We start from the raw sequence: 42,062 nt of genomic DNA, 5'->3' as shown, positions 1-42,062 counted from the left end.
AATCTGCTGTGGAGAGAACCTCTGACGCAGCATCAAAATCACGAGGTCAAACAGTTCATTACCCTGAGCAAGCTTTTTCACTGGTCGACAGCCTACTCTTCGAGCCTGACGGTTGGCTTGAGCCTTAGGTGCTTCGTATAGGCCATCGGCAAGCTGGTTACGACGAATCTCTCGACTGATTGTTGAGGGGCTTCGATCAAGTAGGCGAGCAATACTTCGCAGACTGAGATTGTGAAGCAGGCCAATTTGAATAGTGGCACGCTCTTCTATGTTGAGTTCTTTGTATGTCATAACAACACCTTACCCGATATTGGATTAGGTGTTGCACTCAGAATTTGCCGCTAAGAGGTTATAAAGAAAATAAGATTAAAGCCTTTTATTGGGGCGACACCTTGGCTAAAGTCAAGTTTTGGCCTTATATACCATTCTGGTATAGGCGTGAAGCAAGATCCGGAAAAAGCTTTCAGGTGGTTTAAAAAAGCCGCTGAACAAGGCAATACAAAAGCCCAATATAATCTTGGCTTAATGTATCGTAGTGGCCTTGGGGTAGAACAAGATATGGTTAAAGCAGTAATGTGGTTTAAAAAAGCCGCTGAACAAGAACTGGTTCAAGCTAAAAACATATTAAATATATTAAGCTAATATAAAAAATAAACTTGTGAATAGTAAGCAGCAATAATCTATCAAAATCGACTATTTAATTAATATTATTGAATCAGAAATTACACACACTCCAATTTAAAACCCGCTTTATTTCAAATAAATATGAGTAATGTCTGCTGCATCCAGAAATACTGAAGACACGACTGAGATTCACGCGGCTAAGGCCGTGCAGTTGGCAATCGTTTCTGATTAACCTTCGGCGGCAGTGCGCTCACAAACACCAGTACCTGATCTAGCCACCATTTTAAGTCAGTGTCTTCTGAGAAACCCTGCGTTTCGACGATTAACATGCCCTTCATAGGACGACCTGTAAAGTCCATCTCACGAGCATAGGGTTTGGTCAGCAGTATTGCATAAAGATCAGGCCCAGTACGCAGCATCAGTTCATCTTTGACGATGCCACAGAGCATATTGCCGTCATGCAAAAAACACAGCCCACCGAACATTTTCTTTTCGGTAATATAGAGATTACCCCTGAGTTGCTCACGAATACGCTCCGCTAAGCCTGTGTCATACGCCATGAGGAGACTCCTAACGAGTTAAATTTGTTCATTAAAATCGGCCCCTCTACAAGACTACTCCGGCCAAACGCTTTGACCATCGACAGGTAACCCTATTTTGTCTAAATAGCTGCCGTAACCATCTGTAGACCTAGACCTGTTTGAGGCACTGTGCTCTTCGCCACAGCCCACTAAAAATAACAGGCCAATCACCCTGCCCCATACCGATACCTTCATCAACATTCCTTAAAGATTCATGCCATTCTAGGATGACAGACTTTACGCAGGGTAAACCTGATAAAAACCATCTTGCTCCATTAACTTCAGCGCAATACCGTAAAGCGCACTGAGGTTGTCGGTGGTTAAAACCTGTTTTTTGTCGCCATCGGCAACAATACGCCCCTGCTTCATCAATATGATGCGCTGCACTTCAGGAATAATCTCTTGCACATGATGGGTAGCAATAATCAAATTGGTACCCGACTGTACCAATTGACGCATGGTAGCAATCAGTTCAAAAGCCGCTTGTAAGTCAAGGCTGTTGGTAGGCTCATCAAAAATAAGGGTCGAAGGTTGATGAATCAGCGCCCGAGCCAACAGTAATCGGCGCTGTTGGCCTGTGGACAAACGTTGAAACATTGTTTCGCTAAGCCCTTCCAGATGAAGATCAGCCATCACCTGATCCACCCGCAGCTGCTGTGCGTCTGTTAAGTTTAAGTGGCTGTGTACACCAATCGCCCCGAATAACCCCGAAGCAACCACATCCCGACCTTTGGTATAGGGGGTATAAAGGGCTTGCAGGTCTTGAGAGACCATGCCAATCCATGTTCTCAGCTGCATGAGGTTGATCTGCGATTGCCCTTTGATCAACAGTTGGCTGTCAGGTTGGTCGACATGATAAAGATCTCGGGTCAGCAGCTTTAACAAGGTGGATTTACCACAGCCATTAGGCCCTAAAATAGCGACGCTTTCCCCTTCATGAAGGGTAAGATTGAAGCCATTTAGAACCTGACGTTCACCACGAAACGCCGAGAGATTATTTAACACTGCCAGAGGGGTCGTTAGCATAGCGATTCAGCCTTGATAGTGAAGGAGTACGGTCGTCAATCTACGACTTGATCGTACATGCTTTATACCGGAACTAGGATTTAAACCGCAAACCCCTTCATCAGAGGTTGTGTGTTGATTCTGGCGTCAGGGGTGATGCAGGCGTTTACACAAAGCAGGCGCAGCCCGAACAGGATTCGGGCTGGCTTAAAACCTCTTTTTAATTACTGGCAACTGCGGTGCTTTGGTACTTTTGCTTGGCTTTCACAACTTTCTCAATATAATGCCTCGATTCAGCACTTGGGTGATTTTTGTTTAACTTCAAATACACCTGTTGTGGCGACATGCTATTGATAACTGAAACGGCGCGCTTACGATCACTAGAGAAGGTTTTCAATACATTGCCTGCCCCACCGTTATAAGCTGAAATCACACAATATTCCCGCGATAGAGGATTTGTGACCCCTTTCAGATAAATATCATCCAGAATACTTAAGTAGGCTGTACCTGTATCAATATTATTGGTGACATTAAATAGATAACTACGATCAGGCTGACCACTTTTCTTTTTGATACGCTCAAACACGTCACGCCCTGCTGTACTTGGCACAACTTGCATTAAACCATAGGCAGGAATATGACTGGTGGCATAAGGGTTAAAGTGGCTTTCGGTTTCCATAATGCTGTAGATTAGCGATTCAGGAACATCGTAGCGCTGTGAAGCTTTACGCACGATCTCTTCATATTTTTGCCCCCGAACTTGCTCGTGGTTCGACTCCATTGGAATCTCTACACGGTAGACCTTTTTACCGCCAATGTTCAATGTTTGCAGTTTGTTCTCAACCAGCCAGTTAGCATAGCGCTTCGCACGCCACTCCCATTGCACAATAACGCCATCATGGTCTTTAACCTGACCTTCTAGCACCAGTGGACCTCGATAAGTAATATTTTTATCGCTGAATAGATCTGGGTCTCGGGCATCATCAGGTGTTAACAAGGTTTCCACAATCGCTTCTGACAGGCGCTGCTTATGGTCTTGTTCGTCAACGGTTTCAACAATAACGTTACCACCCGCAAAGTCGACTTCACCCCGGCTTTTATAGCCATCTTGGTATTTCACATACTTGTCATTGGTAGGTTCAGCAACGTTACCATCACCCCAATATTTACTGGCTTTCTGGCGTAGTTGCTGCACTTTTTGCTCGTAAGCACGGTACTCTTTTTCAATCTGATCTTTATATTGCTCATACTCTTTTGCCAAGGCTGGAAAACGGGCAAGCCAAGCAGCAGGCTCATCTTTAATAAGTGGTTGCTCATTCAACAAAGGCGTTTCATCAGACAAAGGCTGATTATCATCTGATAAGGGCACTGAGAATGGTTGTGAAATAGGCTCAATGGCTGCCGCTATAGGTGCGGGCGTAGAAGGCATCGCCATTGGCTTAGGCGTTGCTCTAGGTGTTGGCACACTGACAGGCTCAGGCGCTTTAGCAACAAAACCACCAGGCGGTGGTAAAGGCACTAAGCTTTTTGGGGCAGGCGCTTGCATCTCTACCACAGAAGTTCGGCTTCCCACGCAGCCCGTCAACAGTAAAGTTGAAGCGGTTAAGCCCAGTACAATACCTTTCATCAGCATAAGACGCTGTTTGGAAAGAGGTTGGTTTGATGTTGTTTTGTTCAGCATCCAAATACCTTTAAAAGCGCTCGCTCTGGCTATTTAAACAAAGAAAATTAGTACTGCGTTAAACTCAAAGAAGGCATAGACAACTGTTGTAGTTGCTGCTCTAAACTACGAATATGCTCCGACCACCATGCTTCTCCGCCAAATTGAGGAAAGGCTTGTATAAAGGCTGGATCGGCACGACGCTGTGCCAACCATCCGCTGTAATAGACTATCCGCAATGCCCGTAATGGTTCAACCAGCTGTAGTTCACGGGCTGGAAACTCACGATATTCTTCATAGCCTTCAACTACCTCACTTAACCAACGTTGTTGTTGCTGTTGATCTCCGGTTAATAACATCCAGATATCTTGCATAGCGGGGGCCATGCGACAGTCGTCAAAATCAAGCAGTACAAGGGCATCGTCACGCCATAGCATATTGCCCATATGGCAGTCGCCTTGTGTTCGAATCAAAGGTGCTGCACAAGCATTAAAGCGCTGCTCCACCTCGGCTAAAATCTGATCGGTGACCTTTAAATAGCGTTTTTCATAAGCTTGTAGTAACTGGCTGTCGAGTACTTGTTGCTGTGCCACTCGGCCATAGTCTTTTACAGATAAGGTAGGGCGATGTTGAAAAGCTCGCAACTCAGAAGTTTGATGTAGACGTCCTAAAAAGCGTCCTAGTTCAAATAGATGGTTTTCATTATCCAGCTCAGGGGCGTGACCACCTTTTCGAGGAAATAAAGCATAGCGATAGCCGTTGAAGTTGAACAAGCTTTGGCCTTCAAGCTGCATTGGTGCAACAACGGCTAAACCCGCTTCAACAAGCTCTTGACAAAATTGGTGCTCTTCTAAGATTTGCGCTTCAGACCAGCGCTCAGGTCGATAAAACTTCACTATCAAGGGCACAGCATCTTCAATGCCTACTTGAAAAACACGGTTTTCATAGCTGTTTAATGCTTGAATACGCCCGTCACAATAAAACCCTAAATGCTCCACCGCATCCATCACTCGACTTGGGTCTAATTGGTAATAAGGTTGATCTTGATTAAAAACAGAGGTCAGTTCGGTCATAGGGTTCCAGCACAGCAATTAAAAGGCGGTCTATTAAGGTGTTAGCGGCGTACGCGCCAATGCCCAAATATACACTTCGGCAGCACCATTATCCCTTAATAGCTGTGCAATCACACGCGCCGTTGCTCCAGTGGTCATCACATCGTCTACCACCGCTATTCTTTGTCCCTCAACAGACTGTGTCAGTTGAAAACTATCGTGTAAGTTTTGCTGCCGCTGCTCTCGATTAAGCACCTGCTGCTTTTCAGTCACCTTTGTTTTCACACAAAGTTTTGGATTAAAGTGGCAGCTCAGTTGATGCGACAAAGCATCAGCCAGCAACGCAGCAGGATTAAAACCACGACTGAAACGACGTGTAATATGAATAGGGACTGCCATTACTTGATCGGGACGCTGGAACTCCAACTCTGAAAAATTATCTCGTAATCGCTCAGCTAATAACTGAGAGAGCAGCTGACCATAAATCATCTGCCCATCATCTTTAAAACGGCTAATCAGGCGATCTAAAGGGTAAGCATAAAGATAGGGGGCGTAAGTACGACTAAAGGCAGGCTGGTCAGCTTGGCAGCTGGCACAAATTGCTTGATGCTCAAAGTTAGGCTTTGCGGTAAATGGCTCAGCGCATTGCACACAAGGCTCTCGATTTAAGGCAAGGCTTTGCTCACAGCCCGAACAAAGCGCAATATTGTCCTGTGCAATGGCTAAACAGGCCAAACAACGCCCACCCATCAATCTATGTTTAAAAAGCCCAACACTTTTATTAAACAGACTATTATCGGTTCTGGCTGAGCGACTCTTGCGATCAAACAATTTAAACACAGCACCATCCCTAATGAACGTGTAATAAATCCATCTTCGTCAACCTTAAAAGCCAAATCTGGTTGACAGCTTGTAATAGGCATTTATTATGCTTGCCATTGTTCTACGATTCAACGCATAACAGGAATCTAAATGACCACTTTAACTGCAACCCGTCACGATTGGACACTAGAAGAAGTTCAGGCACTTTTTGCTTTACCACTGAACGATCTACTGTTTAAAGCTCACAGTATTCATCGTGAGAACTTTGACCCAAATGCGGTACAGGTCAGCACCCTGCTTTCAATCAAAACTGGCGCATGCCCTGAAGATTGCAAATATTGTCCACAAAGCGGTCACTACAACACAGGCCTTGAAAAAGAGCGCTTGATGGAAGTTCAGCAAGTGCTAGAGCAAGCCAAGGCAGCCAAGGCAAGTGGTGCCAGCCGTTTTTGCATGGGCGCGGCGTGGAAGTCGCCTAGTAAAAAAGATCTACCCTATGTGGTTGAGATGGTTAAAGGTGTTAAGTCATTAGGGCTAGAAACCTGCATGACGCTGGGCATGTTAGACAAAGAACAAGCCTCTGAACTGGCACAAGCCGGCTTAGATTATTACAACCATAACTTAGACACCTCTCCTGAGTTTTACGACAAAATTATCACCACGCGCACCTATCAAGACCGTTTAGATACGCTGTCTCATGTGCGTGATGCGGGTATGAAAATCTGCTCAGGCGGTATTTTGGGCATGGGCGAGAAAGAATCAGACCGTGCCAAACTGCTGATTCAGCTATCAACTTTAGCACCGCACCCAGAAAGTGTACCGATCAATATGTTGGTTAAAGTGGAAGGTACACCGCTTGATCAAGTTGAGGCACTAGACCCTATTGAGTTTGTCCGTACTATTGCGGTGGCGCGTATTATGATGCCTGCTTCTCATGTGCGTTTATCCGCAGGTCGTGAAGAGATGAGCGACGAGATGCAAGCGATGACCTTCTTCGCAGGTGCCAACTCTATATTCTACGGTGAGCGTTTGCTAACCACGGCCAACCCTCAGGCAGAAAAAGACAAAATGCTATTCACTCGCCTAGGCATTCACCCTGAGCGCCGTGAAGTATCAGTAGACGAAACCGTACATGAAGCCGCGCTACAAGAAGCCTTGGACGGACAAAACAGCCAGTTCTACGATGCCAGCGCAAGCAACAACGGCACCCGTGAGCGTAAACCTTGCGGTTTAGTGGTTTAATATTTTCGGCCTCTAACCTAGACATTTTTAGCAAGTTTGAGGTTTAAGCCGTTCAAATCATAAGTGGGTCAAAGCGACCCACTTTACTCTTTTATCAACACCGCCGGACACCGTCATCATGTCTGCTTTTGATAGCCTTCGCACCACGTTAACCGAGCGCCAACAGGCACATCTATACCGTACCCGTCGTACACTTGGGCAAGCCCAGCAACCTGAAACGGTGATTGACGGTAAGCCGATGCTCACCTTTTGCAGTAATGATTATTTAGGATTAGCCAATGACCCTAGAGTGGTGGCGCGCTTTCAGGCCGCAGCCTCTACTTATGGCGTGGGCAGCGGTGCTTCACATTTGGTGAATGGCCATAGCGAAGAGCATCATCAGTTAGAACAAGAACTGGCAGCGTTTACAGGACGAGATCGCGCCCTGCTGTTTTCAACAGGCTTTATGGCGAATTTGGGTACGATTCAAGCCTTGGTCGACAAACCCGATGCGGTGTTTGAAGACCGGCTTAATCATGCCTCCCTCTTGGACGGTGGCTTGCACTCTGGCGCGAAATTTCAGCGCTATTTACACAACGATGTGGACAACCTGACTCGTCGATTAGAAAAAGATCAAAGCCGTCGCCGTCTGATTGTAACCGACGGAGTGTTCAGCATGGATGGTGACTGCGCCCCTATTGGCGAGTTGGTCAACTGCGCCCAGCAACATAACGCTTGGTTGATGGTGGATGATGCCCACGGCTTCGGTTGCATTGGCAGTAAAGGCCAAGGTTTAGTGGCTGAACACTTTGATCAAAACCAAGTACAAGTGTTAATGGGCACTCTAGGTAAAGCCTTTGGTACCAGTGGTGCTTTTATCGCAGGCAGTGAAACCTTAATTGAAACCTTGATTCAGTTTGCCCGGCCTTATATCTACACCACCGCAATTCCTCCTGCGGTAGCTGCGGCCACTCGCACCAGTTTGCAGTTGGTTCAAACCGAGCCTGAACGTCGCACACAGCTTAACAAACTGATTCAACGTTTTCGCCAAGAAGCAAAAGCACTGGGTTTAACCTTGATGGACAGCCCAACACCCATTCAACCGATTGTTTTGGGCAGCGAAACTGAAACCCTTGCATGGAGCCAAGCACTAGAGGCTGAGGGCTTGCTGGTCACCGCCATTCGCCCACCCACCGTTGCCAAGGGCAGCGCACGCTTACGCATCACTTTTAGCACCAGCCATACCGACGCTCAGTTAGATCGTTTATTAGATAGCTTAGATAAAATTTGCCAACAGCGTGGCCTTCCCAACGGTATTCAGCTATGAGCAATGCTATCGCTAAAAACAACGGTATCGAACTGGTTTTATTCCACGGTTGGGGCGCTAGCCGACAGGTCTGGCAACCCTTGATCAGCCTGTTAACAACACAAGCTGAAGCAATAGGTATTAAGCTTCAATGCCACAACTTGAGTTTACCGGGTTATGATGGCCTGCCCGCTTTAAAGCAAGCCAATGCCCTTGATGAACTGACCCAAACCCTACTGGTGCAACTGCCAGAAAAAGCCCATTGGTTGGGCTGGTCATTAGGCGGTAATGTAGCGCTACATATTGCAGAGCAAGCCCCTGAGCGCGTGCAACAGATGATATTATTGGCGAGCAACCCCTGTTTTGCCCAACGAGAGGATTGGTCGCTAGGTATGCCGCAAGACATGCTGTCACAATTTCAGGCAGATTTTGCCCAGCAACCCAATAAAACCTTAAGCCGATTTCAAAGCTTGCAAGCACAAGGTGAAACTGATTTTCGTGGCATCAAGAAACAGTTCGCCACATTAAATAACACAGCGCCCGCCGCAGATCTATCAAGCCTAGCCGCAGGCTTATCTTGGCTGGCCGAGCTGGATCAGCGCCAACCCTCAGCGGCTATTGTGGATAAACTGCACTGGATACTGGCAGAGCACGATGCCCTTGTCCCTGCGACTGTCGCTGAAAACGTACAAGGCAAAGCTTATGTGCTAGAAAATTGTGCCCATCTGGTATTGCTGAGCCAGACCGAGCAGCTAGCCCAAACCGTATTAACCATTCTCCAGCAGGAGGTAAGCGCTTGAACCTTTCCAAAAGCCAATCAAGCCGCCCACCTATTGATAAGCTAAAAGTCGCCAAGTCTTTTGGTGATGCCGCCGCGCATTATGATCAACTGGCCGAGGCGCAAAAGCGCATCGCAGGACGTCTATTAAACCTATGCCCAAAAGCTGAACATATTTTAGACATTGGCTGCGGCACAGGTTACTGGACACGCCAGTTACGCGACCACTGCCAAGCGGAGCAGGTCATCGGCTTAGATCTTGCGCAAGGCATGTTAGATTACGCGCAAAAAGTAGGGGACAACGCTACAATCCAATGGCTTTGTGCTGATGCGGAGCAACTACCACTGCCTGAGCAGAGCCTTAATCTGATTTTTTCCAGTCTCGCCATTCAGTGGTGTGAAAACACCCCTGCACTTTTTGCAGGCATTCACCGTAGTCTGAAAAAGGGTGGTCAAGCCTTTATCGCCACTTTAGTACCCGGCACTTTATCTGAATTGGCGCACAGTTGGGCGCAGGTCGACCAAGCGCAGCATGTGAATCAATTTATCCCCTCGGAAGTACTGATTGAACAGCTGCAAGCGCAAGATTTAACGGTGCTCAATGCAGAGCAATACACTGAAACATTATACTATCCTGATCTGAAAGCAGTTTTCGCCTCAATTAAGGGCATTGGTGCGCACCATGTTCAAGGTGAAAACCACCTGACAGGACGACAAGCCCTACTCAAGTTGAAAGCCGCTTACGAACAGCAGCGCACAGATCAAGGTTTACCTGTCAGTTACCAAGTGCTTATTTTGCATCTACAACGCTAAGGCTCTTTTTTCAATGAAAACGTATTTTGTCACCGGAACCGATACCGACGCAGGTAAAACCTTTGTATCTGCGGCACTTTTACACCGTGCGTCTAGCTTAGGCTACCAAACGCTAGCACATAAACCCGTCGCAGCAGGCTGCGAGCAAACGCCAGAGGGTTTAAGAAACAGTGATGCGCTCACGCTTATGGCCGCTATTAATGAAGCAGATGTAGATTATGAAATGATTAACCCCATCGCTTTAGAGCCTGCCATTGCGCCACATATCGCTGCGGCGGAATCAGGTAAAAGTCTATCCGTAGGTCGCTTAGCGGGCTTTGCCCGTGGCTTAATGATGTCGAAAAGCGATTTGTTGTTAATTGAAGGTGCTGGCGGCTGGCGCGTCCCGCTTAATCAGCAGGAAACCTTGGCAGATCTGGCAAAATCTCTGAAAGTGCCTGTTATTTTAGTAGTGGGTATGAAACTGGGCTGCATCAACCATGCACTGCTAACCGTTGAAGCGATTCAGCGTGATGGCCTGACCTTAGCAGGCTGGGTTGCCAATCAGATTGATCCTGATATGGCTCGTTTTCAAGAAAATCTCTATACACTCAATCAGATGATTCCTGCACCATTGCTGGCCAATATTCCTTATATTACAGGCAGCAATTGGCAGCAAGCTGGTGCTAAATTTTCAGAGGAAGCGGTGCGCTATCTTATTGATAAAAAATAATTTTAATTATTTTGTAAAAAACTCTAGGCGCCTATTGACCGCCTAGAAAACTTATATATAATACTCCTCGTACTGCGGGAGTGGTGAAATTGGTAGACACGCCAGATTTAGGTTCTGGTGCCCTAGGTGTGAGAGTTCGAGTCTCTCCTCCCGCACCATCTCTCCTCAAGAGATGGTCGTGGTGCAAAGTTTAAAGCTGATGATAAATCGGTTATGTAGTGCGGAAGTGGTGAAATTGGTAGACACGCCAGATTTAGGTTCTGGTATCGCAAGGTGTGAGAGTTCGAGTCTCTCCTTCCGCACCATAAGTTTCTGAAAAATCTTATCCCCCTTCGTTATATCCAAGAACATCTTCAATATAAAATTCACACCTTATTTAGATTAAAATCAATCATGTAATTACTTACTTTTTGATGAATAAAATCTGAATGCGCTCAAAAACCCAGCAATTGACAATCCTGACTGAGCGATACCCAAAAAATTGCTGTTGGCTGTCAGCGAGCAGTTGCTCAGCTTAAAACTTAAATCTAGTCGAGCACTTTCTTAGCTATATTCCCCACTTGCAAAAACCCTGATAGACTGCCTTTTTAAGCGAGGTAGTAGAATTATGAGCCAACACAAAGTGCTTGTTAGCGCCTGCCTTCTGGGTGAGCGTGTACGCTATGACGGCTCTAGCCGTCCGGTTGCACATGATATCTTAGAACAATGGAAAGCTGAGCAGCGTATTGTTTCAGTTTGCCCTGAAACACTTGGTGGCCTATTGGTGCCAAGGCCTGCCGCAGAAATTGAGAGCGGTTTTGATGGTCAAGATATTGTGCAAGAAAAAGGAAAAGTCATTACCAAACAAGGACACAATCTTAGTCAGTACTTTGTTCGTGGTGCTAGACGCACCCTTGATATAGCCAATGGACAAGATATCAAAGTCGCCATATTAAAAGCCAATAGTCCATCCTGCGGTAACGAGCATATTTATGATGGCCAGTTTGCCCGGCAAACCAAATCAGGCATGGGTGTTACGGTGGCAACATTAATTGGCGCGGGTATTAAAGTCTTCAATGAGCATCAACTTGATGCGGCACAAGCTTACCTGCTGACTCTTGAGACAATTGCTGAACAGACTCAAGACTCAACTGAAGCCGCCATTTAATTTTCTACACTATCCAATATAGAGCAGATCATGACGTTAGAACTGTTTTTAGCCTTTTTAGTAGCCTCATTGCTAATCAGTATCTCTCCAGGTGCAGGTGCGGTGAACACTATGAGTAACGGCCTAAAGTATGGCGTATGGCAATCACTGCCTGCCATTCTAGGGCTACAACTCGGCTATGGCGCACAAGTGGTGATTGTGGGTGTTGGCTTAGGTGCACTTTTAGCTTCATCTGAGATAGCCTTCTCTACCGTGAAATGGCTAGGGGCTGCATACCTGATTTGGTTGGGTTATCAAAAGTGGCGTGAACAACCTGTCGCCTTAAAAGAGGGCGAGGTTAGCACTCCAGTGTCTGCACAGAAACGTTTCTGGCAGGCGGCTTTTGTTAACTTGGTGAACCCTAAAGCGACGGTCTTTTTGGTGGCGCTGTTTCCACAATTTTTAAATGCAAACATGCCTCAGTTACCGCAGTTTCTAATCATGGGCACCACGCTATTGATCGTTGATATTGTGGTGATGATCGGTTACGCCTCATTGGCGGCGAAACTGAGCACGTGGTTCAAAGATCCTAAGCATCAAAAAAGCCAAAACCGTATTTTTGGTGGTATGTTTATCGCGGCAGGTTCTGCATTAGCCTCTTATAACCGCTAATACTGCGACTATTGCAGCAATAGCGATCAAACAAAAAAGGTATTCAACTCGAATACCTTTTTTGTATCAAACGTGAACACACCTAATTTAAATAGCGCTCAAGTCGATCTCTTTAAAACTAGCAACCTGTGTGTGCTCACCCACCACCATATTCGGCTCTCGCACTAACTGTACAGTTTTAATACCCACTTGCTGCGCCGCATCCAGCTCTTCAACCACATCAGACAAAAACAGAATCTCTTCTGCGGCTAAGCCGATCTGTTGCACTATAGCCTGATACGACTGCGCTTCACGTTTACCACCGACTTGAGTGTCGAAATAACCTGTAAACCAAGGGGTTAAATCACCAAACTCACTAAAACCAAACAGTAGTTTCTGGGCATAGACCGAGCCAGAGGAATAGATATACAAGGCTAAACCTTGCTCGCGCCAAGCCTGTAACTGCTGATGTGCATCGTCATAGACATGGCCTTTATAAGCCCCAGTTTTGTACCCAGTATCCCAGATTAAACCTTGTAGCGCTTTTAATGGCGTGATTTTTTGATCTGCTTCTATCCATGTAATCAACTGAGCAATCACTGCGTCTAAATCGGCGTCCGGCTTCTGCATTTCAGCTTTTACCGCTGCAACCTGTTCTGCTACCGCAGGCTGTGCTTGCTGCTGACGCACAAACTCAGGCAGGTGCTGTTTTGCATAAGGAAACAGCACCTGATGAACAAAATGAATAGAACCTGTTGTGCCTTCAATATCGGTGACTATGGCTTTAATCATGCCATGAGATCCTCAAAACGTGGAAACTGATCCGCTATTTTATCTTCAGTATATTGTGCGACCCAGCCCTCTGGATTGGTGAACAAACGCACACAAGTGAAGTCAGGCTCAGCCCCCATATCAAACCAATGTTTTGTACCCGCAGGTACTGAGATCAAGTCTTCTTGCTGGCAGCCTACCGCATAGATTTCATCGTCAAGGTGCATGTAAAACAAGCCGCTACCGCGCACAAAAAAGCGTACTTCATCTTCGCTATGAATATGCTCTGATAAAAATTTGGCACGCAGTGCAGCCTTATCTGGATGTTCGGGGGTTAAGCTGATCACATCAGCCGTTTGAAATCCATGCTCCGCTTTTAAGCGCGCAACTTCTGCGGTGTAGGCGGCCAAAATTTCATCTTGATTTGCTACGGCACTTAACGGCTGACTGGCCTGCCAACGCTCAAAACGCACGCCTTTAGCGCCTAGAGCAGCCATAATCTGGTTGCCATCTTCTAGTATACGCTTTGGCTCTGTTGGATTGGCTGCATCAAATACTTGTAAAAAACTCATCTTGCCACCTTTAATAGTTCCAGCTCACAGGCCATTAAAAATTCCATCGCTTCAATATGACGCAACGTGTCGGCCATCGTTTTCCCCCAAGTATACAAACCATGCCCACGAATTAGGTAAGCGGGTGTATCTGGGTATTGTTCTAAATAACTTAAAGACTGCCCTGCTAGAGTGCGAATGTCTTGGGTATTTTCAAAAATAGGTATCACCACTTGGCCTTCATGGCTGGTAACACCCGGAAACGCTTTTTGTAATTCATAGCCTTCTAACACCAGCTGGTCTTGATCTGCCAATAAACGTGTCAGTACCGTAGCCGCTTTTGAGTGCGTATGTAGCACAGCACCAATCTCGGCCTGCCATTCATAAAGCACACAATGCAACAGGGTTTCAGCGGAGGATTTTTGCTGACTCAACACTGGCTGACCTGCCAGATCAACAATCATAATATCCTCAGCTTTAAGTTGGCCTTTATGCTTGCCTGAGACGGTAATGGCCAGATGTTGTTCATCAATACGTGCAGAATAGTTACTGCTGGTGGCTGGAGACCAGCCTTCCCCGTATAAAAACTGTCCTGCGGCGATGACGTGCTGTGCCTGCGCGGCATAAGTTGCCAAATTGATCACAAATAAACCCTTTTTAATGGTGCTGCTTAACAGCTGATCAGCAGCACAGTGACAAATGCGACAGTTTATTGGAACAAAACTGTTTGATGCCGCATTTTCCCATAAGCCTGACAGTAGGCAAAACCAATCTTGCGTATAATGTGCGTTATCAAATGGGTGAGCGGTTATCAGATGACAAAACTAAACAACGATGCAGAATTTCAGTTTCAAGCAATTGGTTATATTCAATCTTGCTATAAAGAAAAATTTGGCGTACCTCGCCAACCCGGATTAGCCCCTGCCGCTACAGGACAACTGCGTTTAGTACCCCCCTATAATCAAGCGGCCGCGGTACGTGGCCTTGAGCACAGTAGTCACATCTGGCTACAGTTTGTATTTCACCAGTGCTTACGACAAGCTTGGAAACCCACTGTACGCCCCCCTCGTTTAGGTGGTAATGAGCGTGTCGGCGTATTTGCCACCCGCTCAACTTTTCGCCCTAACGCTATAGGCTTATCAGTGGTCAAACTTGATCAAATCGACACAGAAAATAATGAAGTGATCTTACACCTTAGCGGTTTAGATCTTGTGGATGGCACCCCTATTTTAGACATCAAACCTTATATTCCCTATGTGGATAAAGTAGATGAAGCCCACAACACTATGGCTAGTGATCAGCCTGAGATTAGAGCAGTACGCTGGACAACACCTGCGCTTGAAGAGCTAAAAGACTACGAGCAGAAACATGGCGTTTTTAAAGCGCTGGTAGAACAAGTACTGCAACAAGATCCAAGGCCTGCATATAAGAAAAACCAAGACGAGGAGAAGGTCTACGGCATTCACCTAGGGGAGGCTAATGTACAGTTTAAAGCACGGGCTGAGGAAACAGATCAAGAGCGTATCTATATTGAAGTGATTGCACTGAAGTAAAGGCCTACTACAGTGACAAATAAAGGCAGGCTCAGATAAACCGAGCCTGCTTTAGGCCGACAAACTAAGTAATACTATTCGTCGTCTTTTTTAGCTGCTTTCGGCTGAAAGCTCTGCCAAATTTTCATGTTCTGCTCTGCAACACGGCGCATCAACTCCATAGGAGTTGCAGTCATTGCCGTTTGCATTTGATCTCGTAGCGCCTTCTGCTGCTCTAAGAAAGTATTAATACTTTCTTCCAGATAGTTACTCATTGTGCCCTGCATACTATCACCGTAAAAACGGATCAGCTGTTGCAACACTTGGTTGCTGAACATTGGATTGCCAGAGGCCGGGTGTCCATTCTCCTGCTCGGTGATAATCTGTAGCAAGATATTGCGCGTGAGATCTTCACCGCTTTTGGAATCCTCAACACGAAACTCCTCTTTGTTGATCACCAGCAGTTTAATATCTTCCAGTGTTACATATCGGCTTTCTGACGTATCGTACAGCCGACGGTTGGCATACTTTCTGATGACTCGCAAATTCCTACTCTCTCTTCCAGCTTATAGTGGGCATTACCCTGCTTAATGGCCTATATTGTAGTCAGTTTCGGTGACTGCACAATGACTGTAGCGTATCCAAGGGTAAATAAATGCAGCCAAGCTCAACAGGGATAGCACTTCAACCGCTTTGATACTAGACTTTTGTCATAAAAACAAAATATTACTGACTTATTGTTATGAATAGTTGATGATCAAATTGAACCCAAACAGCCACTGCTGGCCCGTTATTGACCTCAGGCTATCTGTTGACTAATTTGTAGACCACCTTTTCAGGAGTGCGCCATGTTTCTTAAGATACGCAAAAATAGTGATATTTATATGCAAAACAACGAAAGCGGCAAGAAAGTTATAGTGCCGGTTTCCAGTAACTTTTATTTAAATCTGCAACAGGTTATTGAGATCTCTTCGTACAGTTTGAAAGATCCAAAAGAGAAAACTCAGCTGGATGGTTCAAGCATTCTGTTTGCACCAGGTACCCGAGTGCTTCACTTTACGATGACCAGCAACTTTAGTACCACAAAAGAGAAATCAAAGAATAATGAAGAAGGCAAACGTGGCCTGTTTGAAAAGCTATTCTATACACTCTATTTCCAACCCGACAATCTAGCTGAATTTGAGCGCATCAAAAGTGCAATTGACCAAAGCACTCTAAACCGTGACATGTAATCTCATTCAAGCGCCTAGGCTTCAGATAGGTACTTAAATGTAATTTGACCTTGGCCGACTTGTTGAAGTTTGTCGGCCAAAGTTTCAGGCTCCTCTAAACAACACTGAATCAGTACTTGATCAGAATAATCCACTGCAATGTTCTGCGCAGAAAGCTGCTGTAGCCAATGCCTGACATCAGACTCATATGCATAATCTGCAATAATAGAAACGCTATAAAGCGGCACCACCTCTACTCGTTCCAACTTTGCCAGCACTTCTTGAGTAGCCTGAGAGTAAGCCTTTACCAAACCACCTGTACCAAGCTTTATGCCGCCAAAATAACGTACAATGACAACCGCTATCTGACCAAGGCCACTGTGACTTAGAATATTCAGCATCGGCTTTCCAGCTGTACCTGAAGGTTCTCCATCATCGCTCATGCCACAAACTTGAGTATCATTAGGCGCACCAGCAATAAAGGCCGTGCAATGATGACGGGCATCTGGATACTCCGCCTTAACCGCACGAATAAAAGCTTGGCAAGACTCGATTGAGCTTACTGGTTCTGCGATTGCAATAAACAAACTACGCTTAATTTCCAGCTCAAACTCTGCACGAGCACGGGGTTTATAATAAGTTCTCATTGTAAAACCGCGTTACGCTTTAACCCCATGACAATCCCTAATACTTGAACATCTTCATTTCTTAAATGGATACTCGACATCGCACTATTAGCAGGCTCTAAGCGCACGCCATCACGGTCTATATACAAACGCTTCAATGTCACCTGCTGATTATTGATCATCACGACACAGGTTTCGCCACTTTCAACGCTTTGTCTCTGCTCAATAATAATGATATCACCATCATTAATGTTTGCTTCAATCATTGAATCGCCGCGTACTTTTAAAGCATAGGTTTGTTTTTTAACCAACTGCAAGGGCACTGAGATTTGCTCACTACTCTCGCAAATTTCCATTGGCAAACCAGCAGTTACCCAACCTAAGAGCGGGATTTTTTGCCAGCCCGTGTCCTGCCTAACATCAAGTACCGACCATAATTCGCAATCGAATGAACTACGCTGTAAAAATAAGAGATCATTAGCCATCTGAAGTCTGTCTACCATTCGCTATACAGAGTTTTTTTACTGTATATCCAAACAGCAATTTACACAACGATTTTACTAACATGATTGGCATATAAAAAAATGGGCAGCCTAAATAGGCCACCCATCGTTCATTTCACTTGCCTCGCTACCAACTAGTCAGCACTCTTTTGGCCATGTTGATAAAGATGCACATCACGCTGAGGGAATGGTATAGAGATCCCTTTCTCATCAAAAGTCAGCTTAATCTTTTCTGTTAAATCGAATTTGGTAGGCCAATAATCTGAAGCGTTCACCCAGAGCCTTACTGTGAAGTTCACCGAACTATCAGCCAGTTCACTTACCGCAACCAATGACTCCGGTTCTTTCAAACCACGAGGCTCTGCCGCTAAAATATCTTGTAGAACTTGCTTAACAAGACGAATGTCATCGTCATAACTCACCCCAACAACCAAATCTAAACGACGGGTTGGATGAGTAGAATAGTTCGTCACATTACCATTTACCAATGAAGCATTGGGCACAATGATGAGCTTATTATCCGGTGTTTTAAACTGTGTCGTTAAAATTGTAATTTTCTCAACTGAACCAGTAATACCTGCTCCCTCGATAACATCACCCTTTTTAAAAGGTCGCTGTGAAACCAATAAAATACCAGCAGCTAAGTTTTCCATAGAGCCTTTTAGGGCCAGCGCCACGGCTAAACCTGCCGCACCCAGTGCTGCTATCAGAGAGGTGGTATCGACACCGATTTTGCTTAACACCGAGATAAACAAAATAACTAAAAGTACAGAGTGAACAATTTGACCGATAAAGTTTGCAGCAGCCTCATCCAAAGACTTCTTATGCAGCAACGAAATTAATAGATTACGTGCTTTTTTCGTTAACCATAGACCAACAATCAGCAGTAATAATGCAGGCCAAAGCTTATCGCCCCACTGTAGTAGCAGATCTGTAAAGTCATCAAACTTTGAGTTAGAAAAATTCATTTTTGATCCCTAATAAGAATTAAATCGTAGTTTTACTTAAACTGGCTTGATGTGCAGCTTGAATAATGCCAGTTGTAGAAAAACCTTCTTCAAAATTTAAAACCTTAACCTCGCCACCCGCTGCAAGAACAGTATCGGCACCTGCAATCTGATCAACAGTATAATCACCACCTTTTACTAAAATATTAGGCATCAGAGCTGCGATTAAACGTGCTGGCGTATCCTCTTCAAAAGGTACTACCCAATCGACAGCCGCTAAGCCACCCAAAACGTGCATACGATGGTTAAGATCGTTAATTGGACGAGTAGGTCCTTTCAAACGAGAAACTGAAGCGTCAGAGTTTACGCCTACAATTAATTTATCGCCTAGCTTTTTCGCATGGTCTAAATAACTGACATGACCAGGGTGTAAAATATCAAAACAGCCGTTGGTAAACACAACCCGCTCACCCTGTTGGCGTGATCGCTGTAATCGCTTAATCAGCTCCTCTTCTGACAGTACTTTTTTCTGTTCAAGGCCATAATAGTTTTCTAGCGCTTGATTGAGTTCTGTCAGAGAAACTGTATCAGTACCCAGTTTAGATACCGCAATACCTGCTGCAATATTCGCAATCTCAACCGCTTGCTCAAGGCTTAATCCACCTGCCAAACCTGTTGCCAAAGTGCCGATCACAGTATCGCCTGCACCTGTGACATCAAACACTGCTTTGGCATTGGTAGCAAAGTAGATTGGCTCTCGACTAGGTATAAATAGCGTCATACCTTTTTCACTGCGCGTCACCAGCAAGGCATCAAGCTGTACCTGATCAATCAGTGCAAATGCACGCTCAATCACTTCATCCTCAGAGTGGCAACGTCCCACCACGGCTTCAAACTCTGCCATATTGGGTGTTAACAGAGTTGCACCACGGTATTTGCTAAAATCACTACCTTTAGGATCAACTAGTACTTGGCAACCCGCTTCGCGTGCTTGGGCAATAAAATCTGATAACTGTTGTAATGTGCCTTTAGCATAATCTGACAACACCACTACAGAAGACTGTGCCAAATCAATTTGAGTGCTGCGTTGAACTTCAGCGGCTGAGTCAGCGGCGAACCGCTCCTCTTTATCTAAACGCAAAAGCTGCTGGTGGCGACTCATAATACGCAGTTTAGTAATCGTCGGTTGAGCTGCTGCAACAAAGCGAGTTTGTACCCCTTTACTATGTAACAACTCCGTTAATTCACCCGCCTCTGAATCATGACCAACTAAACCTGCCACCATCGCATTGGCATGTAGTGCTGCAATATTAAGTGCCACGTTGGCAGCGCCACCTGCACGCACATCTACTTCATTCACTTTAACCACTGGAACCGGAGCTTCAGGAGAAATCCTGTCGGTTGAACCATGCCAGTATTTATCCAGCATGACATCACCAATCACCAGAATCTGATTTTGTGTAGGTTCAAACAGTTTCATTAAGAAGGTTTCTCACAGTCGGCTCATCTAAATGAGTAAAATTCTACCACTAAGGGGGTAAACTGAGTACTAACTAGAAGCAAGTTACATACGGAGCTTTGGCATTAACTAGAATCAATGTAAAATTTCCTCCTTAATCATATCAAAATCAGGGTACTGCGTGGCATGGAGAAAGTTTTAGTTGTTGGCCCCTCTTGGGTTGGTGATATGGTAATGGCACAAAGCTTATTCAAACAACTGAAGCAAAGCAGCCCAGAACTTATTATTGACGTTTTAGCACCCGAATGGTCTAAGCCGATACTCGCTCGAATGCCTGAAGTTCGACAAGCAATAGTGTTACCCACTAATCATGGTGAGCTAAAACTAGCCAACCGATGGCGACTTGGAGTATCACTCCGATCAGAGGCCTATACTCAAGCTATCGTGCTACCTCGCTCATGGAAGTCAGCATTAGCCCCTTATGCTGCAAATATTCCGTTACGTACAGGCTTTCATGGTGAACAACGCTTCATCATATTGAATGACCGCAGACGCCTAGATAAAAAGCAGCTTGATCAGACCGTAAAGCGTTTTTACGCTTTAGGCCTACGAGCTGACGAAGCATTAGGCGATATTCCATATCCAAAATTATCTGTAGACCCTAATAATCAGCAGCAACTCATCAGTAAATATCAACTGAATAGACAGCTTCCCGCTATAGCTTTAATGCCAGGTGCAGAATATGGCCCCGCAAAACAGTGGCCATTAAGTCACTTTAAAACCCTAGCAGAAACATTGGCAGAAAATGGTTATCAAGTTTGGATAATTGGGGGGACAAAAGATAAAACTGCAGGGGAAAAAATAGCTGAATCAGGCAAAGCCAATATCTATAATCTTTGTGGTAGCACAAGCTTGAGTGATGCAGTTGACCTTTTAGCACTGACACAGCAAGCCGTAACCAACGACTCAGGTTTAATGCACGTCGCAGCAGCTGTTGGTACTTTTGTTCAAGGGATTTATGGCTCGTCATCACCAAAATACACACCTCCACTAACTGACAAGCACAAAATTCATAGTTTGAGCCTAGAGTGTAGTCCCTGCTTTAAACGCAACTGCCCCTTGGGGCACACCAACTGCTTAAATCATATTCAAGTTGAAGCTATTATCAAAGGAATTGAACATGCAATGCATCCCTGAAAAAATATTCAACTCTTATAATAATATTGCAGTTTTTCTTTTTTTTGTTCTAGCATTGATTATCCCATCTGGCTATTCTTATGGTGCTACGCTACTACTATTTGGCGCATTATTTCATTTTTTTGTTCACAATGAAAATAACGTACCATTCCAAATAAAAAACACAAAATATATCCTAGCATTACTAATAACATACTTCTCCATTCAACTAATAAGTGTATTAATTCATCATGAAGAAGCTCGAGAACTGGACAAATCAGCTCGTTTCTTACTAGCTGCATTTGTCCTTTATGCATTGACCAAGTTTCCAATTAGAAGCAAAGTGTTTTGGGCATCTGTAGCAGCTGGAGCTGTTACTACTGGATTATTTGCATTGTATCAGCGCTATCATCTTGGTGTATATCGTGTTGGAGGCACGAACAACCCCATTCAATATGGTAATATCAGCATGTTGCTAGGTGTTCTATCACTAGCAGGCTTGACATGGGCTTTAGAGAAAAAAAGAAAACTACTATGGTGTTCTTTATTAATTACCGGTGCATTTCTAGCTATATTAGCCTCATTCTTTTCTCTAAGTCGGGGAGGCTGGATTGGCTTACCTATTATCATAATTTTTATTATTAGTAACTTAAGTACCTCTATTTCTAAGAAAACAGTTATCATTTCTTTATCTATCGCAATGCTGTCACTTTTCTCCGCTTACAAAATAGAAAGTATTGGTATCAAACACAGAGTCGATGAAGCTTTTTCCAATATAGAGCATTATATAGATGGTAGTAATCAAGGCACTTCCGTTGGTATTCGTTTTAACTTATGGATCAACGCCTATCAGCTATTCTCTGAAAAACCTATTTTTGGCCATGGCAAAGAGGGTTACATTACTACAAAAAATGAATACATTAACAACAATCAAGCATCGCCTCATATCGGACATTTCAACCAGGCCCATAATGAGATTCTAGATACTATGGCGAAAAGAGGCTTATTTGGGCTATCTGCATTATTTGCCCTTTATATTATTCCAGTTTTACTATTTAAACCCTATTTAAAGCATAAAAACTCAGATGTACGTGCCTCCGCAATGGCAGGATGTTTATTGTCCTTTTGTTACTTTGATTTTGGACTCACTCAGGGTTTTTTACTGCATAACAGCGGCACAATGATGTTTGCTTTTACACTAGTTATTATCACCAGCGTATTCACTCAGGAGCTACGTCGTGCCAACCATAGCCGCTGTACTGATTGTTAAAAATGAAGAAAAAAACTTAGCGGCCTGTCTCGAATCAGTGAAGTGGGTTGACCAAATCATTGTTGTTGACTCTGGCAGTACTGATAAAACTGCTGAAATTGCGGCACAATATAGAGCAGAGTTTTACAGCCATAATGACTGGCAGGGCTTTGGCATTCAGCGCCAGCGCGCTGAGTCCTATGTTAAAACCGACTGGATTTTTGTGATAGATGCTGATGAGCGCGTCACCCCAGAACTAAAAAACAGCCTACAAGATTGTATTAAAGCAGAAAAGTGTATTGGCAGTATAGCAAGGCTCAGCTGGTGCTTCGGGCGTTTTATTCGCCATTCGGGTTGGTATCCTGATCGTGTTTTACGCTTATATCCAACCAATGCCGCAAGCTATAACAGTGCCTTGGTACACGAAAAGCTTGAAAATCCTAACGGGTTACCCGAAAAGAAGCTGCAAGGTGACTTATTACACTTCACCTACGACAATATGCGCCATTACCTCATAAAGTCTGCACAGTATGCAGAGGCATGGGCAGAAGGACGTGCGAAAAAGGGCAAAACCACCACACTCAGTAATGGTGTATTACATGCCCTTGGCTGCTTTGTGCGTATGTACTTGATTAAAGCAGGGTTTATGGATGGTAAAGCAGGATTCTTACTCGCACTTTTATCTGCACACTCCACCTTTGTAAAATATGCCGACCTGTGGCTACGCACCAAAACCACAACAAAAAACGAGCAGGAATGATTAAATGTCACTTAACTTGAAGTCATTGGACAAACTAAAGATATTAGTTGTACGTAACGATAAGTTGGGTGACTTTATGTTGGCATGGCCAGCGTTGGCATTACTCAAGCGCTCTCTACCAAAAGCACAAATCAGTGTACTTGTTCCAAAATATACAGCGCCAGTCGCTGAGCTTTGCCCTTGGGTTGATCATGTTTTACTTGACCCCAACCACTACCATGATATTAAAAGCCAGCATTTTGATATTTTACTGACACTATTTTCGACCCCTCGCATTGGCTGGCTCGGTTTAAAAAATCGCATTCCGATGCGTATTGCCCCAGCTACTAAACTAGCGCAATTTTTCTACAACCATAGAGTAGTACAAAGGCGATCACACTCAGAGAAACCTGAGTACGAGTACAATATAGACCTTGTCTTAGCGCTACTTAAACACTTGAAAGTTGTGCCTGCTCAAAATTTAGCACCTTATTGGCCTCTACCTCTTGAGCAACGCCAGAAAGAACGACGACAGCTATGCCAGCAACTCAAGCTCAACAACCACGAGCAAATCGCCTTTGTACACCCAGGTTCCGGTGGATCTGCAACCAACTTATCCATTGAACAGTATGCTGAACTGATCCAGCAGCTCGACCAGAAAAATATGGAGAGCAACAATAACCCTATACAGTGGGTCATTAGCGCAGGGCCAAGCGAAATAGAGCTGGCGAACTGCTTGATCGAAGCAACCAAAAGCAAATGCAAAGTCGTGCTATACGCATCAAGCCAAGGCTTAGCTACATTTGCACAATCCATTAGTGCAGCTGATTTGTTCATTGCTGGCTCTACAGGGCCATTGCATATTGCTGGAGCACTCGATGTACCAACGGTAGGTTTTTTCCCGATTAAGCGCTCAGCAAAAGCACTCAGGTGGCGGCCTTGCAATAGCCTTGAGCGTCATTTAGCGTTGTCACCAGAGGCATTTACAGATGATGATAATCAAGTATTCGACGCTCTGAATATTCCAGATTGCAGCGATAAAGTTTATAACTGGCAGCAGTCGCTGTCCTCAGTCTTTATGTCATAGCATTAAAGAGCATTTTATGAATATTCTAATGGCGCTTTCTCAATTAGAAGTGACAGGGGCTGAGGTCTACGCAACAAGCATTGGTGACCGACTTAGTGCTGACGGCCACTCTGTTTTTTATGTGTCAGATACATTGAGCACACCTCATAGAGGTCAGTACTTCAAACTCCGCTTTAACAAAAGAAGTCTGCCTAGAAGGCTTTGGCATATTGCGTATCTGATATATCTGATTAAAAGACACAAAATTCAAATTGTCCATGCACATAGCCGTGCCTCTGGTTGGTCAGCTTATATTGCCTGTAAGCTGACAAATACACCGATGGTCACCACTGTTCATGGCCGCCAACCCGTTCATGCCTCTAGAAAAAAGTTTCATGCACTTGGTTACAAAGCCTTTGCAGTGTGTGAAAACATCAAACAACAGATTGAAACAGCATTAGGCGTACCCGCTGAGCAAGTCAAAGTAATTCGCAATGGTATCAATACGGACCAATTTAGTCCTTTGCCTGTCGTTTCTGCGGAATCCAAACCTATTATTGTCATTATTGGCCGATTAACAGGCCCTAAAGGTGAGGTTGTCTTCAGGCTACTTGAACAGACGATTGACCTTACTTGTTATCAAGTCAAAATTTACAGCGGCAGTAAGATAGACTCACGCTTTGATCAATTCAGAAATCAAGTTCAATTTTGTGGTCATAGTAATAATGTACGGGAAGCAATGCGAGATGCCTGTTTGGTTATTGGCGGTGGGCGTGTCGCTATAGAAGCATTGCTGTGCGAAAAAACAACTTTAGCAATAGGCGAGGCATTTGCTATCGGCATTGTGAATGAAAATAATCTACCACAAGCATTAGAGAGCAATTTTGGCGATATTGGTGAGAAAGAGCTTGATATTAACTTTTTAGAACTCAAAAAAGAATTAGAGGACGGTCTGGTTAGTCATCATGACCGAGCTGTATTGCGCCAGAGAATAGAATCAGAGTATCACTTAGATAAAATTGTAGATCAAATCTTAGTCGAGTATCAATCAGCTATCTGCCATACAAAAAGAAAAGAGGTTCCAATCATCATGTATCATCGAGTAATCAATAACGATGATGGCATAGGTGTACATGGTACTTATATTAAGCTGAAAAACCTTGACAAACATTTCAAACTGATAAAAAAATGGGGTTTGAAACCATAACATTTAAAGATTTAGAAAGAATAGGTTTAAATAAGCGATTTGATAAACGTTATATCATGCTGACGTTTGATGATGGTTATCAAGATAATTATGACCTACTATTGCCTTTACTAGAAAAGTATCAGTTTAAAGCAACTATTTATGTCGTCACAGGTGAAAACCATAATAGATGGGATCATGCGGTTTTAGATAATCCAGACAAACGCTTTGAATTATTAGATATTGATAGCCTTAAAAAATTGGCACAAAGCCCTTTGATTGAAATAGGGGGCCACACGCTGACGCATCCTAGGCTTAATCAGCTCACCGAAGATCAGCAGCGAGAAGAAATTATTAGCAATAAAGAAAGGCTGGAAGAAATTATCAACCAACCTGTTACGACATTTGCCTATCCTTATGGTGACCATAATGAGGTCAGCAAGAAAATCGTATCTGAAGCAGGATATCAATATACAGTTGCGACAAACTCAGGCCCCAAAGCCATACACGAAGACCTTAATCAGATCAGGCGGATTGCAATCTTTCCTAAAACGGACACTTTTGGCCTTTGGCGAAAAATAAGAGGCAACTATACCTTTAGGAAGAAGTGATAGTTTTCACTACTGAGGCTCTTTTTCAATCCCAAAAGGTGTCCGATAAGCTTTAGCCTGAATTACCGAGTTGAAAATGTCATCATTGATTTTTTCTCTGGGTAATTCTTTATGGTAAATATGTAGTTGATTCGCTTGGTAGAAAATATTCTTAATTTTTACACCAATACCTCGAAGACGAAAATCTATATCACTGTCTTCACCCACTCCTGCTGCTTCATAGCGCTCATCAAAACCATTAATATCTAGAATGTCCTGTTTGAAAAAAGACATATTGCAGCCAACAAGTCCCTTTGTCTTTTTGTTCAAATACGATTTCAATTTTTGGCAAGTTATTCGAAACCCCTTCTCAATATTTTTACCAGAGGAAAGAAATAGGTAACGAGTTAGGATATTGATTTTATTTTGATCAAAGAAAATTTCAGGAGATTTAGTGTTTAATAAAAGCGAACTCATTTTTGGACAAAGATCAACACGTCGGCCATTTAAGGCATAGCCCAACTCCGCATTCTGAACATGATCTTCGACAAAAAACTTCTGAGGTATACAATCTCCATCAATAAAAATGAGATAGTCAGCTTTAGAGGCTAAAACAGCCTGGTTAAGAATTTTGTTCTTTCTAAATCCTTTATCCTCATGCCAGACACGGGTTACCTTTAAAGGTGATAGACTTAGATATTGGTTGATGTTTTTTGATGATTCATCATTAGAACCGTCATCAGCAATAATAACATCGAAATCTTTAAAAGATTGATTTTCAAGTGCTTTTAGTAATAAAAAAAGCACCTGATACTTATTATAATAAGAAATGATAACACTGACTTTCACATGAATACCAATTAAGCGTTAAGCCAATCTAAATACTGCTCAACCCCTTGCTCAACAGTAGCAAAAGATTCTTGATAGCCTGCTGCCCTCAGTGCAGAAATATCTGCCTCGGTAAAACTTTGATAGGCTCCCTTTAAGTGATCAGGAAACGGGGTATATTCTTTTTGGCCTTGAATTGTCTGCCCTTTAACACCTTTAGATGCATGCCATTGAATCACAGCGTCAGCTACATCATTAAAGCTCTGGCAGTTGCCCGTACCTAAGTTAAAGATGCCGCTTTGCTCTGGATTTTGCCAAAACCACAGGTTCACTTTCACCACATCCCCCACAAATACGAAATCACGGCGCTGCTCACCGTCGCCATATCCGCCACTGCCACCAAAAAGCTTACAAACACCATTGGCTTGAATCTGGTTATTAAAGTGGAAAGCAACAGAAGCCATGCTACCTTTATGCTGTTCTCGTGGGCCGTACACATTGAAGTAACGGAAGCCTACTACTTGGCTTTCAAAGGTATGCTGAATTGAGCGCACGTACTGATCAAACTGCCATTTAGAGTAGCCATAAACATTTAATGGCTTTTCAAACTCACGCGCCTCTTTGAACACTTCGCTACCACCATAAACAGAGGCACTAGAAGCGTATAAAAACGCAATTTTCTTCTTCAAACAGGCATGTAGTAATGTCTTAGAGTAGGCATAGTTATTCTGCATCATATACTTGCCGTCCCACTCGGTAGTGGAAGAGCAAGCACCTTCGTGAAAGATCGCCTCTACGTTATCCAAAACACCCGTATCGGCAACAACCTGTGCTAGAAAGTCATCTTTATCCAGATAGTCGGCAATATCGCAGTCGCTGATATTGTAAAACTGCTTACCATCGCTCAGATCATCTACAACGATAATATCAGTTCGTCCCATCTCATTAAGGGCTTTCACAATATTGCTACCAATAAAACCTGCACCACCTGTTACAACGATCATAATGCTCTCTCAAAACTGAAAATAACAACACAGCGTGAAATTTGCTGCGCTTAGAATTAATTGCTGTGCAATTTAGCACAATTTATTACGACTCAGCAGTTAACTGCTGTTGGGCAAAATCTAACAAAGATTGGTACTGCTTACTTCTAAGAATACTCAAGACAATCTCTGGCTCTATATTGAGATAGTCATGCACTAAAGCATTACGTAGCCCTATGACCTTATTCCACTCAATACCCGATGCATCACAGCCTAATGCCGACAACTTGTTGAATGTCTGCCGCGCATCATTAGGTAACACAACACCCAAACTTTTAAGCCGCTGTTTAGCAATACCTATACAAGCTTCTGTCAGTAGTTGTAGATTACGCTCCGTTGCACGATAGGCAATTCTTGAAATATTACCAAATAGCACCAACTCGGATAGCTCGGCCAGCTCTTCACTTAACTCTTGAAGTTGCTCTTGCATCGCTAAGACATACTCTTGTTCCATGCTCTATCCTAGATCAATATTACGCTTATCTCGCTGTTGATAGTACAGGTAATCTAGCTCCCACATTGATGATATTCTGTTTTCCTCTTTTGCAAGGCGTAAGGGACTTTTGATGTATAAAGCTTTACCTGTCCGTAGAATCGCATGCTGCAAAGGCAAAGGTGTATTATTGATATCAACAATAGAAACCTTTTCACTCATCACACCAAGTTGTTCACACCATGCTAAGGCCAGCAACTCTGGCCTTAGCCGACGGTCAAGCGGATCTTTTAAGCTTGTATTAAAGGCAACGGCAAGATCAATATCGCTTGCTGTATGAGCTAGACCTTTTGCTTGAGAGCCATACAGCCAGAGTATATCAATGTGCGGATCAGACTGAGCCAAAGGGATCAATTTATCAATCAACGCATCATTAAATACAGCCACTAAAGCACCTCAGCCAATAATCCTTTAGCCTCTTCAATCAGCTCACTTAGGTGCAGTTCACCTTTAAAACTTTCTGCATAAATTTTATACAACGGTTCCGTACCACTAGGGCGTGCTGCAAACCAACCATTTGCGGTAACCACTTTAATACCGCCAATACTGGCCTGATTACCCGGAGCTTTCACGTATACTTGCTGAATAGGCTCACCTGCTAGACTGTCTGAATCAATACTTTGGGCATTCAACTTTTTAAAGCCTGCTTTCTGATCAGATGTAAGCGGAGTGTCCACTCGGCAATAAGCGGGATTACCATGCTGGCGGGTTAACTCAAGATAATATTCTGAAGGAGACTTACCAGTCACCGCCATAATTTCAGCAGCCAATAGACAAAGCGCAATACCATCTTTGTCAGTAGACCAAGGACGACCGTCACGGGTCAACAGTGTTGCACCTGCGCTCTCTTCACCGCCAAATGCAAGCCAACCTTGCTGCAAACCCTCAACAAACCATTTTAAGCCAACAGGGGTTTCAAACAACTCCCGTTGATGTGCGGCTACTACCCGATCAATCAATGAAGAAGATACCAAAGTTTTACCGATTTTAAGTGTTTTTGACCACTCGGGACGGTGGCTCAATAAATAGTCGATACATACCGCTAAGAAAGCATTAGGGCTCATCAATCCCCTATGATCAACAATACCGTGACGATCTGCATCAGGGTCATTACCAAAGGCCAGATCAAAACGATCTTTTATCCCTAATAAATTTTCCATCGCAAAAGGGCTAGAGCAATCCATACGAATCTTGCCATCATGATCTGCTGGCATAAACTCAAAGCTAGAATCAATTACCTGATTGACAACTTCAACCTTAATACCTGTTTTAGCCTCAAGGGCTAGCCAAATTGGTAAACCTGCACCACCTAATGGGTCAACCCCCAGCGTTAAGTTCGCATTACGAATGGCATCTAAGTCAACCACTTGATTAAGGTGGTCAAGATAAAGCGCAGTATAGTCAAATAGCTGAGCAGACTTTAACGCATCATCAAATGCGATTTGTTTGATACCTTCTAATCCCGCTTGTAGATAAAGATTCGCTTGCTGTTGAATCCAGTCGGTTGCTTCCGCACCGGCTGGCCCGCCGTGGTGGGGGTTATATTTAATACCGCCATCTTCAGGAGGGTTATGGGATGGTGTAATCACCAAGCCATCAGCCAGTTGATCAGGATGTTCGACATTATGATGTAAAATAGTATGACTGATCACAGGGGTAGCCGTAATTGCAAGTTCGCCTGCATCAATACATACTTGTACACCATTGGCCACTAAAACCTGCAATACACTTTGCCACGCCAACTGTGACAAGGCATGAGTGTCACGCCCTAAATACAAAGGCCCTGTATAGCCTTGCAGTTTGCGATAATCCACAACCGCCTGTGCGATGGCTAATACATGGTGCTCGTTAAAAGAAGTTTTAAGTGAACTACCGCGATGGCCTGATGTACCAAAGCTAACAAGCTCTGCTGAATGGGCAACGTCAGGCTGTTGAGCATAATAAGCATTTTGCAGCGCAATAATCATAAAATCTGTATACCTTTTATCAAAGGGTAAGCCGCCTATTACAAGGCTTGCCCACGACCAATACCTGAGTAGATCCATCCCGACTGCTGAGCATAAGCCGGATCATAAATATTACGACCATCTAACAACAAAGGCTGCCTTACTTTCTGTCGTAAAGCGGCAAGATCAATATTCCAGAACTCTTTCCACTCAGTCACCAGCATAATCGCATCAACCTCTTCTGCGGCAATTAACGCAGATTCACAAAGAACCAGCTGATCACGCTTTGAATGCTCTGCAAAATAATGACTCAAAGCCTCTGCCGCGGCAGGATCATACAACCTAACACGCACACCATGAGCAAGTAGGGATTCAATTAAAATCAGCGCAGGACTACCTGAAATATCACTAGAGTTCGGTTTAAAAGCCCCACCCCAAATCGCCACAGTACGTTGCTGAATTTCAGCTTGATAAAAACGCCAAAACTTCTGAAACAGCAGATCTTTCTGCTGCTCATTGATCGAACATACTACTGATAACAAGTCAGGTTGATAGTCACGACCTAGTGCTTGAGTTAACTGCTGTAAAGTCTGCAAAAATGCATCGCCACCAAAGCCACAGCCTGGGTAAAGATACTGAAACCCAATCCGGCTGTCTGAACCAATTCCTTGACGTACTGGCTCAATATCAATTTGGTTAAGACTGGCAAAACGCGCCAGCTCATTCATAAAACTAACCCTAGTAGCCAACATGCCATTGATCGCCACTTTGGTCAGCTCTGCCTCTTTGGGCTGCATCAACATAAAGTTGTCTAAACTGCGGTTAAACGGTGTTAATAGGCGTTTAATTAGCTGTACCGCACCTGAATGCTGACTACCTAGGACAATACGATCTGAGCGAGAAAAACTTTCAATCGCACGCCCTGACTGAATAAAACTAGGCCAATATACCACCGACAACTGCGTCAGCCCCTGATCGTTCAACTGTTGCTGCAACCGATCAGTTGTGCCTATTTCAACAGGCTGTACCAAAGCCACCACTAAAGACTGTGCTTTAGAAAGATATAGCGCGAACTGCTCAATAGCCTGTTTACGGCTATCAAAATCAAGATTAACACGGGCATCAATTAACAAATTAGTTTGAGGGTCGTGTAATGACTCTCCCCGAATAATCTGTAACCGCCCTTCAGCTTGCTGGATTTGTACTAAACGTGATAGCTGAGGCTCGCTGCTTTCAACCTCAACATTTTGATCCAGCAACAAACTCACTTGGCAACCACTCGATGCCAACACCGCAGCTTGTGTCCACGCAGTAATATCAGATCCCATAATCAAAATATTCATACGCGGCCTCGCTTACTGTTGATCTGTGCAGCTAAATGCAAAGTTGAACTATCCAGCTCGGTGTCGCCCTTACCCGCAAGAACAGCTTGCAACTGTAACGCCACCTGCTTACCCAACTCCACCCCCCACTGATCAAAAGGGTTAATGCCCCAAATTACCGCTTGAGTGAACACCTTATGCTCATAACAGGCAATTAAACCACCTAACGTAGAAGCATCTAAACGGTCTAACAGCAAAGTAGATGAAGGCTGGTTCCCCGGATAGTGACGAAACGGGTTGTCAGAAGGCTCAACCGCAGCGTTACCCAGTGCCAAAACACGAGACTGCGCCAAGCAGTTGGCAATATTCAGCTCATGCTGCGCAATCAAAGCCTCGTAATGCGCTTCACTCTGAGAAGCTTCATAACGGTTTGCCGCAAGAATAAAATCTGCCGCAACGGCCTGCGTGCCTTGGTGCAGCAACTGATAGAAAGCATGTTGAGCATTAGCACCAATTTCTCCCCAAAGCACAGGGCAGGTCGCATAATTTATCGGCTCACCACTTTGCGTCACCGATTTACCATTACTCTCCATCTCTAGCTGCTCAAGGTATGAAGGAAAGTATTTCAAACGACCGTCATAAGGCAAAATAGCATGGGCGCGAATATCTAGGACATTAACATTCCAAACACCCAACAATGCCATCATGACAGGAATATTCTGTAGAGGTGGCGCTGTACGAAAATGCTCATCCATTGCATAAGCACCTGCCAGCAACTGCCTAAAAACCCCCATTCCCAAATCCAAAGCAATAGCACAACCAACCGTAGACCAGAGTGAAAAGCGGCCACCGACCCAAGACCAAAAAGGTAATTGATTCTCTGGTGCTATACCCCACTGCTGCATTTTATCAGCTGAAGCTGATATACCCACAAAGTGACAGCGCAACATCAGCGTCTCACTAGGACAAGCTTTAGCAAGCCAAGCTCTCACCGTGTCTGCATTAGACAGCGTATCAATGGTTGTAAAAGATTTAGACGCAATTAAGAACAATGTTGTTTCAGGGTTTAAGTGATCCAACAGGTCAAATAGCTGACTGCCATCAATAGTAGAAGCAAAGTGAACTTTCAATGCCTTAGCTTGAGGTTCGGCATACTCTTTCAGTGCCTGAGTTACCATCAAAGGCCCCAAGTCACTACCACCAACGCCTAGGTTCACCACATCGGTAATACGTTTGCCTGAAAAGCCTCTCCAGACACCTTGCTGTACCTGATCCACCAGCGCTTCCATTTGTAAAAGCGCCTGCTCAATTACTGCAAACGCCTCTGGCTGTTGTGCCGCAGGTAAACGTAGCTGCGTATGCAAAGCGGCACGGTTTTCACTCTGGTTCACCACCGCGCCAGAGAATAGTTCTGCTATCGACTGGGGCAACTTGACCTGATAAAACAGTTGTTCTAACTCGGACAAGACCTGATCAGTTACGCGCTGCTTGCTGTAGTCTAAACAGATCCCCGCCGACTCAATTGACATCTGCTGAGCGCGATGAGGGTTTTGCTGAAATAGCTCGGCCAGATGAGGTACTTTAACTGCCTGATCTTGCAGAGCTTTAAAGACTGGCTGTTGGTTTAATAATTGTATTTTCATAGTATCCAAATTTAATCAAACCGCCCAATCAATCCAGCTTCGCGCCCCAAAACAGTGTTTGCTTGTAACCACCCCTGAATATAACCGCAATCAAAGGTTCGCCCCTTTATCCGATAAGCCTCTACACCCTGGCCTTGTTTAATCAATGCAGCAATAGCGTCCGTCAACTGGATCTCACCACCTGCTCCAGGAGGAGTTTCTGCTAATAACGCCATAATTTCTCCCGGTAAAATATAGCGACCGACCACCGACAACTGACTAGGGGCTTTCTCAGGTATTGGTTTCTCTATAATTGCCTGCATAATCGTACTTTGCCCAACGGCAGGCGATAAACCAGCGCAATCTACAATGCCATACTGATCAACACGCGCTAAAGGCACGGGTTCCACCATCACTTGCGCATAACTTGTTTGTTGATAGCGCTGCACCATTGAAGCCAAGTCGTTACCTTCTTGCAGGCTACCCAAATTATTTTTCACCAACACATCAGGTAATATCACCGCAAATGGCTCATGAGGTTGTAACAAATGTGCCGCGCAATAGATTGCATGCCCTAAACCCAGGGCTTGCTCTTGACGCACAGACGTAATTTTCAGCTCTGGAGGAGAAATTCTGCTAAGCATGTCCAACAATTGCTGCTTATTTTTGCGCTCTAACTCTGCCATCAACTCATAGTGATGATCAAAATGATCTTCAATTGCAGACTTCCCACCACGAGTCACCAAAATAACCTCATTCAACCCCGCAGCCAGTGCCTCTTCCACCACATGCTGAATTAACGGCCGATCTACAACAGGCACCATCTCTTTCGGAATAGCCTTACTAATAGGTAGCAAACGAGTACCAATACCTGCCACAGGAATAATGGCTTTCTTTAACACAGAAAAGATTCCTCTTTGCTTACGAGATTAACGCGCACCATAACCTGTCAAAACGGTTCTAATAGTCTTAAACAGAATCAAGATATCCAACCAGAGTGAAAAGTGCTTAATGTAATAAAAATCATACTGTAGCTTTTCCTTCATCCCCTCTACCTCTGCTGCATATCCTTGATTGACCTGAGCCCAGCCCGAAATGCCTGGACGCACAACATGGCGATAGGAAAAGAAAGGAACCGCCTCTTCATACCAATCAGAAAGCTCTTTTGATTCTGGCCGAGGGCCAATAAAACTCATATCACCTTTAAGTACATTAATAATTTGCGGAAGTTCGTCAATTCTAAACTTCCGAATAACTTTGCCAACTCGAGTAATACGAGGGTCATTTTCACCTTCGGTAAAACTTTGTCCTGCCATATTGGTATACATACTTCTAAACTTATAAACCTTGAATGGATTCCCTCTAAAACCCAGTCTTTCCTGGATAAAAAAAACAGAACCCTCTGAGTCTAATTTAATCCATACAGCAAATAACAACATGACCAACAACAGGGCAGGCAACAATAATAAGGCAAGTGTCAAATCTAAAACCCGCTTTACCGTTGAATAAAAAGGCGAAGGTAACAAACTACCAATTTCATTTTCTGCGAGACGCTCTATACGCACCTTCCCTGTTAATAACTCCTCCATTTGCTTAAAATGAAAGACTGGAATGTGCGCCAAAGTACAGCGTGCTAAAAAACGCTCCCATTCTGCGGACAAATCATCAGAATGAAGATCAGCCACAATGGCGTCAAAGCGTCGAGAACCTAAATCAGGCTGTTGCAAAACAATGCTGTGTGCTCCCGGATTATCCTTCAAAGACAAAGCCCGCCCCATCGGCACAAGCGCAATTTTAGGCATTCGGAATTTACGGCGAACATAAAAGCCCACTACAGCCCAAAGGTTAGCCGCTAAAAAAGAAAGCATCAGAACATATCGAGAATAGTCTAAGCGTAAAAAAAACAAGACCGCCACCACCAACAGCCAAGACAAAGCAATGGTCGGCAATACATAAGAAATAGTTTGAGCATTAGGGAAATAACGCAATCGGCGGATAATCAAAAATACAGCCAAATAAGCGGCCATATTAGCCATTAAAGTATAGAGCTTTACATCCTGAGCCTTTGCTGCAAAAAACTCATCAGGCCACCGTTGCCATGCAGGCAAAAGAACAATACAGACAGTCCCCAAGATAAACTGGAACAAACCACTAAACAAAAGACGCTCATACCAAAGGGAATGGCGGCGCTGAAAAGGATGATTCACTAAAACCCCTTGTTTTAATTGAGTATCTTTATAATGGTTATTCTAACGACTTTAGGCGCCGCCCGTAAAATTCTAAGATATATACCACATTACACTCAAAATATAGAGACAGCCCTCTCTCACGACAATAAACCATCATCAGCCACCACAATATTAACAGCAGCTAACCTAAAACAACTTCACTGCTGGGCAACAGCTCTTGGTATAGTGCCTGTAATGCACGTTTTGCAGTGACATCACCATGTACCAAACGTATATGCTGCGGTTTATAGCGCATACGTTTAACAAAGTTAAGCAAATTCCCTTGATCTGCATGAGCGCTATAACCATTGAGCGTATAAATACCAGCACGAATATCTACCCGCTGCCCATCCAGCATGACATAACCACCACGAGGGCCGTAAGTTTGAATGTCTCGTCCAGGGGTTCCTTTGGCTTGATAGCCTACAAACAGCAGATCCGTACGCGGGTCTGGCAACAAGGCTTTTAAATAATTTTGAATTCGACCACCCGCACACATACCACTTGCAGCAATAACAATAGCGGGTCTACCAGTACGCTTCAGATAGTCAACAGTTTGCAAATGTTCAGCATGATCATCAATCGTTAGCAGCTGTTCAAAAGAGAGCGGATGACGCCCAGCGCTGACCTTGCGTCTTGCCTCTGCATCCCATAGCGACTTTAAAGTACGGTAGCACTCAGTAAACTTAGATGCTAAAGGTGAATCAACAATAATATCTAAGTGCTCCCAAAGCGTAGGCGTTACCGCACCATGCAATCGCGCTCGGTTCAATCGCTTCTCAACGCGATGAATCGTCTCTTCCAGCTCATACAGCAACTCTTGTGTACGCCCAATTGAAAAAGCAGGAATCAACACCGTACCACCATTGGTAAAACAGCGCTCAATGGTGCTCTGCAACAAGCGCCTACGGTCACGGCGCGACTCATGCAGCCTATCACCATAAGTGCTCTCAATAATCAGCGTATCAGCTCGATAAGGTGACTTAGGTGCAGGTAGCAGCGGTGAATATGGCGCACCAAGATCACCAGAAAATACAACTCGATGTTTAGGAATAGAGCCAGATGCCAAAATCTCAAACTCAATATAAGCAGATCCAAAAATATGACCTGCGCACTGAAACTTTGCTTTTAACCCTTCGATCACATCGAACCTAAACCACTGCCCATAAGCCATAGGCACCAACTGAGACTTCAAGCGGGACAGCACAGCATCAATCAAACGACCGTCTCGGCTAACACCAACTTTAAGGGCATCCTCTAAGACCAAAGGTAATAATTGTGCAGTGGCCTCAGTTGCATAAATAGGCCCATCAAAACCAGCCGCTAATAAATAAGGAATTCGTCCAACGTGATCAATATGGCAGTGAGTTACCAGCAGCGCCTTTACGCCTGCCAAAGAGAAATCAATTTGCTTAAGATTAAAATCCTCATCGCCTGACTCACGATCCAAAGATTCCACACCTTGAAACAAACCACAATCCACCAAGACTGAGTCACCCGAAGCCAGTCGCAACTGGTGACAAGAGCCTGTTACACCATCCACAGCACCATGATGAATAATTTCAAACATCATCAACCTCCCTGTTATTCAACGAATTTACGCTGTATTACTCCATCACTTCACCTTAGCAACACCCCTGCAAAGTATCATTATTAAAAGACCCCTAATAACAGCATCACCAACAGGGCATAGCAATCCCTGGGACGACGCCTCAGCTGCCTATAACAGCGTATTAAAAAGAAGGGTTTAGTAAATGAGTCTGCAAGCTCTGGTGCTACCGCACGGGCAATATTGACAACCTGATGACGATACCAATGCTCACGAATCAAACGCAAACGCTTTTTGTACGCAGCAAGCCCTGTATTTGTCCCCACCTGATTATGGGCGTGCTGTCGATACAACATCATAGGCTGTCGGTCTATATACCATTTGAAGCCATTATGGCGACAGAACGCATAAGCCAACCAATCATGTAAACTGATCTGATTAATATTTGTGCCCAAATCTATAATAAAGCGTTGCAATGCAAGCGCAGAAGCTTGATTAAACACATAAGTGCAGCCTGGGCCTGCCGCCTCAAAAAAATGATCAAGCCTCCGTTGGGGCTGTGACTTTTTGATCAGTTTTTTACGGCCATCAGGCCAAAACGCAGTGACATCAGAAGACACCACATCAACAGCTTTCTGCGCCATCACCTCGCAGGCTCGATGTAGCTTTTTCGGCAACCAAATATCATCTTGGTCAGCTAGCGCAATATAATCAAAATGCTCGAATGTAACCGAGCGAAACAAGTGAAAAAAGTTACGGCCTGCGCCACCAAATCGCTCACCATAAGGCAGCATCACCACATTGTCACAATCTGTCGACAACCGTTGTACCCACTGCTCAGTGCCATCATTGGACTGATCGACACTGACAAACAACGTTAGCTGCACACCTTTCTGATTTAGAATTGTATCAACCTGCTCCTCAATCCACTGCATACCATTATAGGCTGCCAGTAGTACCGCAACTTTAGGCTGCAACTTTGATATTACGCTAGTCACTATTTTAATGTACCAATAACCGCGCTCAGCTCAGACTGCCAACTTAGCACAGGCTCAGACATAAAGGCTTCAAACTTACTACAGTCAAGCACTGACCATGCAGGGCGCTTAGCAGGTGTTGGATAATCTTCCGTACCTATCGCACTCAACTGTGGAATAGTTTCTAATACACCTTGAGCCTTTGCCTGACGGAAAATTTCCGACGCAAAGTCATACCAAGTCGTAGCAGGCGAATTGCTAAAATGGTATATCCCCCAAGGTAAATCATGCTGCGCCACATAACGTTCAGACAGCGCCCAAAGCGCCGCCGCAATACTTCCAGCACTTGTAGGACAACCTTGCTGATCAGCAACAACACTTAACTGCTCACGCTCAGCACCCAAGCGCAACATCGTTTTAACAAAATTATTACCCTCAGTCCCAAAAACCCAGCTAGTACGCAAAATAATATACCGAGTACAAAACTGAGCTAAAGCTTGCTCACCTGCAAGCTTGCTTAGACCATAGACACTAGAAGGCGCTGTAGGATCAGTTTCTCGATAAGGATGAGTATCAGAACCATTAAACACATAATCTGTTGAAATGTGCAGCAATGGAATTTGGGCAGCCTCTGCTGCCTGCGCCAACAGCGTAACCCCCTGCTCATTAATAGCATAAGCCTTTTCAGGCTCAGACTCTGCACGGTCAACCGCAGTATAAGCCGCAGCATTAATAATCAACTCAGGTTGAAAATCCGTCATATACTGCTGAATTTGAGCTGCATCAGTAATATCTAACTGGCTTGATGAACAGCCTAAAACCTCAAACCCAGCCGGAGCAAGCTTAACTAGCTCACGACCAACCTGACCTGCTGCACCCGTAACCAATACTTTTACTTTAACCATGAAGCGCCTTCAATCCCGGATACAAGCGATCCTTTTCTGAAAGTTGAGGCTCAGTAACAGGCCAGTCAATAGCCAATAAAGAGCAATCCCAAGCAACCCCACCTTCATCTGACGGGTCATAATAGTCAGTACACTTGTAGATAAAATCAACCTCATCAGATAGAACACAAAACCCATGTGCATAACCGGGTGGCACCCATAACTGACGGTGGTTTTCCCCGCTCAGCTCAACCCCCACATACTGACCATAAGTCGGCGACTCAGGATTAATATCAGCGGCCACATCAAACACAGCCCCACTGAGCACGCTCACCAACTTGCCCTGCGGTTTCGTTTTCTGGAAATGCAAACCACGTAGCACCCCACGACGTGAGCGCGAATGGTTATCTTGCACAAACTCCAGATCAATACCCGCCAACGCCTGATAACGCTGCACGCTGAACGTCTCTTTGAAAAAACCGCGCTGATCACCAAAAACCTTAGGCTCTATAATCTTCACACCAGCCAACGGCGTATCAATCACCTTCATCTAACACTGCTCCTCTTGAGCCAAACGCAACAAATACTGCCCATAACCCGTTTTTGACAGCCTCTGCCCCTGCGCTACCATCTCATCATGACTTAACCAGCCATTACGATAAGCAATTTCTTCCAAGCAAGCGATCTTTAAGCCTTGGCGATGCTCAACAGTTTGTACAAACATACCTGCTTCTAGCAAACTCTCGTGTGTCCCTGTATCAAGCCAAGCAAAGCCTCGACCTAAAAGCTCTACATTAAGGTCTCCACGGTCAAGATAAGCTTGATTCACACTGGTAATTTCTAACTCGCCACGATGTGAAGGCTTAACTGCCTTCGCAATTTCAACCACATCGTTGTCATAAAAATACAGCCCTGTAACTGCATAGTTAGACTTAGGCTTTTCTGGCTTTTCCTCAATGCTTAACGCTTTACCATTCGCATCAAATGCCACCACACCAAAACGCTCAGGGTCACTTACCAAATAACCAAACACCGTAGCCCCTGAAGTACGGCTAGCAGCCTCTTTCAATTGACGGCCAAAGCTTTGACCATAAAAAATATTATCGCCTAACACCAAACAAACAGAATCATCGCCAATAAACGACTCGCCAATAATAAAAGCTTGCGCCAAACCATCCGGTGATGGCTGCTCTGCATAGCTCAACTCAATACCATAATCAGATCCATCGCCTAATAGCTTCTGAAAATTAGGCAGATCCTCAGGCGTTGAGATCACCAACACCTCACGTATGCCAGCCAACATTAACACTGACAGCGGGTAGTAGATCATCGGCTTATCGTAAATGGGTAAAAGCTGCTTAGAAACTCCCTTCGTAATAGGGTATAAGCGAGTGCCAGAACCGCCTGCTAAAATAATGCCTTTCATTCATTTTCTCCTAAACGTCCTAGCTCATATTCGCCACTTAACACACGCTGCCACCACTGAGTATTACTCAGATACCACTGCACAGTTTTACGAATACCGGTATCGAAAGACTCTTCTGGTGTCCAGCCCAGCTCTTTTTCAATTTTGCTAGCATCAATCGCATAACGCACATCATGGCCGGGACGATCTTTAACAAAAGTAATTAACTCATCATAACGTGCAATACCATCAGGTTTTTGATCGGCCGCAAGCTCTTCAAGCAAAGCACAAAGTGTACGTACCACTTCAATATTCTTTTTCTCATTATGACCACCGATATTATAGGTTTCACCTACAACGCCCTCGGTAGCAACTTTCACTAACGCACGTGCATGGTCTTCCACATACAACCAATCTCTAATTTGAGAGCCATCGCCATAAACAGGTAACGGCTTGCCTGCTAAAGCATTTAGTATCATATGAGGGATTAGTTTTTCTGGGAAATGGTAAGGCCCATAGTTATTTGAGCAATTTGTAATCAACGTTGGAAAGCCGTAACTACGTAACCAAGCACGCACCAAGTGATCAGAGCTTGCTTTAGATGCAGAATAAGGAGAGCTAGGTGCATAAGCTGTTGTTTCAGTAAACAGATCATCTGTACCCTCCAAATCACCATAAACCTCATCTGTCGAAATATGGTGAAAACGAAATAGCGCTTTCTGTTCTGGGTTCAATTCAGCCCAATAACTACGTGCAGCCTCAAGTAATGTATAAGTGCCTACAATATTTGTTTCAATAAATGCGGCGGGGCCATCAATAGAGCGATCAACATGGCTCTCGGCAGCAAGATGCATAACATGAGTGGGTTGAAACTCTGCAAATATCTGATTCAGTGCCTGGCTGTCACAAATATCAACCTGATAAAACCGATAGCGAGGAGATTGATCAACCTCAACTAAAGACTCCAAGTTGCCCGCATAAGTAAGCTTATCGAGATTAGCGACCTCTGCCTCAGTATTCTGAATTAGATGGCGCACCACAGCCGAACCAATAAAACCAGCACCGCCAGTCACCAAAATCCGCATGATATATTCTCCGTATAAAGGCAAGCAACAACCTTTGACATAATCTAGTGGCCGAAATTCTAGCACAACAGGTTAATAGGTGCATGATGCTTAATAGGGAGAGGAAAATCGAGAGCAGAGGGGAAAAAGGAAAGGTGCATGACGCTCGTATCTCACTTTATGCGCCCTACACCGTAGAGCGCATAAGCCTAACGTCATGCACCATATAAGCTAACGAATAGATTAGCCTATAAACATATCCGATGCGCCATCAAACATTGAAACACCAATGATCGAAGCCTCATCAGATTCATACACCGATGCAGTAACAGGCACAGGTTTCACCTCAGGCGCAGCTGATGGAGACGGTGGTGGTGGAGGCGGATTACCAGCGCTGCTAGGATTAGGTAATAATCCAGCACCAGCAAAGAAGCCTTCAACATCCGACTCTCGCACGCCCTCAAACAACTCTGCCACTAGGCCAAAGCCTAAGCTCTTCTGTTGAATAAAGTCGAACAGCGCCTTCGGATCATTCAGGTTAGCCTTAATAAAGGCCATTGTATCTGCCGCACCTGCACCTGCGCCTGAGAACTTCTGCTCTAGGTCAGGTTGAATTGGGCGGAACACAGGCCCAGGTGGTGGTGGCGGAGGTGGATTACCACCCGGCTGACCATCAATTGGTGGCAACGGTGGCTGACCATCAATTGGCGGCAACGGTGGCTGACCATCAATTGGCGGCAACGG

At 44.5% G+C, this 42,062-nt stretch carries 47 protein-coding genes and 2 tRNA genes; 18 read left to right on the top strand and 31 right to left on the bottom strand.

The features are described 5' to 3' along the window. On the bottom strand, window positions 1–291 hold a 291-nt coding region (locus tag B5D26_RS14265), incomplete at its 3' end, for a helix-turn-helix domain-containing protein (protein WP_143833105.1). A 60-nt stretch (window positions 292–351) separates the two neighbouring features. Between B5D26_RS14265 and B5D26_RS14260 the strand changes: the two genes are divergently transcribed. Then, a complete protein-coding gene (locus tag B5D26_RS14260) occupies window positions 352–642 on the top strand; it encodes a tetratricopeptide repeat protein (RefSeq protein WP_327196257.1) in 291 nt (96 codons plus the stop codon). Window positions 643–821: 179 nt separating this feature from the next. On the opposite strand, the gene B5D26_RS14255 is transcribed toward B5D26_RS14260, so the two are convergent. The 6 genes from B5D26_RS14255 to B5D26_RS14235 form a co-directional block, all read right to left on the bottom strand. Next, entirely contained in the window at window positions 822–1,184 is a 363-nt protein-coding gene (locus B5D26_RS14255; RefSeq protein ID WP_078746391.1) for a TfoX/Sxy family protein, read from the bottom strand. 54 nt (window positions 1,185–1,238) lie between these two features. Next, on the bottom strand, window positions 1,239–1,400 hold the full coding sequence (locus B5D26_RS16220) for a hypothetical protein (protein ID WP_159445675.1): 162 nt from the start codon (window positions 1,398–1,400) through the stop codon (window positions 1,239–1,241). 42 nt (window positions 1,401–1,442) lie between these two features. Continuing rightward, on the bottom strand, window positions 1,443–2,231 hold the full coding sequence (locus B5D26_RS14250) for an ABC transporter ATP-binding protein (protein WP_078746390.1): 789 nt from the start codon (window positions 2,229–2,231) through the stop codon (window positions 1,443–1,445). Window positions 2,232–2,430: 199 nt separating this feature from the next. After that, a complete protein-coding gene (mltC, locus tag B5D26_RS14245) occupies window positions 2,431–3,891 on the bottom strand; it encodes a membrane-bound lytic murein transglycosylase MltC (protein WP_078746389.1) in 1,461 nt (486 codons plus the stop codon). 47 nt (window positions 3,892–3,938) lie between these two features. After that, window positions 3,939–4,943, bottom strand: coding sequence for a serine/threonine protein kinase (locus tag B5D26_RS14240; RefSeq protein WP_078746388.1), 1,005 nt, complete (start codon window positions 4,941–4,943; stop codon window positions 3,939–3,941). Window positions 4,944–4,976: 33 nt separating this feature from the next. Continuing rightward, window positions 4,977–5,762, bottom strand: a complete 786-nt coding sequence (locus tag B5D26_RS14235) for a ComF family protein (protein ID WP_078746387.1) — start codon at window positions 5,760–5,762, stop codon at window positions 4,977–4,979. Between the two features lie 132 nt (window positions 5,763–5,894). On the opposite strand from B5D26_RS14235, the gene bioB reads away from it, so the two are divergent. The 9 genes from bioB (at window position 5,895) to rhtB (ending at window position 12,372) form a co-directional block, all read left to right on the top strand. Then, entirely contained in the window at window positions 5,895–6,986 is a 1,092-nt protein-coding gene (gene bioB, locus B5D26_RS14230; protein WP_078746386.1) for a biotin synthase BioB, read from the top strand. Between the two features lie 118 nt (window positions 6,987–7,104). Continuing rightward, the gene (bioF, locus tag B5D26_RS14225; RefSeq protein ID WP_078746385.1) at window positions 7,105–8,292 is read left to right on the top strand and encodes an 8-amino-7-oxononanoate synthase; all 1,188 of its coding nucleotides are present in this window, start codon (window positions 7,105–7,107) and stop codon (window positions 8,290–8,292) included. Next, on the top strand, window positions 8,289–9,071 hold the full coding sequence (locus B5D26_RS14220) for an alpha/beta fold hydrolase (RefSeq protein WP_078746384.1): 783 nt from the start codon (window positions 8,289–8,291) through the stop codon (window positions 9,069–9,071). The genes bioF and B5D26_RS14220 overlap by 4 nt, the downstream gene beginning before the upstream one ends. After that, window positions 9,068–9,862 (top strand): malonyl-ACP O-methyltransferase BioC, encoded by a 795-nt coding sequence (bioC, locus tag B5D26_RS14215; RefSeq protein WP_159445674.1) that lies wholly within the window; start codon window positions 9,068–9,070, stop codon window positions 9,860–9,862. Before B5D26_RS14220 ends, bioC begins: the two co-directional genes overlap by 4 nt. Before the next feature lie 13 nt (window positions 9,863–9,875). Beyond that, the gene (gene bioD, locus B5D26_RS14210; protein ID WP_078746382.1) at window positions 9,876–10,574 is read left to right on the top strand and encodes a dethiobiotin synthase; all 699 of its coding nucleotides are present in this window, start codon (window positions 9,876–9,878) and stop codon (window positions 10,572–10,574) included. Between the two features lie 74 nt (window positions 10,575–10,648). Beyond that, window positions 10,649–10,732, top strand: a tRNA-Leu gene (locus B5D26_RS14205). A gap of 62 nt (window positions 10,733–10,794) precedes the next feature. After that, window positions 10,795–10,879, top strand: a tRNA-Leu gene (locus B5D26_RS14200). Window positions 10,880–11,181: 302 nt separating this feature from the next. Further along, complete coding sequence (locus B5D26_RS14195; protein ID WP_078746381.1) at window positions 11,182–11,721, top strand: 2-thiouracil desulfurase family protein; 540 nt, start codon at window positions 11,182–11,184, stop codon at window positions 11,719–11,721. 30 nt (window positions 11,722–11,751) lie between these two features. Continuing rightward, entirely contained in the window at window positions 11,752–12,372 is a 621-nt protein-coding gene (rhtB, locus tag B5D26_RS14190) for a homoserine/homoserine lactone efflux protein (RefSeq protein ID WP_078746380.1), read from the top strand. Between the two features lie 87 nt (window positions 12,373–12,459). On the opposite strand, the gene mtnC is transcribed toward rhtB, so the two are convergent. Genes mtnC through B5D26_RS14175 form a run of 3 tightly spaced genes read right to left on the bottom strand, consistent with a single transcriptional unit; the run spans window position 12,460 to window position 14,317 of the window. Continuing rightward, window positions 12,460–13,143, bottom strand: a complete 684-nt coding sequence (gene mtnC / locus B5D26_RS14185) for an acireductone synthase (protein WP_078746379.1) — start codon at window positions 13,141–13,143, stop codon at window positions 12,460–12,462. After that, entirely contained in the window at window positions 13,140–13,694 is a 555-nt protein-coding gene (locus B5D26_RS14180; RefSeq protein WP_078746378.1) for a 1,2-dihydroxy-3-keto-5-methylthiopentene dioxygenase, read from the bottom strand. The genes mtnC and B5D26_RS14180 overlap by 4 nt, the downstream gene beginning before the upstream one ends. Further along, window positions 13,691–14,317 carry a methylthioribulose 1-phosphate dehydratase gene (locus B5D26_RS14175; protein ID WP_078746377.1) on the bottom strand — a complete coding sequence of 209 codons (627 nt, stop codon included), beginning with the start codon at window positions 14,315–14,317 and terminating at the stop codon, window positions 13,691–13,693. The genes B5D26_RS14180 and B5D26_RS14175 overlap by 4 nt, the downstream gene beginning before the upstream one ends. Window positions 14,318–14,488: 171 nt before the next feature. Here B5D26_RS14175 and tsaA point away from each other — a divergent pair, with 171 nt between their 5' ends. Further along, entirely contained in the window at window positions 14,489–15,226 is a 738-nt protein-coding gene (gene tsaA / locus B5D26_RS14170) for a tRNA (N6-threonylcarbamoyladenosine(37)-N6)-methyltransferase TrmO (protein WP_139776685.1), read from the top strand. 74 nt (window positions 15,227–15,300) lie between these two features. Here tsaA and phaR read toward each other — a convergent pair whose 3' ends face one another. Then, window positions 15,301–15,750, bottom strand: a complete 450-nt coding sequence (phaR, locus tag B5D26_RS14165) for a polyhydroxyalkanoate synthesis repressor PhaR (protein WP_078746375.1) — start codon at window positions 15,748–15,750, stop codon at window positions 15,301–15,303. Between the two features lie 303 nt (window positions 15,751–16,053). On the opposite strand from phaR, the gene B5D26_RS14160 reads away from it, so the two are divergent. Further along, window positions 16,054–16,437, top strand: coding sequence for a hypothetical protein (locus tag B5D26_RS14160; RefSeq protein WP_078746374.1), 384 nt, complete (start codon window positions 16,054–16,056; stop codon window positions 16,435–16,437). Between the two features lie 14 nt (window positions 16,438–16,451). Here the strand turns inward: B5D26_RS14160 and B5D26_RS14155 are convergent, their stop codons facing one another. The 4 genes from B5D26_RS14155 to hldE form a co-directional block, all read right to left on the bottom strand. Beyond that, window positions 16,452–17,063 carry a YigZ family protein gene (locus B5D26_RS14155; RefSeq protein ID WP_078746373.1) on the bottom strand — a complete coding sequence of 204 codons (612 nt, stop codon included), beginning with the start codon at window positions 17,061–17,063 and terminating at the stop codon, window positions 16,452–16,454. After that, on the bottom strand, window positions 17,060–17,527 hold the full coding sequence (locus B5D26_RS14150; protein WP_078746396.1) for a LexA family protein: 468 nt from the start codon (window positions 17,525–17,527) through the stop codon (window positions 17,060–17,062). Before B5D26_RS14150 ends, B5D26_RS14155 begins: the two co-directional genes overlap by 4 nt. A 152-nt stretch (window positions 17,528–17,679) precedes the next feature. Next, window positions 17,680–18,513 carry a mechanosensitive ion channel family protein gene (locus tag B5D26_RS14145; protein WP_078746372.1) on the bottom strand — a complete coding sequence of 278 codons (834 nt, stop codon included), beginning with the start codon at window positions 18,511–18,513 and terminating at the stop codon, window positions 17,680–17,682. A gap of 19 nt (window positions 18,514–18,532) precedes the next feature. Then, a complete protein-coding gene (gene hldE, locus B5D26_RS14140) occupies window positions 18,533–19,972 on the bottom strand; it encodes a bifunctional D-glycero-beta-D-manno-heptose-7-phosphate kinase/D-glycero-beta-D-manno-heptose 1-phosphate adenylyltransferase HldE (RefSeq protein WP_078746371.1) in 1,440 nt (479 codons plus the stop codon). Window positions 19,973–20,137: 165 nt separating this feature from the next. Here hldE and waaF point away from each other — a divergent pair, with 165 nt between their 5' ends. From waaF to B5D26_RS16310, 6 genes are read left to right on the top strand one after another with little or no spacing between them, the layout of a single operon-like run. After that, the gene (waaF, locus tag B5D26_RS14135; RefSeq protein WP_078746370.1) at window positions 20,138–21,148 is read left to right on the top strand and encodes a lipopolysaccharide heptosyltransferase II; all 1,011 of its coding nucleotides are present in this window, start codon (window positions 20,138–20,140) and stop codon (window positions 21,146–21,148) included. After that, window positions 21,132–22,397 (top strand): O-antigen ligase family protein, encoded by a 1,266-nt coding sequence (locus B5D26_RS14130; RefSeq protein ID WP_078746369.1) that lies wholly within the window; start codon window positions 21,132–21,134, stop codon window positions 22,395–22,397. Before waaF ends, B5D26_RS14130 begins: the two co-directional genes overlap by 17 nt. Continuing rightward, entirely contained in the window at window positions 22,366–23,136 is a 771-nt protein-coding gene (locus tag B5D26_RS14125) for a glycosyltransferase family 2 protein (protein ID WP_078746368.1), read from the top strand. The genes B5D26_RS14130 and B5D26_RS14125 overlap by 32 nt, the downstream gene beginning before the upstream one ends. Before the next feature lie 4 nt (window positions 23,137–23,140). Further along, a complete protein-coding gene (locus tag B5D26_RS14120; RefSeq protein ID WP_078746367.1) occupies window positions 23,141–24,202 on the top strand; it encodes a glycosyltransferase family 9 protein in 1,062 nt (353 codons plus the stop codon). A gap of 16 nt (window positions 24,203–24,218) precedes the next feature. After that, window positions 24,219–25,388, top strand: a complete 1,170-nt coding sequence (locus B5D26_RS14115) for a glycosyltransferase family 4 protein (RefSeq protein ID WP_200810694.1) — start codon at window positions 24,219–24,221, stop codon at window positions 25,386–25,388. Continuing rightward, entirely contained in the window at window positions 25,370–25,978 is a 609-nt protein-coding gene (locus tag B5D26_RS16310; RefSeq protein ID WP_200810693.1) for a polysaccharide deacetylase family protein, read from the top strand. Before B5D26_RS14115 ends, B5D26_RS16310 begins: the two co-directional genes overlap by 19 nt. 9 nt (window positions 25,979–25,987) lie before the next feature. On the opposite strand, the gene B5D26_RS14110 is transcribed toward B5D26_RS16310, so the two are convergent. The 16 genes from B5D26_RS14110 to B5D26_RS16215 form a co-directional block, all read right to left on the bottom strand. Next, window positions 25,988–26,806 carry a glycosyltransferase gene (locus tag B5D26_RS14110; RefSeq protein ID WP_200810692.1) on the bottom strand — a complete coding sequence of 273 codons (819 nt, stop codon included), beginning with the start codon at window positions 26,804–26,806 and terminating at the stop codon, window positions 25,988–25,990. An 11-nt stretch (window positions 26,807–26,817) separates the two neighbouring features. Continuing rightward, window positions 26,818–27,789: an ADP-glyceromanno-heptose 6-epimerase gene (rfaD, locus tag B5D26_RS14105; protein WP_078746365.1), complete on the bottom strand. Its 972-nt coding sequence runs from the start codon at window positions 27,787–27,789 to the stop codon at window positions 26,818–26,820. Window positions 27,790–27,874: 85 nt separating this feature from the next. Continuing rightward, on the bottom strand, window positions 27,875–28,282 hold the full coding sequence (gene hepT / locus B5D26_RS14100; protein ID WP_078746364.1) for a type VII toxin-antitoxin system HepT family RNase toxin: 408 nt from the start codon (window positions 28,280–28,282) through the stop codon (window positions 27,875–27,877). Window positions 28,283–28,285: 3 nt separating this feature from the next. Beyond that, window positions 28,286–28,708: a type VII toxin-antitoxin system MntA family adenylyltransferase antitoxin gene (mntA, locus tag B5D26_RS14095; RefSeq protein ID WP_078746363.1), complete on the bottom strand. Its 423-nt coding sequence runs from the start codon at window positions 28,706–28,708 to the stop codon at window positions 28,286–28,288. Continuing rightward, window positions 28,708–30,288, bottom strand: coding sequence for a phosphohexomutase domain-containing protein (locus tag B5D26_RS14090; RefSeq protein ID WP_078746362.1), 1,581 nt, complete (start codon window positions 30,286–30,288; stop codon window positions 28,708–28,710). The genes mntA and B5D26_RS14090 overlap by 1 nt, the downstream gene beginning before the upstream one ends. 38 nt (window positions 30,289–30,326) lie before the next feature. Then, window positions 30,327–31,610 carry a nucleotide sugar dehydrogenase gene (locus tag B5D26_RS14085; protein ID WP_078746361.1) on the bottom strand — a complete coding sequence of 428 codons (1,284 nt, stop codon included), beginning with the start codon at window positions 31,608–31,610 and terminating at the stop codon, window positions 30,327–30,329. Next, complete coding sequence (gene pgi / locus B5D26_RS14080) at window positions 31,607–33,232, bottom strand: glucose-6-phosphate isomerase (protein ID WP_078746360.1); 1,626 nt, start codon at window positions 33,230–33,232, stop codon at window positions 31,607–31,609. The genes B5D26_RS14085 and pgi overlap by 4 nt, the downstream gene beginning before the upstream one ends. Window positions 33,233–33,243: 11 nt before the next feature. Beyond that, a complete protein-coding gene (locus B5D26_RS14075; RefSeq protein WP_078746359.1) occupies window positions 33,244–34,113 on the bottom strand; it encodes a UTP--glucose-1-phosphate uridylyltransferase in 870 nt (289 codons plus the stop codon). 27 nt (window positions 34,114–34,140) lie between these two features. Then, on the bottom strand, window positions 34,141–35,418 hold the full coding sequence (locus B5D26_RS14070; RefSeq protein WP_234985310.1) for an exopolysaccharide biosynthesis polyprenyl glycosylphosphotransferase: 1,278 nt from the start codon (window positions 35,416–35,418) through the stop codon (window positions 34,141–34,143). Window positions 35,419–35,581: 163 nt separating this feature from the next. Next, the gene (locus B5D26_RS14065) at window positions 35,582–37,009 is read right to left on the bottom strand and encodes an MBL fold metallo-hydrolase (RefSeq protein WP_078746394.1); all 1,428 of its coding nucleotides are present in this window, start codon (window positions 37,007–37,009) and stop codon (window positions 35,582–35,584) included. Between the two features lie 83 nt (window positions 37,010–37,092). Beyond that, window positions 37,093–37,986 (bottom strand): glycosyltransferase, encoded by an 894-nt coding sequence (locus tag B5D26_RS14060; protein ID WP_200810691.1) that lies wholly within the window; start codon window positions 37,984–37,986, stop codon window positions 37,093–37,095. Continuing rightward, window positions 37,986–38,870: a dTDP-4-dehydrorhamnose reductase gene (gene rfbD, locus B5D26_RS14055; protein WP_078746358.1), complete on the bottom strand. Its 885-nt coding sequence runs from the start codon at window positions 38,868–38,870 to the stop codon at window positions 37,986–37,988. The genes B5D26_RS14060 and rfbD overlap by 1 nt, the downstream gene beginning before the upstream one ends. Continuing rightward, window positions 38,863–39,399 carry a dTDP-4-dehydrorhamnose 3,5-epimerase gene (gene rfbC, locus B5D26_RS14050; protein WP_078746357.1) on the bottom strand — a complete coding sequence of 179 codons (537 nt, stop codon included), beginning with the start codon at window positions 39,397–39,399 and terminating at the stop codon, window positions 38,863–38,865. The genes rfbD and rfbC overlap by 8 nt, the downstream gene beginning before the upstream one ends. Beyond that, window positions 39,400–40,275 (bottom strand): glucose-1-phosphate thymidylyltransferase RfbA, encoded by an 876-nt coding sequence (rfbA, locus tag B5D26_RS14045; protein WP_078746356.1) that lies wholly within the window; start codon window positions 40,273–40,275, stop codon window positions 39,400–39,402. It lies immediately after the preceding gene. Then, the gene (rfbB, locus tag B5D26_RS14040; protein ID WP_078746355.1) at window positions 40,272–41,339 is read right to left on the bottom strand and encodes a dTDP-glucose 4,6-dehydratase; all 1,068 of its coding nucleotides are present in this window, start codon (window positions 41,337–41,339) and stop codon (window positions 40,272–40,274) included. The genes rfbA and rfbB overlap by 4 nt, the downstream gene beginning before the upstream one ends. A 222-nt stretch (window positions 41,340–41,561) precedes the next feature. Next, window positions 41,562–42,062 (bottom strand): hypothetical protein (locus B5D26_RS16215; RefSeq protein ID WP_200810690.1); only part of this gene is annotated, 501 nt, incomplete at its 5' end.

It is taken from the genome of Oceanospirillum multiglobuliferum (genome assembly GCF_900167095.1).
Lineage (GTDB): Bacteria > Pseudomonadota > Gammaproteobacteria > Pseudomonadales > Halomonadaceae > Oceanospirillum > Oceanospirillum multiglobuliferum.
Note: the sequence above shows the minus strand (reverse complement) of the source record. Positions and strands in the feature narration are given on the sequence as shown.

Excerpts from the sequence above, each read along its gene's own strand:
- B5D26_RS14255 (WP_078746391.1), bottom strand. The coding sequence starts at position 1,184 with ATGGCGTATGACACAGGCTTAGCGGAGCGTATTCGTGAGCAACTCAGG.
- B5D26_RS16220 (WP_159445675.1), bottom strand. The coding sequence starts at position 1,400 with ATGAAGGTATCGGTATGGGGCAGGGTGATTGGCCTGTTATTTTTAGTG.
- B5D26_RS14250 (WP_078746390.1), bottom strand. The coding sequence starts at position 2,231 with ATGCTAACGACCCCTCTGGCAGTGTTAAATAATCTCTCGGCGTTTCGT.
- mltC (WP_078746389.1), bottom strand. The coding sequence starts at position 3,891 with ATGCTGAACAAAACAACATCAAACCAACCTCTTTCCAAACAGCGTCTT.
- B5D26_RS14240 (WP_078746388.1), bottom strand. The coding sequence starts at position 4,943 with ATGACCGAACTGACCTCTGTTTTTAATCAAGATCAACCTTATTACCAA.
- bioB (WP_078746386.1), top strand. The coding sequence starts at position 5,895 with ATGACCACTTTAACTGCAACCCGTCACGATTGGACACTAGAAGAAGTT.
- bioF (WP_078746385.1), top strand. The coding sequence starts at position 7,105 with ATGTCTGCTTTTGATAGCCTTCGCACCACGTTAACCGAGCGCCAACAG.
- B5D26_RS14220 (WP_078746384.1), top strand. The coding sequence starts at position 8,289 with ATGAGCAATGCTATCGCTAAAAACAACGGTATCGAACTGGTTTTATTC.
- bioD (WP_078746382.1), top strand. The coding sequence starts at position 9,876 with ATGAAAACGTATTTTGTCACCGGAACCGATACCGACGCAGGTAAAACC.
- B5D26_RS14195 (WP_078746381.1), top strand. The coding sequence starts at position 11,182 with ATGAGCCAACACAAAGTGCTTGTTAGCGCCTGCCTTCTGGGTGAGCGT.
- rhtB (WP_078746380.1), top strand. The coding sequence starts at position 11,752 with ATGACGTTAGAACTGTTTTTAGCCTTTTTAGTAGCCTCATTGCTAATC.
- mtnC (WP_078746379.1), bottom strand. The coding sequence starts at position 13,143 with ATGATTAAAGCCATAGTCACCGATATTGAAGGCACAACAGGTTCTATT.
- B5D26_RS14180 (WP_078746378.1), bottom strand. The coding sequence starts at position 13,694 with ATGAGTTTTTTACAAGTATTTGATGCAGCCAATCCAACAGAGCCAAAG.
- tsaA (WP_139776685.1), top strand. The coding sequence starts at position 14,489 with ATGACAAAACTAAACAACGATGCAGAATTTCAGTTTCAAGCAATTGGT.
- B5D26_RS14160 (WP_078746374.1), top strand. The coding sequence starts at position 16,054 with ATGTTTCTTAAGATACGCAAAAATAGTGATATTTATATGCAAAACAAC.
- B5D26_RS14155 (WP_078746373.1), bottom strand. The coding sequence starts at position 17,063 with ATGAGAACTTATTATAAACCCCGTGCTCGTGCAGAGTTTGAGCTGGAA.
- B5D26_RS14150 (WP_078746396.1), bottom strand. The coding sequence starts at position 17,527 with ATGGCTAATGATCTCTTATTTTTACAGCGTAGTTCATTCGATTGCGAA.
- B5D26_RS14145 (WP_078746372.1), bottom strand. The coding sequence starts at position 18,513 with ATGAATTTTTCTAACTCAAAGTTTGATGACTTTACAGATCTGCTACTA.
- hldE (WP_078746371.1), bottom strand. The coding sequence starts at position 19,972 with ATGAAACTGTTTGAACCTACACAAAATCAGATTCTGGTGATTGGTGAT.
- waaF (WP_078746370.1), top strand. The coding sequence starts at position 20,138 with ATGGAGAAAGTTTTAGTTGTTGGCCCCTCTTGGGTTGGTGATATGGTA.
- B5D26_RS14130 (WP_078746369.1), top strand. The coding sequence starts at position 21,132 with ATGCAATGCATCCCTGAAAAAATATTCAACTCTTATAATAATATTGCA.
- B5D26_RS14120 (WP_078746367.1), top strand. The coding sequence starts at position 23,141 with ATGTCACTTAACTTGAAGTCATTGGACAAACTAAAGATATTAGTTGTA.
- B5D26_RS14115 (WP_200810694.1), top strand. The coding sequence starts at position 24,219 with ATGAATATTCTAATGGCGCTTTCTCAATTAGAAGTGACAGGGGCTGAG.
- B5D26_RS16310 (WP_200810693.1), top strand. The coding sequence starts at position 25,370 with ATGGGGTTTGAAACCATAACATTTAAAGATTTAGAAAGAATAGGTTTA.
- rfaD (WP_078746365.1), bottom strand. The coding sequence starts at position 27,789 with ATGATCGTTGTAACAGGTGGTGCAGGTTTTATTGGTAGCAATATTGTG.
- hepT (WP_078746364.1), bottom strand. The coding sequence starts at position 28,282 with ATGGAACAAGAGTATGTCTTAGCGATGCAAGAGCAACTTCAAGAGTTA.
- B5D26_RS14090 (WP_078746362.1), bottom strand. The coding sequence starts at position 30,288 with ATGATTATTGCGCTGCAAAATGCTTATTATGCTCAACAGCCTGACGTT.
- B5D26_RS14085 (WP_078746361.1), bottom strand. The coding sequence starts at position 31,610 with ATGAATATTTTGATTATGGGATCTGATATTACTGCGTGGACACAAGCT.
- pgi (WP_078746360.1), bottom strand. The coding sequence starts at position 33,232 with ATGAAAATACAATTATTAAACCAACAGCCAGTCTTTAAAGCTCTGCAA.
- B5D26_RS14065 (WP_078746394.1), bottom strand. The coding sequence starts at position 37,009 with ATGTTTGAAATTATTCATCATGGTGCTGTGGATGGTGTAACAGGCTCT.
- rfbD (WP_078746358.1), bottom strand. The coding sequence starts at position 38,870 with ATGGTTAAAGTAAAAGTATTGGTTACGGGTGCAGCAGGTCAGGTTGGT.
- rfbC (WP_078746357.1), bottom strand. The coding sequence starts at position 39,399 with ATGAAGGTGATTGATACGCCGTTGGCTGGTGTGAAGATTATAGAGCCT.
- rfbA (WP_078746356.1), bottom strand. The coding sequence starts at position 40,275 with ATGAAAGGCATTATTTTAGCAGGCGGTTCTGGCACTCGCTTATACCCT.
- rfbB (WP_078746355.1), bottom strand. The coding sequence starts at position 41,339 with ATGCGGATTTTGGTGACTGGCGGTGCTGGTTTTATTGGTTCGGCTGTG.